Origin of the sequence: Streptomyces sp. HUAS TT7 (genome assembly GCF_051550175.1) — a bacterium.
Lineage (GTDB): Bacteria > Actinomycetota > Actinomycetes > Streptomycetales > Streptomycetaceae > Streptomyces.
This window is the reverse complement of sequence record NZ_CP196178.1, coordinates 1-53,343: the sequence shown is the minus strand read 5'-3', so window position 1 is coordinate 53,343 and position 53,343 is coordinate 1. Positions and strand designations below refer to the sequence as shown.

At 72.4% G+C, this 53,343-nt stretch carries 61 protein-coding genes; 43 read left to right on the top strand and 18 right to left on the bottom strand.

Features of this window, described 5'->3' with window-relative positions; translation table 11 throughout:
- The 11 genes from ACSHXC_RS43170 to ACSHXC_RS43120 form a co-directional block, all read left to right on the top strand.
- Positions 1-429: DUF4326 domain-containing protein (locus ACSHXC_RS43170; protein WP_438297850.1), on the top strand; the 429-nt coding region annotated here is incomplete at its 5' end.
- Positions 426-980 carry a DUF1643 domain-containing protein gene (locus tag ACSHXC_RS43165; protein WP_438297849.1) on the top strand — a complete coding sequence of 185 codons (555 nt, stop codon included), beginning with the start codon at positions 426-428 and terminating at the stop codon, positions 978-980. The genes ACSHXC_RS43170 and ACSHXC_RS43165, both read left to right, overlap by 4 nt.
- Complete coding sequence (locus tag ACSHXC_RS43160; protein ID WP_438297847.1) at positions 977-2,071, top strand: DnaB-like helicase N-terminal domain-containing protein; 1,095 nt, start codon at positions 977-979, stop codon at positions 2,069-2,071. Before ACSHXC_RS43165 ends, ACSHXC_RS43160 begins: the two co-directional genes overlap by 4 nt.
- The gene (locus ACSHXC_RS43155; RefSeq protein WP_438297846.1) at positions 2,068-2,829 is read left to right on the top strand and encodes a hypothetical protein; all 762 of its coding nucleotides are present in this window, start codon (positions 2,068-2,070) and stop codon (positions 2,827-2,829) included. Before ACSHXC_RS43160 ends, ACSHXC_RS43155 begins: the two co-directional genes overlap by 4 nt.
- Positions 2,826-3,173, top strand: coding sequence for a hypothetical protein (locus ACSHXC_RS43150; protein ID WP_438297844.1), 348 nt, complete (start codon positions 2,826-2,828; stop codon positions 3,171-3,173). Before ACSHXC_RS43155 ends, ACSHXC_RS43150 begins: the two co-directional genes overlap by 4 nt.
- Before the next feature lie 32 nt (positions 3,174-3,205).
- On the top strand, positions 3,206-3,583 hold the full coding sequence (locus tag ACSHXC_RS43145; protein ID WP_438297843.1) for a hypothetical protein: 378 nt from the start codon (positions 3,206-3,208) through the stop codon (positions 3,581-3,583).
- Positions 3,580-4,143 carry a hypothetical protein gene (locus ACSHXC_RS43140; protein ID WP_438297842.1) on the top strand — a complete coding sequence of 188 codons (564 nt, stop codon included), beginning with the start codon at positions 3,580-3,582 and terminating at the stop codon, positions 4,141-4,143. The genes ACSHXC_RS43145 and ACSHXC_RS43140 overlap by 4 nt, the downstream gene beginning before the upstream one ends.
- Before the next feature lie 70 nt (positions 4,144-4,213).
- Positions 4,214-5,809: a hypothetical protein gene (locus ACSHXC_RS43135; protein ID WP_438297841.1), complete on the top strand. Its 1,596-nt coding sequence runs from the start codon at positions 4,214-4,216 to the stop codon at positions 5,807-5,809.
- 27 nt (positions 5,810-5,836) lie between these two features.
- Positions 5,837-6,127: a hypothetical protein gene (locus ACSHXC_RS43130; protein ID WP_438297839.1), complete on the top strand. Its 291-nt coding sequence runs from the start codon at positions 5,837-5,839 to the stop codon at positions 6,125-6,127.
- Positions 6,128-6,157: 30 nt separating this feature from the next.
- Positions 6,158-6,466 carry a hypothetical protein gene (locus ACSHXC_RS43125; RefSeq protein ID WP_438297837.1) on the top strand — a complete coding sequence of 103 codons (309 nt, stop codon included), beginning with the start codon at positions 6,158-6,160 and terminating at the stop codon, positions 6,464-6,466.
- A gap of 96 nt (positions 6,467-6,562) precedes the next feature.
- Complete coding sequence (locus tag ACSHXC_RS43120; RefSeq protein WP_438297835.1) at positions 6,563-6,763, top strand: hypothetical protein; 201 nt, start codon at positions 6,563-6,565, stop codon at positions 6,761-6,763.
- Between the two features lie 38 nt (positions 6,764-6,801).
- Here ACSHXC_RS43120 and ACSHXC_RS43115 read toward each other — a convergent pair whose 3' ends face one another.
- From ACSHXC_RS43115 to ACSHXC_RS43085, 7 genes are all read right to left on the bottom strand, one after another.
- A complete protein-coding gene (locus ACSHXC_RS43115; protein ID WP_438297834.1) occupies positions 6,802-7,083 on the bottom strand; it encodes a hypothetical protein in 282 nt (93 codons plus the stop codon).
- 7 nt (positions 7,084-7,090) lie between these two features.
- The gene (locus tag ACSHXC_RS43110) at positions 7,091-8,698 is read right to left on the bottom strand and encodes a 3'-5' exonuclease (protein ID WP_438297833.1); all 1,608 of its coding nucleotides are present in this window, start codon (positions 8,696-8,698) and stop codon (positions 7,091-7,093) included.
- A 175-nt stretch (positions 8,699-8,873) separates the two neighbouring features.
- Positions 8,874-9,506 carry a hypothetical protein gene (locus ACSHXC_RS43105; protein ID WP_438297832.1) on the bottom strand — a complete coding sequence of 211 codons (633 nt, stop codon included), beginning with the start codon at positions 9,504-9,506 and terminating at the stop codon, positions 8,874-8,876.
- A gap of 122 nt (positions 9,507-9,628) precedes the next feature.
- A complete protein-coding gene (locus tag ACSHXC_RS43100) occupies positions 9,629-10,546 on the bottom strand; it encodes a hypothetical protein (RefSeq protein WP_438297831.1) in 918 nt (305 codons plus the stop codon).
- 111 nt (positions 10,547-10,657) lie between these two features.
- Positions 10,658-10,900 carry a hypothetical protein gene (locus tag ACSHXC_RS43095; RefSeq protein WP_438297830.1) on the bottom strand — a complete coding sequence of 81 codons (243 nt, stop codon included), beginning with the start codon at positions 10,898-10,900 and terminating at the stop codon, positions 10,658-10,660.
- Positions 10,901-10,978: 78 nt separating this feature from the next.
- The gene (locus ACSHXC_RS43090; protein WP_438297828.1) at positions 10,979-12,067 is read right to left on the bottom strand and encodes a tyrosine-type recombinase/integrase; all 1,089 of its coding nucleotides are present in this window, start codon (positions 12,065-12,067) and stop codon (positions 10,979-10,981) included.
- Positions 12,064-12,573 (bottom strand): hypothetical protein, encoded by a 510-nt coding sequence (locus tag ACSHXC_RS43085; RefSeq protein ID WP_438297826.1) that lies wholly within the window; start codon positions 12,571-12,573, stop codon positions 12,064-12,066. Before ACSHXC_RS43085 ends, ACSHXC_RS43090 begins: the two co-directional genes overlap by 4 nt.
- 117 nt (positions 12,574-12,690) lie before the next feature.
- Between ACSHXC_RS43085 and ACSHXC_RS43080 the strand changes: the two genes are divergently transcribed.
- The 5 genes from ACSHXC_RS43080 to ACSHXC_RS43060 all read left to right on the top strand — a co-directional run bounded on the left by ACSHXC_RS43080 (position 12,691) and on the right by ACSHXC_RS43060 (position 16,319).
- Positions 12,691-14,001 (top strand): hypothetical protein, encoded by a 1,311-nt coding sequence (locus ACSHXC_RS43080; protein WP_438297824.1) that lies wholly within the window; start codon positions 12,691-12,693, stop codon positions 13,999-14,001.
- Positions 14,001-14,594 carry a hypothetical protein gene (locus ACSHXC_RS43075; RefSeq protein ID WP_438297823.1) on the top strand — a complete coding sequence of 198 codons (594 nt, stop codon included), beginning with the start codon at positions 14,001-14,003 and terminating at the stop codon, positions 14,592-14,594. Before ACSHXC_RS43080 ends, ACSHXC_RS43075 begins: the two co-directional genes overlap by 1 nt.
- A 6-nt stretch (positions 14,595-14,600) precedes the next feature.
- Positions 14,601-14,747 carry a hypothetical protein gene (locus ACSHXC_RS43070; RefSeq protein ID WP_438297821.1) on the top strand — a complete coding sequence of 49 codons (147 nt, stop codon included), beginning with the start codon at positions 14,601-14,603 and terminating at the stop codon, positions 14,745-14,747.
- A gap of 34 nt (positions 14,748-14,781) precedes the next feature.
- A complete protein-coding gene (locus ACSHXC_RS43065) occupies positions 14,782-15,693 on the top strand; it encodes a RapZ C-terminal domain-containing protein (RefSeq protein WP_438297819.1) in 912 nt (303 codons plus the stop codon).
- A gap of 131 nt (positions 15,694-15,824) precedes the next feature.
- A complete protein-coding gene (locus ACSHXC_RS43060; RefSeq protein WP_438297817.1) occupies positions 15,825-16,319 on the top strand; it encodes a hypothetical protein in 495 nt (164 codons plus the stop codon).
- Between the two features lie 9 nt (positions 16,320-16,328).
- Here ACSHXC_RS43060 and ACSHXC_RS43055 read toward each other — a convergent pair whose 3' ends face one another.
- Together ACSHXC_RS43055 and ACSHXC_RS43050 are read right to left on the bottom strand one after the other, a co-directional pair.
- Positions 16,329-16,619, bottom strand: a complete 291-nt coding sequence (locus ACSHXC_RS43055) for a hypothetical protein (RefSeq protein ID WP_438297815.1) — start codon at positions 16,617-16,619, stop codon at positions 16,329-16,331.
- A 66-nt stretch (positions 16,620-16,685) separates the two neighbouring features.
- Complete coding sequence (locus ACSHXC_RS43050; protein ID WP_438297813.1) at positions 16,686-16,886, bottom strand: hypothetical protein; 201 nt, start codon at positions 16,884-16,886, stop codon at positions 16,686-16,688.
- Positions 16,887-17,295: 409 nt separating this feature from the next.
- Here ACSHXC_RS43050 and ACSHXC_RS43045 point away from each other — a divergent pair, with 409 nt between their 5' ends.
- Together ACSHXC_RS43045 and ACSHXC_RS43040 are read left to right on the top strand one after the other, a co-directional pair.
- Positions 17,296-18,219, top strand: coding sequence for a hypothetical protein (locus tag ACSHXC_RS43045; RefSeq protein WP_438297812.1), 924 nt, complete (start codon positions 17,296-17,298; stop codon positions 18,217-18,219).
- 473 nt (positions 18,220-18,692) lie between these two features.
- On the top strand, positions 18,693-19,268 hold the full coding sequence (locus ACSHXC_RS43040; protein ID WP_438297811.1) for a hypothetical protein: 576 nt from the start codon (positions 18,693-18,695) through the stop codon (positions 19,266-19,268).
- Positions 19,269-19,600: 332 nt separating this feature from the next.
- Here the strand turns inward: ACSHXC_RS43040 and ACSHXC_RS43035 are convergent, their stop codons facing one another.
- Complete coding sequence (locus tag ACSHXC_RS43035; protein WP_438297810.1) at positions 19,601-19,996, bottom strand: restriction endonuclease; 396 nt, start codon at positions 19,994-19,996, stop codon at positions 19,601-19,603.
- Positions 19,993-20,460, bottom strand: a complete 468-nt coding sequence (locus ACSHXC_RS43030) for a bifunctional DNA primase/polymerase (RefSeq protein WP_438297809.1) — start codon at positions 20,458-20,460, stop codon at positions 19,993-19,995. The genes ACSHXC_RS43035 and ACSHXC_RS43030 overlap by 4 nt, the downstream gene beginning before the upstream one ends.
- Before the next feature lie 171 nt (positions 20,461-20,631).
- Between ACSHXC_RS43030 and ACSHXC_RS43025 the strand changes: the two genes are divergently transcribed.
- The 12 genes from ACSHXC_RS43025 to ACSHXC_RS42970 all read left to right on the top strand — a co-directional run bounded on the left by ACSHXC_RS43025 (position 20,632) and on the right by ACSHXC_RS42970 (position 32,277).
- Complete coding sequence (locus ACSHXC_RS43025) at positions 20,632-21,879, top strand: twin-arginine translocation signal domain-containing protein (RefSeq protein ID WP_438297807.1); 1,248 nt, start codon at positions 20,632-20,634, stop codon at positions 21,877-21,879.
- A 12-nt stretch (positions 21,880-21,891) separates the two neighbouring features.
- A complete protein-coding gene (locus ACSHXC_RS43020) occupies positions 21,892-22,443 on the top strand; it encodes a GNAT family N-acetyltransferase (RefSeq protein ID WP_438297806.1) in 552 nt (183 codons plus the stop codon).
- Between the two features lie 496 nt (positions 22,444-22,939).
- Positions 22,940-23,227: a hypothetical protein gene (locus ACSHXC_RS43015; protein WP_382072709.1), complete on the top strand. Its 288-nt coding sequence runs from the start codon at positions 22,940-22,942 to the stop codon at positions 23,225-23,227.
- Positions 23,228-23,651: 424 nt separating this feature from the next.
- Positions 23,652-25,823: a zinc finger domain-containing protein gene (locus ACSHXC_RS43010; protein ID WP_438297805.1), complete on the top strand. Its 2,172-nt coding sequence runs from the start codon at positions 23,652-23,654 to the stop codon at positions 25,821-25,823.
- 177 nt (positions 25,824-26,000) lie between these two features.
- The gene (locus ACSHXC_RS43005; protein ID WP_438297804.1) at positions 26,001-27,194 is read left to right on the top strand and encodes a hypothetical protein; all 1,194 of its coding nucleotides are present in this window, start codon (positions 26,001-26,003) and stop codon (positions 27,192-27,194) included.
- 75 nt (positions 27,195-27,269) lie between these two features.
- The gene (locus ACSHXC_RS43000) at positions 27,270-27,629 is read left to right on the top strand and encodes a hypothetical protein (RefSeq protein WP_438297803.1); all 360 of its coding nucleotides are present in this window, start codon (positions 27,270-27,272) and stop codon (positions 27,627-27,629) included.
- A complete protein-coding gene (locus ACSHXC_RS42995; protein ID WP_438297802.1) occupies positions 27,622-28,356 on the top strand; it encodes a hypothetical protein in 735 nt (244 codons plus the stop codon). The genes ACSHXC_RS43000 and ACSHXC_RS42995 overlap by 8 nt, the downstream gene beginning before the upstream one ends.
- Positions 28,357-29,103: 747 nt before the next feature.
- The gene (locus ACSHXC_RS42990) at positions 29,104-29,838 is read left to right on the top strand and encodes a hypothetical protein (protein WP_438297801.1); all 735 of its coding nucleotides are present in this window, start codon (positions 29,104-29,106) and stop codon (positions 29,836-29,838) included.
- Positions 29,839-29,840: 2 nt separating this feature from the next.
- The gene (locus ACSHXC_RS42985; RefSeq protein ID WP_438297800.1) at positions 29,841-30,224 is read left to right on the top strand and encodes a hypothetical protein; all 384 of its coding nucleotides are present in this window, start codon (positions 29,841-29,843) and stop codon (positions 30,222-30,224) included.
- On the top strand, positions 30,221-30,667 hold the full coding sequence (locus ACSHXC_RS42980) for a hypothetical protein (protein WP_438297799.1): 447 nt from the start codon (positions 30,221-30,223) through the stop codon (positions 30,665-30,667). The genes ACSHXC_RS42985 and ACSHXC_RS42980 overlap by 4 nt, the downstream gene beginning before the upstream one ends.
- Before the next feature lie 35 nt (positions 30,668-30,702).
- Complete coding sequence (locus tag ACSHXC_RS42975; protein WP_438297798.1) at positions 30,703-31,425, top strand: hypothetical protein; 723 nt, start codon at positions 30,703-30,705, stop codon at positions 31,423-31,425.
- A 108-nt stretch (positions 31,426-31,533) separates the two neighbouring features.
- Positions 31,534-32,277 (top strand): nuclease-related domain-containing protein, encoded by a 744-nt coding sequence (locus ACSHXC_RS42970; RefSeq protein ID WP_438297797.1) that lies wholly within the window; start codon positions 31,534-31,536, stop codon positions 32,275-32,277.
- A 56-nt stretch (positions 32,278-32,333) separates the two neighbouring features.
- On the opposite strand, the gene ACSHXC_RS42965 is transcribed toward ACSHXC_RS42970, so the two are convergent.
- The gene (locus ACSHXC_RS42965; protein WP_438297796.1) at positions 32,334-33,068 is read right to left on the bottom strand and encodes a hypothetical protein; all 735 of its coding nucleotides are present in this window, start codon (positions 33,066-33,068) and stop codon (positions 32,334-32,336) included.
- 231 nt (positions 33,069-33,299) lie between these two features.
- Between ACSHXC_RS42965 and ACSHXC_RS42960 the strand changes: the two genes are divergently transcribed.
- The 7 genes from ACSHXC_RS42960 to ACSHXC_RS42930 all read left to right on the top strand — a co-directional run bounded on the left by ACSHXC_RS42960 (position 33,300) and on the right by ACSHXC_RS42930 (position 42,470).
- Positions 33,300-33,932, top strand: a complete 633-nt coding sequence (locus ACSHXC_RS42960) for a hypothetical protein (protein ID WP_438297794.1) — start codon at positions 33,300-33,302, stop codon at positions 33,930-33,932.
- Entirely contained in the window at positions 33,929-34,261 is a 333-nt protein-coding gene (locus ACSHXC_RS42955) for a hypothetical protein (RefSeq protein WP_438297793.1), read from the top strand. Before ACSHXC_RS42960 ends, ACSHXC_RS42955 begins: the two co-directional genes overlap by 4 nt.
- Complete coding sequence (locus ACSHXC_RS42950) at positions 34,258-34,731, top strand: hypothetical protein (protein WP_438297792.1); 474 nt, start codon at positions 34,258-34,260, stop codon at positions 34,729-34,731. The genes ACSHXC_RS42955 and ACSHXC_RS42950 overlap by 4 nt, the downstream gene beginning before the upstream one ends.
- Positions 34,731-35,306 carry a hypothetical protein gene (locus tag ACSHXC_RS42945; RefSeq protein WP_438297790.1) on the top strand — a complete coding sequence of 192 codons (576 nt, stop codon included), beginning with the start codon at positions 34,731-34,733 and terminating at the stop codon, positions 35,304-35,306. The genes ACSHXC_RS42950 and ACSHXC_RS42945 overlap by 1 nt, the downstream gene beginning before the upstream one ends.
- 128 nt (positions 35,307-35,434) lie before the next feature.
- The gene (locus ACSHXC_RS42940) at positions 35,435-35,950 is read left to right on the top strand and encodes an HNH endonuclease (RefSeq protein WP_438297789.1); all 516 of its coding nucleotides are present in this window, start codon (positions 35,435-35,437) and stop codon (positions 35,948-35,950) included.
- Positions 35,951-36,929: 979 nt separating this feature from the next.
- The gene (gene mobF / locus ACSHXC_RS42935; RefSeq protein ID WP_438297788.1) at positions 36,930-41,972 is read left to right on the top strand and encodes a MobF family relaxase; all 5,043 of its coding nucleotides are present in this window, start codon (positions 36,930-36,932) and stop codon (positions 41,970-41,972) included.
- A 75-nt stretch (positions 41,973-42,047) separates the two neighbouring features.
- On the top strand, positions 42,048-42,470 hold the full coding sequence (locus ACSHXC_RS42930; protein ID WP_438297786.1) for a hypothetical protein: 423 nt from the start codon (positions 42,048-42,050) through the stop codon (positions 42,468-42,470).
- A 64-nt stretch (positions 42,471-42,534) separates the two neighbouring features.
- Here the strand turns inward: ACSHXC_RS42930 and ACSHXC_RS42925 are convergent, their stop codons facing one another.
- The 6 genes from ACSHXC_RS42925 to ACSHXC_RS42900 form a co-directional block, all read right to left on the bottom strand.
- A complete protein-coding gene (locus tag ACSHXC_RS42925; RefSeq protein ID WP_438297785.1) occupies positions 42,535-43,593 on the bottom strand; it encodes a hypothetical protein in 1,059 nt (352 codons plus the stop codon).
- Between the two features lie 4 nt (positions 43,594-43,597).
- Positions 43,598-44,533 carry a ParA family protein gene (locus ACSHXC_RS42920; RefSeq protein ID WP_438297783.1) on the bottom strand — a complete coding sequence of 312 codons (936 nt, stop codon included), beginning with the start codon at positions 44,531-44,533 and terminating at the stop codon, positions 43,598-43,600.
- A gap of 90 nt (positions 44,534-44,623) precedes the next feature.
- Entirely contained in the window at positions 44,624-45,322 is a 699-nt protein-coding gene (locus ACSHXC_RS42915; RefSeq protein ID WP_438297782.1) for a hypothetical protein, read from the bottom strand.
- A complete protein-coding gene (locus ACSHXC_RS42910) occupies positions 45,323-47,665 on the bottom strand; it encodes a TraM recognition domain-containing protein (RefSeq protein WP_438297781.1) in 2,343 nt (780 codons plus the stop codon).
- 324 nt (positions 47,666-47,989) lie between these two features.
- The gene (locus tag ACSHXC_RS42905) at positions 47,990-49,534 is read right to left on the bottom strand and encodes a DUF2637 domain-containing protein (protein ID WP_438297779.1); all 1,545 of its coding nucleotides are present in this window, start codon (positions 49,532-49,534) and stop codon (positions 47,990-47,992) included.
- Positions 49,531-49,848 (bottom strand): chromosome segregation ATPase, encoded by a 318-nt coding sequence (locus tag ACSHXC_RS42900; protein ID WP_438297778.1) that lies wholly within the window; start codon positions 49,846-49,848, stop codon positions 49,531-49,533. Before ACSHXC_RS42900 ends, ACSHXC_RS42905 begins: the two co-directional genes overlap by 4 nt.
- Positions 49,849-50,174: 326 nt before the next feature.
- Here ACSHXC_RS42900 and ACSHXC_RS42895 point away from each other — a divergent pair, with 326 nt between their 5' ends.
- The 6 genes from ACSHXC_RS42895 to ACSHXC_RS42870 form a co-directional block, all read left to right on the top strand.
- On the top strand, positions 50,175-50,504 hold the full coding sequence (locus tag ACSHXC_RS42895) for a hypothetical protein (protein ID WP_438297776.1): 330 nt from the start codon (positions 50,175-50,177) through the stop codon (positions 50,502-50,504).
- Between the two features lie 5 nt (positions 50,505-50,509).
- A complete protein-coding gene (locus ACSHXC_RS42890) occupies positions 50,510-50,653 on the top strand; it encodes a hypothetical protein (protein ID WP_438297775.1) in 144 nt (47 codons plus the stop codon).
- A 96-nt stretch (positions 50,654-50,749) separates the two neighbouring features.
- Positions 50,750-51,037, top strand: coding sequence for a hypothetical protein (locus ACSHXC_RS42885; RefSeq protein ID WP_438297773.1), 288 nt, complete (start codon positions 50,750-50,752; stop codon positions 51,035-51,037).
- Positions 51,034-51,321, top strand: coding sequence for a hypothetical protein (locus ACSHXC_RS42880; RefSeq protein ID WP_438297772.1), 288 nt, complete (start codon positions 51,034-51,036; stop codon positions 51,319-51,321). The genes ACSHXC_RS42885 and ACSHXC_RS42880 overlap by 4 nt, the downstream gene beginning before the upstream one ends.
- Complete coding sequence (locus tag ACSHXC_RS42875) at positions 51,321-51,632, top strand: hypothetical protein (RefSeq protein ID WP_438297770.1); 312 nt, start codon at positions 51,321-51,323, stop codon at positions 51,630-51,632. The genes ACSHXC_RS42880 and ACSHXC_RS42875 overlap by 1 nt, the downstream gene beginning before the upstream one ends.
- A partial coding sequence (locus ACSHXC_RS42870) for a DNA cytosine methyltransferase (RefSeq protein ID WP_438297769.1) occupies positions 51,632-53,343 on the top strand: 1,712 nt, incomplete at its 3' end. The genes ACSHXC_RS42875 and ACSHXC_RS42870, both read left to right, overlap by 1 nt.

The following is a 53,343-nucleotide window of genomic DNA, read 5'->3' as shown; positions in this document are numbered from 1 at the left end:
CGCAAGCCCTTCGACCCGGAGATGAACGGCGGGCTGCAGCTGGGCCTGTTCGGCGAGGAGCGCCAGGAGCAGGCCGCCGTCGAGGAGAGCGCGCCGCTGGCCGCCGGTCCGACGACCGTGGTCTGCCTCAAGGGCCGCCGCGACGACCCGGAGATCCGGGACGTCCTCTACGTCGGCCGCCCGATGTACCGGGGCGGCTGGCACCTCGCCGGTCACCTGCTCGCCAACCCGTTCGTCGTCGGCAAGCACGGCGACGCCGCCACCTGCGTGGCCAAGTACGAGCGCTGGCTGGACCAGCACGCGGACCTGGTCGCCCGGGAGCTGCCCCGGCTGCGCGGCCGGCGGCTGGGCTGCTGGTGCGCCGAGGGCGAGCCGTGCCACGCGCTGGTGCTCGCCGAACGGGCCGACACGGTGGAGGTGACACCGTGACGATCCCTGAGCAGATCCGCACCTGGGCCGCCGAGCACGGCCTGGTCCACCACGAACACCCGGGCGCCACCGCGACGTTCGGCTCCGGCTATGCCCACCGCTACACCCTCACCCGGACCTGGGAGCCCGGCGGCACGTACGCCGCGTTCGTGCTGCTCAACCCCTCGACCGCGACCGCCGCCCAGGACGACGCCACCGTGCGCCGCCTGATCGGCTACGCGAAGCGTGAGGGCCACGGCGGGCTGGTGCTGGGCAACCTGTTCGCCGAGCGCTGCCGGGACCCGTACGCGCTCATGCACCGGGCCGACATCATCGGCCCCGTCAACGATCAGGTGCTCGGATTCCTCGCCGAGACCGTCCCGGACGTCACCGTCGGCTGGGGCACCTGGGGCCGTCTGCCCCGGGCCCGCGCCGTCGAGGCGCTGCTCACCGCGCACGGCGCGCGGCTGTGGTCCCTGGGCACCACCCAGGCCGGGCACCCCCGCCACCCGCTCTACCTCGCCAAGAACGCCCCGCTCACCCGCTACACCCCGGCGGGGGCAGTCCGGTGAAGCGGCTGACCCGCAAGGCGGAGGAAGCGCTGCTCGGGGCGATGCTGCACCGCCCCGACGCGCTGCCCTCGATGCGCTGGATCCCGCCGGGCACCTTCTCCCGCCCGGACTACGCCGCCTTGTGGCAGACGCTGCACTCGATCGACTTCACCAAGGTCTCCCCGAAGGAGATCCCGGCCGCCGTCACCGCGGCCGTGGCGAAGATCGAGGAGCCGGGCATCCGGCAGACCCTCACCCCCTCCCGGATATCCCAACTGGCCAACGCGAGCGTCTGCCCCAACCCGCGCACCGCCCCGCTGTACGGCGGGATGGTGCTGGAGGCCGCGATCCACCGGGCCGTGGGGCACGCGGGCGAGCAACTGCGCGACACCGCCCGCCAGGCCGAGGTCGACCAGGCGCTCAAGGCGCTGGAACAGGCCGACGCCACCGGCCGACGCCTCGCTCAGCTGGACGCCGCCTGGAAGGCCGCGCCGGAGACGGTGCGCAACCTGCTCGACACCACCCCCGAGCAGGAGGTCGCCCCGGTGCCCCGCACCGAGCGGGCCCGGGTCGACATCCAGGCCGAGGGCGAGACCGTCGCCTCCCTGCTCTACGAGCCGAGGCAGCTGCGAGAGGTCACCGGCTGGCTGCAGGAGGGGGACTTCTCCCACCCGCAGCTGGCCGCGGTCTACAAGGCGATGCGCACGCTCGACGAGCGGCACGCCCCCATCGACCCGCTGACCGTCGCGTGGGAGGCCCAGCGCCACCCCGGGCCCCAGCCCAGCGAACAGGTCCTCGCCGAGCTGGAGGACGCCGGGATGGGCGGCACCGCCGCCTACACCGCCGAGCAGGTCCTGGGCACTGCCGCCCTCGACCGGCTCGACGCGGCCGGCCACGACATCCGCAACTACAGCCGCCACCCGGGCCTTGCCCCCGGCGCCCTGGTCGACCACGCCGAACAGGCGCTGCAGCCGGTCGCCGCCGACCACGAGCGCATCCAGCACGCCGCGCGTGAGCCGGAGCTGGCCAGCGACAAGGAGCCCGCTCCAGGCGCTCCCGGCGCCTCCCCCGAACTTCCCGCCCCAGCCCACGAGATGGAGATGGATCTGTGAACGAGCCGGTCCCGTTCAACCCGACCGAGTACCTGATCGAGCGCGAGCACCAGATCACCGCCCCGTACGTGCCGGGCGTCGAGCCGCTGCCGCCCGTGCGCAGCGCGGCCCGGGTCATCTGGGAGCACTTCGGCCGCATCGCGCCGGGCCTGGTGACCACCGCGGCGACGTTGCTGGCGTGGGGCTGGCACCAGGAGCTTCCCGACGGCTCGACCCAGCCGCTGTGGATCAGCGGGCTGCTCGCCGCGCTCGCCGCCGCCGCGGGCACCGTGTCGGCCGCCAAGAAGCACGGCGACAGCGACACCACCCGCATCTCGTTCGCGGCCGGCGGCACCTTCGCCCTGCTCGGCATCGCAGCCTGGACGCCGATCTGGTCGCTGCGCGCCCTGCTGTGGCTGGTCGGCACCGCCGCCGTCTACGCGGTGTGCGCTCCGCTGTGGCGCGGGGACCGCCGCCTCGAGCGCGAGCAGCGTCACGAGCGCGTCATGGCGGAGACCGACGGCCGCACCCAGGTCGCGCTCGCCGTCGTCGAGGGGCAGACCCGCGTCGCCGAGAAGGTCTGGGAGCACCGCTCCGAGGTCGCCCGGGTCGAGGGCATCAGCCGGAGCGTCGAGGCCCTGGTCGCCGCGAGCCAGGCCCGCGAGTCCCGGGCCGTGGCGCCGGGCGACGAACTCGACGTCGCCGCGCTGCTGCTGGCCGCCGGCCACCAGGCGCCGGTCGAGCTGACGGCCGCCGAGCGCGAGGAGAGCGGGCGGTGAAGCCCACCGCGCCCCAGGGGCGGCTCGTCAGGCAGTGGCGCGGCCACACCGTCGAGGTCGGGGAGAAGGGGCTGCTCATCGACGGCCGCACCGTCGACCGCACCCCGCTCACCGAGAAGGACGCCGTCCGCCCGCAGGACGACGTCCGCTCCCACCCGGCGCTGCAGTTCCTGCCCGGCGGCGCCCTGGTCTACCGCGGCCACGTCCAGGCCGAGGTCCACCCCCACGAGGTCACCGTGCACGGTCCGACGGGCACCGGCTGGCCGCCCGAGCCCGACCGGCCCGATCCGGGACCAATTGGTCCCGCCGCCGAGCGCGACGACGACCTCGACATCGACTTCTAAGACCCCGTCACCTCACCGAGAGGAGCACCACCGTGAGCAGCACCGACACCGAGCAGGACCCCCAGGCCGCCCACCAGGAGGAGGTCGCCGCCTTACTCCCGGCCCTTGCCCAGCTCGACGCGACCGCCAGCGAGCTGGAGCAGAAGACGGCCGCCGGCGAGAAGGTCACCGCCGCCGACGTCAGCGCCTACGAGCGGCAGGCCGCCCACGCCCGCCACCTGGTCCACGCCGCCGGAGCCACCGGCCCGGAGGTCGCCGACGCGGAGAAGGAGCACCGCGGCGACGGCGACAAGGGCTTCGCCGCCCGGGGCCTGGACCACGCCACCCACACCCGCAGCTATGAGCCGACCCCGGCCGACAGCGACAGCAAGGCCCGCGACCGCGACGACGACGAGGAGATCGACCTGTGAACGGCGAGAAGCAGAACGGCGAGAAGCCCCAGCAGGCGGACGACATCTGGGCCCCGGTCACCGTGACGGCCGAGCCCACCGGGTACGAGGGGCAGGCCGCCGACTACGAGCGGACCCTGGAGGCCGCCGGGTACGGCGACACCCAGCGCCAGCGCTACATCGAGGGCTCCGGCGAGGACGCCGAGTACGCCGCCTGCGAGTGGGACGAGATGATCGTGCCCGGCGCCGAGGCCGCCGGCATCATCCCCGCCCGGCCGGTGGAGCCGGTCAGCCCCGCCGAGCAGGCCCGCGACGCCGCTCGTGCCCACGCCAGCGGCGAGTACTACAAGCAGCACCCGGACGACGCCTGGGAGCCGTGGGACAACGACCCGGCCAAGGAAGCCGAGTACAACGCGTTCGTCGACTCCCGCACGACCGCGATCCTGCAGGAGGTCGGTCCCGACCTCGCCGAGCGGATCGAGCGCGCCGGCGACTGGGGCAAGGAGACCGTCTCCGACCTGTACGCCGAGCGCGCCGCCGCCGAGCCCGTACCCGACGACGGGCCCGACATCGACATGTGACGAAGCTGCAGCAAGGAACCCCGGCGGAAAGCCCCGCCGGGGTTTTTTGCGTGTGAGTACGGTGCTGTCCATGCAGATCAACGGGGCGGAACAACAACAGCGCGGGCACGTACTGCTGCTCGCGGGCGACATCGCAGCCCGACGGCGGAGTGTGCAGGTGATGCCGTCAGCGAACCTCGCGGCCCTGTCGGTCGTCCCCGTGCCCGTACTGCTCGGCAGCGACCTGCCCAGCGACACCACGTACCTCGACGGGATCCACGACCAGAACGCCCTGCAGGTCCGCCTCCGGGCCGCCGCGGCGACCCCGGGCCCGTTGTTGGTCTACCTCTCCGGCCGCCTCACCACCGACCGCCGGGGGCAGAGCCTCTACCTCGCCCTGCCGGGCACCACCGCGGCGACCGCCCGCTACGCGGCCCTGCCCTGGGAGTGGCTCGGGATCGAACTGCGCACCCGGCCACCGGGCCTGACCACCGTGCTGTTCGACCTCGCCGCCGACAAGACCGCGTGGCCTCTGCTCCAGGAGTACGGCACCCTGCCGGCCGCCACCAACGCCGAGGTCTTCGGCGTCATCGCACCGCCCGGCTTCCCCGGCACCGAGACGGGCGTGAGCACCTACACCCGCGCCTGGATCGAGCAGCTGCGCCGCAACCCCGACCGGCCCACCAACTCCCGGCTGCACGCGCTGACCGTGGGCACCGCCGCCCTGCCGCCCGGCGCCCTGGTCATCCCCTTCGCCCCCGAGATCAACGCCGCCCCGTCGTACGACGAGCCCGCGGCCCACCCCCCGAAGAGCAACCTGCAGCGGCTGCTCGCCGGGGACACATCCGTCCTTCCCCGCCGTCGCACCGAGGAGCCGGCCGAAGTGGCACCGGGCCTGAACCGGATGCCGTCCCCGCCCCCGCCGCAGTTCGACTACCCGGCGCCGACCCCTCAGCCGCAGCACCACGCCCCGCCCGGCCCGGTGCCCGCCGCTGCCCAACACCAGCAGCCCGTACCGCAGTTCCCCGCGCCCACACCGCGCCCCCAGGCGCCCGCCGAGGCCCCGGCCGCTCCCCTGTACGACGAGGCCGCCCGAGGCGCCGCCCCGGCCCACCAGCACCGGACGGAACCCGTGCAGCAGCCGGTCCGCGCCCCGCACCCGCACCCGGCTCCGGCGGCACCCCAGCCGTACGTGCCGCAGCAGACCCCCGCGCCCGCGCCGCAGCCCGTCCCGGTGCCGCAGCCGGTCCCGGCGCAGCAGGACCCGCGCCCGCACATCCACGCACTCTCCGAAGCCGGGCAGCACCGCGAGGCCGCCCGCCTCGCCCAGGCGTGGGAGCAGCACACGCTGCAGACCCACGGCATCGACTCCCCGCAGGCCACCCAGTGGGTCGAGATCCGCGCCGACCTCGCCAAGCGCGAGGGCAACTACCAGCTGGCGACGCAGCTGTGGATCGCCTCCGGGCGCACCCGTCTCGCCCACCAGTCACCGGACGCGCCGGAAGTCCTCGCCGCCGCGCAGAGCGCCCACCACTGCTGGACGCAGATGCGCGACCCGCGCCAGGCCCGCGAGTGCGGCCCCGAGCTGATCAGCCTGCTGCGGGCCCTGCCCTCGCTCGACCGCCGGCACCTGTCGATGGCGCAGCAGCGCCTGGAGTTCCTGCACAACACGCCCAGCGGACGCTGAGGCCCGCGCACAACGAAGGGGGAGGTCATGGAGGAAGAGCCGGACAGCGAGCCGATGTGGTCGGGGGCGTGGGAGGAGATGACCGTTCCCGTGCCGCTGGCCGCGTCGCTGCTGTGCGTGAACCCGCACACCGTCGGACAGCTCATCGACGGCGGGCACCTGCTCGCCGAGCAGCGCGGCAACTTCCGCTTCATCACGCTGGTCAGCCTGTTCGCGTACCGCCGCCGTCACTGGTCACCGCAGCGGGCCGCCCGCTACAACGCCGCACTCGACGACGCCACGGCCCTCGACCAGGCCGCCGACCGGCTGGCCGGATAACCCAGCTACCAACTACGAGGAGGACGCGAGATGTTGATGGCAGCCGACAAGGGCGACATCAATACGATCATCGGCGGGATCGCCCCCAACTGGGGTCCCTTCGGTGCGCTCGGCACCGAGGCGAAGACGATGGTCCAGGTGGTCATGGCCGTCGCGATCCTGCTGTGCCTCGCCATCGCCATCTGGGGCGCGGCCAAGCAGCGCATCGGCGCCACCGCCCTGCGTGACACGTTCAGCGCCGAGCAGGGCAAGGGCCTCATCGTCGCCGGGCTGACCGGGGTGTTCATCATCGGCTCACTCGGCACGGTCTTCACCATCGTCTACGGAATGGCCGTCTGACCTGCGCCGCTCGACAGCTCTTATAGAAACGGGCCCTCGAATGAGGGCCCGTTCTGCGTCGTCCGCACCGCCGTACGGTCCGTACGATCAGCGCTCATGAGCACCGCACGCCGGCCGCTGGGCCACGGCCCGCAGCCCCAGGCACCCGCCGCACCCGCGCCCACCACAGAGCCCGCCCGCCGGGTGCGCGCCGCCGAGGCCGACGTCGAGAACGGGCCCCCGTACCGAGGCGGGCTCCAGGGCCTGCAGCAGCTGCGCGAGCGGGGCGTGCTCGGCACCCCGCCCGCGACTCCCTGAGCTGCGCGAGTTCCATAAATCCGACCGGAGATGAGGCGTCAGCGCGGCAGCCGACGACCGCGCCCGGCGGGCAGCTCCGCGCGCGCCGTACGCCGCGGCTGCGCCTGGTCGTCCCGCTCGACGGTGACCTCGACCCCGTCGGTGGCGACGTCCGCCAGGACCTCGATGTAGATGCGGCAGCCGGACCCGCGCCGGTTCGGAACCGGGTTGGAGACGTCGCCCACCCGGGTCTCCGGCCAGGCGCTCAGCGCCCGCACCACCGCATCGGCCGTGCGCCGTACGTCGTCGTCGTTCGAGCCCATCAGGCGGATCTGGGGCATCAGGCGCTCACCTTCTCGGTCTCCTTCGGCAGCACCCAGGGCGGGGCGCTGGCCAGCTGACGCAGGACGTCCAGCGCGGCCAGGGCATCGCCCAGGGCCCGGGGCCGCCGCCGAGGGCGGGCCAGTCGCGCAGGCCCTCCCAGGTGGTCAGGGACTCCATCACACAGTCCCAGTTCGCCCGCCTGCCCAGGTGGCCCGGGGCCAGCTCCCGGCGCCTGCAGTCGCCCTTGATGACCTCACGGTCGTACTCCTCGTTGTAGGCGAGCAGCGCGCGGCCGGCCGTGACCCGCAGCAGGTCCGGCAGCACCTGGTCGAAGGTGGGCGCGTCCGCGACCATCTCGTCACTGATGCCGTGCACCGCGAACGCGCCGTCGGTCACCGGGACCTCCGGGTTCACCAGCGTGTCCAGGAGCGCCTCGCCGGTCGCGCAGTCCACCACGGCGACCTCCATGACACTGCCCCACAGGTCGTGGGTCTCCGTGTCGATCAGCACGGCGGCGCCGGGCTGCAGCATCCGCCGGGCCCAGTGGACGACCTGCCCGACGTCGCCGAGCAGCTGCACGGTGTCGGCGTACGGCACCAGGTCGGCGTCGGCCGCGAGCAGCGCCTGGACGTCCTCGACGGTCGGCGTGCCGTCCTCGCTCGGCTCCCAGTCGACGATCCAGCGGTTGGCCAGGTTCGCGTACCGGGACCAGGCGACCAGGCCGTGCTCGCCGCGCAGCCGCTCGACGAACGCGTGCACCGCCGCCGACCGCTTCGGGGCCTGGGAGGCGTACTTCCGCAGCGGGGAGACCTGCCGCGGCTTGAGCGTGCGGACCTTGGCCCAGTCGACGTCCTCGATCCGCAGCACCGCCTCCAGGTCCGCCGCCCGGTACAGCGGCACCTTCACGGTCTTGCTGTACCGGCTGTACTGCCCGGTCCACACCGTGCGCGTGATCTCCGAGACCGGGGTCAGCCACCCGGCATCGACGCAGTAGTCGAACTCCCGGCGCCGGATGCCCATGTGCTCCGCCGCCTCATCCGGGCCGAACATCCGCGCGCCGGCGACGTCCGGTGCCTCGACCCCGGCCAGCCGCTCTACGCCGTCCAGCGCCCACCGGCCGAACTGCCCCGGCTCCATGCCCGCCTCGCGGGCCCGGTTCTCGAACTCCAGCTCCGACCACCCGCACCGCCCGGCCGCCGCCTCCCGCGTGACGCTCGACGCGTACCAGGCCGTCCGCTGCTCGACGATCTCGCGCAGCGCCGCGGCGACCTCCGCCGACGGCTCCGACGCCACCTTCGGGTCGTAGAGCGCGTACCCCTTCCACTCCCCCGTCTCATCGATCAGCCCGCGCGCCGCCAGCGTCTCGACGTCCGCCGACCACAGCTCAACTCCGGTGTTCTCCTGCAGGAGTTCGGCCGTGCGCTTGGCCCCGTACCCCTGCCGGTCGCCGAGCACCTCGCTGATCTCCCCGGACCGCGCGGCGACGTCGGCCGCCTGTTCGTCCGACCACCGGCCCGACTCCAGCGCCGGCCGGGGCACCAAGCCCTTCGCCATGCCCCGATCCACCTGCCAGCGGTACAGCCCGGCATGGTCGGCCAGCTGCACCGGCCCGAACCCCTTCTGCTTGCCCACTGCCTGCCCTCCAGTGTCGAATCCCGTGCCGCACGAATACCCGCAACACGGAAAAGCGTAAACCACAATCAAGGGTTTCCGTAATCGAATTCAGAAACCCGAAAGGACCGTTAAATACGCGCGCGCGATTGCGCTTTTACCTAAACGACGTCGTTTCAAATGCCCGCCGTGGCGGTCAGCTCGAAGGCTGCGCCACCAGGGGAAACGGCCAGTGCTCCTCGACCGCCTCGCGGGCGATCCGACTGGACGGGAACAACTTCGCGGCCAGCCGCTCGCGCTCCGCACGGTCCTCTTCGCTCAGCGCGCTCTGCAGTCCGGTGAGCCCTTTCTCTTCCAGCTCATCCAGCACCGGCTCGGAGATGCGCCAGGCCGCCGTACGCAGCCGCAGCACGAGGTCCGCATCCAGCGTGAACGCCCGCTCGTCCGTGCCGCGTTCGCACCCCGACACGCACGCCGGCCACCGCCCCGACAGCGACAGCCGGGTCTGCTCGGCCTGCGTCAGAGGCGCCCAGGGGCCCGCGGTATCCGGCAGCTCCAGCCGCGCCGCCAGGGCCCGGCCCATGAGGACGTCGAGCGACGGCCACCGCTCCGGCCGCACCTCCGCGGCCTCGATGCGCGCCTGGCGGCGAAGCCGCCGCACCGCCCGCTCCCACTGCGGAGAGTCGACCGGCTCCGTCAGCGACTGCGCCCGCTGCTCGACCAGCTCATCCGCGAAATCCGTCTCGGCTTTCCGGTGCTTTCTTACCAAGGCCCTCAACCGCCCCGCCTGCTGCACGGAGAGGGTCAGCGTGATTCGTCGCGTAGCCATGAGTTCAGTAAACGACGTCGTTTAAAGCCACCACAAGGCCGCCGCGCCTAATAACAAGCCCTGCGGGGCGCCGGGCGGCCCGAAACCCCAGCTCAAAGCACCTGCGGCCAGCAGAAGAAGACTCAGGCGGGTTCAGCCGTTTCGACGGCGACGGGCGGCGCCTCGCTGATGACAGCCCGGCGCAGCTGCTCCAGCTTCGGGGGCAGCAGCCCGGCGAGCCCGTACCGGCTCCGGCCCCGGCGGTAGGAGGTGACCAGCCCGTTCTCCTCCAGCGGCATCCCGGGCGGGCGGTTGAGCGTCGCGCCTTCCTCGCCCGCGTGGCCGTCGTGGTTGTGCCACAGCGAGACCCACAGCCGCGAGGTGCCGTGGGCGCGTTGGGCCAGCTCCGCACGCACCGGCAGCCAGCGGCCGAGCGCGGCCCGGGTCAGCGGCGACAGCTCGAAGTGCTCGCCCTCTCCGTCCAGGTCGCCGCCGCCGCGCTGCGGGTGGCGCTCGACGTACACCGCGGTGTTGCCCGGGGTGAAGTCGTCCAGGCGCAGCGCCACCAGCTCCCCGGAGCGCGGGGCCGCGTCGAGGACCAGGCCCAGCACGGCGGTCAGTCGGATCTGGCCGGGCGGCATGTGTCCGGCGAGGTCCTGGTCGAGCTGGCGGCGCAGCGCGGCGAGGTCGCCGAAGGCCGGGGTCGGTTGCAGCGGCAGCGCCCCGCCGCCGAGCAGCAGCGGGGGCAGGCCGAGCGCGTCGCGCAGCACGTCCACGCACTGCCGGCGGATCTCGTTCGTCGCCTCCGAAGTCGGGGGACGCTGCCCGTCGACCAGCCGCGTGCGCAGCGCCCCCGACTTGGCGAGCCGGAGGTAGGGGCGGAGGGCTTCTTCCTCGAGGAGCCGGCGCAGGCCGCGCCGCGCGGTCATCGGCATCGCGCCCCGGTCCAGGGCCCGCAGCAGCTCCCCACGGACCATCCCGAGCTGACGGCGCCGCGCCTCGCCGACGACCAGGTCGTCCAGGAGGCGGTCCAGCGCGGTGATCGAGGGGTACTCCGGCACCCGCCGATTGTCGCGTACGGCCGACGGCTGCGCCGTGCACTGCGGGGTTTCTGGACTTTCTGGACCCCCCTTTATGCGCGCACGCGTACGCGCAAGCGTCCCGCCGGCCGGTCATCGGTCCCGGCTGGTGAGCCGGTCAGCCCAGCGGATCAGCCCGGTGCGCACGGCCGCGAGCGCGAGCACGCCGACGCCCAGGTCCCAGGCCGAGCGGGGATCGAAGCCGTGGCCACCGCAGCAGACGAGGGCGTCGAGGAGGAGCCCGGCGAGCAGCCAGGCGTACAGCTCCCGCCAGTGCCGCGCCCACAGGACGGAGCGGATCGAGCGGCGGGCGGAGGGGTTCTTCGTCCAGGTCATGGCCGGACCGTCACACCCAAAGCGGACACCCCCGTCGCGGGAGCGTCGGGGGTGTCTCTGGGAACTGCGCGCGGGTGGTCAGTTCTCGTTCAGCGCGCCGGCGAGGTCGGCTCCGATGCCGTAGCCGGGGCTGTCGTCGAGCAGTTCCTTGCGCCGGTTGTAGCGCTGGGTGGTGCGGGAGTCCTTGTGGTCGGCCCAGCTCTGCACCTTGTCCGGCCGGGCGTCCTTCTTGGCCAGGGCGTGGGTCACCGCGTCGCCCTTGACGCCGTGGGGGCCGCGCAGCGGGAGACCCGCGCGCTTGGCCAGCGCCTGGAGCAGCCGCCACACGGCGGGTTCGTCGAGCTGGCCGCCGCTGGCCGTGCAGAACAGCCACCCGGTCTCCCGGCCGCCGAGGTAGTCCTGCAGCGCGTCCCAGGTGACCGGCGGGATGGGCTTCTTCTTCCGCCCGCCGCCCTTCATCTTCTCCAGCAGCAGCACCCGGTGGCCCTTGTCGTAGCCGAGGTCCTCGACCCGGGCCGCGAGCAGGGAGTCGATGCGCAGGCAGCAGGTGTAGAGCATGAGCAGCAGGGCGTACGCGCGCTTGCGGTACGCCTCGACCCGGTGGTGGTCCCGTGCGGTGACCACCAGGGTCGCCCACTCCTGCTCGGTGTAGCCGGGGGTGGGCGAGTAGTCCGGATCGAGGTACGGACGCTGCACGGCGTCGAAGGGGTTCTTCACCCCGTCGTCGCTGACCTTGTCCAGGTAGGTGAAGAACGAGGAGGCCGACGACAGGGCGTTCGCCCGGGACGCCTCGCTGTACGGCTCCCCGGTGCGGACCATCTCGCCGCGCCGGCCGCCCTTGACCCGCACCCAGGTCGGCGTCACCTCCAGGTAGAGCCGGAAGGAGTCGGCCAGGGCGAACTTCACGGCCATCGGGTGCGCGCCGTGCTCCCGGGCGAACTCCTCGAACACCCGGAAGCCGCGGGCGTAGGAGCGCTGGGTGTTGACCGAGCGCTGGTGTCCGATCCAGGCCGCGGCGAGGGTGGGCAGCGGGTCGGTCTCGCCGTACAGCGCCACCAGGTGGTCGTACAGCCGCCGGGCGTGCTCCGGCCAGAGGTCGCGCGGGTCGCGGGTGCCGGTCGACAGCGCGCCGGCCGCCGGGCGCAGGACCGGTGCGGTGCCGGTCACCGGCCGCCGCCCGTCGCCGGGACCAGCGGGGGGAGGTCGGGGAAGCGCTCCGCGACGAGCCGGGCCAACTCCGGGCGCCAGTGGGCCGCCCGCTCCAGGCGCTCCGGGGTCGGGTGGCGCGCGGCCCACCAGTACACGCCCTCGAACTGGGCGAAGGCGTGATCCAGCGGATCCGACCACGACAGGTCACGGCCGGGGTCGGTGTCGAGGAGCCGGTGCAGCGCCTGCACCCACGCGTTCTCCCGCTCGAAGGCGACGCACCCCGGCTCCGCGCACCAGGCGGCACCGCGGTACTCGTGGAAGCCGTCTTCGGCGCGCACGGTGTAGGTGACCGTGATCGAGGCGTCGGCCGTGCCGGTCAGTCCGCAGGGTGCGTCCTCGCGCAGGCACCGGCGGACGTCGTCCTCCATCCCCCGGAAGCCGCCCCGGGCCGCGAGCAGGTCGGCCGTGATGCCTTCCTGGTGCACATGTTCGATCTTTTCGCCTGTCTGGGTGACCTCTGCCATAGGCACAGGATAACCGTAATTATCCTGTCGGTTCTTTCGCGCCACCCGTACGGAGTAATCCCGCCGAATCGTCAGGTTTTCCCTGACGCGCCGCTCTGTCAGGGCTACCTTTACAGCATGGAAGAGACGAACGAACCCACCGAGCGCGAGCGGCCCCCGGCCCTCGCGCCGGCCGACGAAGCGATGCTCGCCCGCGCCCAGACCCTGCGCGAGATCACCGACGCCGCCCTGCGCGACGTCGCCCAGCTCTACCCCGCCGACGACCACGGCAGCCTGCTGCGCGACGCCCTGTTCATTCACGGCCTCACCGAGCGGCTGGTCGACCAGGCCGTCGTCGCCGAGCGCGAACGCGGCGCCAGCTGGACCGACATCGGATACGCCGCCAGCAGCTCCCGGCAGGCCGCCCACGAACGGTGGAACACCACGGTGGGCGCGTGGGTCCTCATGCAGCGCCGGCGTACCGGCATCGGCAACGGCCCGGCCGACGCCGCCACCCACGCCCGCTACCTGGACGGCTGGTACGCCGACCTGACCGACGAGCAGAAGGCAGTCAGCTCCCTGCTGCCCTCTCTCACAGACGAGGCCGCCCGCGCCGAGGGCGACGCGCGCCGCGCCGAGGCCCGCCAGCTCCACGACCGGGCCGAGGAACTGCGCAAGGAGATCGACACCGCGTACAACGAAGCGATGGCCGCCACGGGCACGCCCGCCGCCAAGGAGAGGCGGGAAGTGTGGGCCGCCAAGCACCTCGCCCGCGCCGACGTCTACGAGCGGCTCGCCGTGGTCGAGGAGCCCGTCGCCCCGGAGCACCGCCGCCGAGCAACCACCGAACGCAGCCTCGCGCAGGACATCGCCCGGGACCGCGCGCCGGAGCGCCTTCCCGCGGAGGACGGCACCCGCGAGCGGGTGTACGCCGCGTACGCCGAGCTGACCGACAAGGAGCGCAGCGGCTCGAAGCGCACGGTGGCCGCCCTGCTCGCCGAGCGCCTCGACAGTCTCGCCGAGGCCAGCATCCGCAAGCACCTCGACTCCGTCATCACGGCGTACCGGGAGAAGGAGCGGATGGCCTACCTGCTCGACATCGCCGCCTGCTCGGACCCGGCGAAGGCCCTTGAGACGGCGGCCGGCCTGCTCCAGCGCTACGCGCAGCCGACGAACAACGACTACTGGCACAGCCAGAGCTGCAGGCTGCTGTCCGGCTACCTGATGGCCGCCGCGCTCAGCAACGCCGACGTGGACACGGTGTACGGCTGGATCACTCACCCGGGTGACCTCCGCCCCGTCGAGCTGCTGCGCTCCGGGCCCTCCCCCGAGTGGGCCATCGACTGCGAGCAGATCCTCACCAGCCCCCCGAGGAGCCGCGACAACGTGCTCCTCACCGTCCAGGCCGCCCTGGACTGGAACCTTCCCCAGGCCAAGGAGAGCCGCTGATGACCGAGCCCACCCAGGAACAGCTCACCGAGCAGGCCGAGGCCGACGTCGCGCGGTTCAAGGAGGTGCTGCCCGCCTCCCGTGAGATCGGCACGACCGGTGAGCTGGCCGCCCTCGCCGCCGCGCTCCCGGCCGACACGCCCCTGTTCGTCGAGGAGCACGTCCGCGCCGCCCAGGCCCTGCACCCCGACCCCGTCGAGGTCGTGGTGGCCCACATCGCCGGCGCGATGGTCCAGCTCGACCCGGACCGGCCCGACTCCCCCAGCCGGATGCTCCCGGGCCTGGGGCTGGCCACCGTCCGCGTTGACCGCAGCCAGGACGCCGGCACCGAGTTCGACAAGGGGGACATGGAGCCCCTGGACCTGCTCGCCCGCGCCGAATTGCGCCTGGTCACCGACGGGAACATCGAGGGCGGGATCAGCGACGTCGCCGACGTCGTCGCCATCCTCGCCAAGCTGCTCGACGAGGGCGCCGGATTCGTCGACCGCGACCACGACGCCCACGCCACGCTTCAGGTCGAGATGTCCCGGCTGCGCCACGCCGCCGAGCGGCTGCGCAAGGTCGCCCCCATCGCCCAGCAGGCCAGCGAGTAACCCGCCGTGGCCAAGAAGATCACCGTCCACCAGGCAGACGGGTCCGTCGTCGAGACCACCGTCTCCGACGACTCCGTCGCCCGCGAGTACGAGGACTTGCCCTTCCAGGCGGACCACATCGTCAACGTCACGGTCGTCGACGCCGACGACTGAGGCCCAGCCAGTAACCGACCCGAAGGAGAACCGGATGACGTACGAGACCGATCTCGCCGCCGCGAAACGCGCCCGTCGCGCGTGGACGTGCAGTTGCGGGGCCGACAACCCGCCGGCGTACGACGCGTGCCACGACTGCCAGCGCCCGTCCTGGACGTGCGCGAGCTGCGGCACCGTCAACGCCACGGTGTGGAGCCGCTGCCAGGAGTGCGACAGCACCATCCCGGCCGAGGCGCTCGGGGACCGGGAGGAGGGCTTCGAGATGACCTGGGAGGAGCACACCGCCCTGCAGGTCGGGCCCCGCCGCGTCGGTGGCCGCTACGACCACGGGTACGCCGACAGCGAGTACGAGGTCCTCGCCATCGACCGCGGCCCCCGCGAGAGCTGGCCGTCGTGGCAGATCACCGTCAGGGGCAAGGACGGCGAGGTGCGCGAGCACTGCACCGGCTGGGACCCCCGCCGGGACCGGATCGTCGCCCAGGCGCCGGCCGACGTCACCGTGGTGTCCGTCGGCCGCCTGCACGACGACGCCGAGGGCAAGTGGGCCGACGTCCTGCAGCGCGCCACCATCGCGCTCGACCTCCGGGCGCACTTCCGCGACCCGCACGTCCGCGCCGACCTCCGCCAGCTCACCGCCCACGACCAGGTCGTGCGCGACACGGTCATGGACACCCCCGGCGTCCGCGAGCTGCTCGCAGCGACCGCGCTGCAGGTCCAGGGCTACCTCGCCGGACCCACGGCCGCGCCCATCACCGTGGTCACCCAGTGCGCCGGCGGACGCCACAGGGCAGCTACCACGGCCCTCGCCCTGCGCGCCGTCGTCTCCGGCGACGTCGAGAGCGCCGCCGCGTACGGACTGGCCGACGCCGCCAAGCCGTTCGCCGAGCGCCGCCTGGCCGTCGATCTGGTCCACCGCGACCTCGACAAGGACGTCGTCGCCCGCTGACCGCGCGACGCAAAGGGAGCCCGCAGCCATCGGAACTGGCTGCGGGCTCCCGCGTATGAGGGTACGGCCCCGCCCGTCGGGCAGTGCCGGTGATGATGGGCGCACCCGATCACCGAGCCGAGGAGACGCCCGTGCCAGCGAACGTCTGGATCCTGAACCCGTCGTACCGGGACGGCCCCTTCCAGCTGCTCCGCATGGGGTGGGTCACCCACATCGAGCATGACGAGAACGGCCATGTGGTCGTGCACGACAGTCGGGGCGACAAGCACCTGCCCGTCCGCAGGAAGTCCCCGGAGGACAAGGTGCCCGCGGACTTCGGGCTGCAGATGCTCCAGGCCCTCGACCGGGCCCGCCGAGAGGCGCAGGAGGCCGACAGCGACCGGGTCGTTGCCGCGCGGCGTGGCGAGGAGAGCTGGTCGTGGGAGGTCTACGCGCCCGACGAGGTGCCGCCCGCCCAGACCGAACCGCCGGAGCCCGTCGCCCCGGCGCCGCCGGGCGGATGGCCGCCCCCGCCGGTCTTCCAGGCTCGGCAGGGAGTGCCGGACGGGTCCTTCGTCCCCAACCCCGATGGCCCGATGCCCCGGTGGGTCGACAAGCAGGCCGCGCCGGACGCGGCCACCGAGTGACGTCGGGAGTCAGTCGCCGGAGGCCGGGGTGATCGGCTCACACCACAGGTACCGGGAGCGCCCGGTCACGAGGTTCTTGCCGAACAGCTGGTAGTGGTGCCGGGTCTGTGCGACCTCTTCGGCCGTGCGCCCGGCCGCCGCCTGCTCGGGGACCTCGCCGGGGCCCCACCAGAACAGGAACGCGGGCAGTTCGTCTGGGGCCCCAGGGCGGGCGGCGAGCGTCTGTGTGGTGCCGGCGTACGGGCCGCCGATGAACTCGACGTCGTCGGAGACGGTGGCGGAGATAGCGAGGTCGTCCATGCCGGGCAGCCTATGGGCCCAGCGGGGTGGGGCACGCCGGGTCTCCGCGATCCGGTGGGCGGCCCGTCAGCGCCGCCGACGCCGGGGGCCGCGCTGCCGGAAGGCGAGCACGACGCCAGCGGATGCTTCGGGCACGTCCTGGTCGTCGTTGTCGGCCGCGGGCACCGGGAGCCACGTCGGAGACGGCCGCGCGTGCCGGGCCGGGCCGGTCGGGGGCAGGCAGAGCACCGACTCGCCGCACGTCCCGCAGAAGCAGATCCGGGGCACCGGCTCACCTTTGGGCCGCCGGTGCCTCCCGGTGCCCGCCGCCTGCATACCGTCGACTCCCCAGACCATGACCTGCTCAACGATCAAGGCGCCGGGTGGACGCGGGTGATCAGCCCTTCGCGCAGCCGTAGAGCATGACGCCGACGACGAACACGGCGGCGATCTTCAACGTGCCCTTGATGCCGAACAGCCGGATCAGCATGGACGGTTCCCCCCTGGAAGGTCGTGGTGGACGAGGACAGCGGCCCATTCTCGGCCCCGTGATCTCCGCGCGTCAGCCGTACGCCGCAACCCGTCCCCTCCGAACGCCTGCCCGGCTGCCCCTCGGGCTCCGGGGCCCGGCCCGGTCCGCCGCGGTGAGCACCGGCGCCCGGCCCGCCGCCGGTCGGCCCGGTGCCACGATGGAGGCATGAGCACGGCAGGCCGTAACACCGTCTCGGGACGCTCCTACCGGCGGACCCGCCCGCGAGGATTCGCCCCCTGGACCCCGAAGCCGGACACGCTGCTGCTGGTCGACCAGGTGCGCGCCGTCCTCGACGAGTACCGCGCACACCTGCCGATGACCGCGCGGCAGGTCTTCTACCGGCTGGTCGGCGCGTTCGCGTACCCCAAGGAGGAGCGGGCCTACGACCGGCTGCAGGAGACCCTCAACCGCGCCCGGCGGGCCCGCCTGATCCCGATGGACTCGATCCGCGACGACCGCGCCACGTCGGCCGGCCACTCCTTCGGCTACGACAGCCCGGCCCACTTCTGGGACTCCGTGCGCAGCTCCGCCGAGTTCTACGCCCGCCCGCTCACCGAGGGCCAGCCCCGCGCGGTCGAGGTGTGGATCGAGGCCCAGGGCATGATGCCGATGATCTCGGACGTCACCAAGGACTACGGCGTCGCCGTCTACTGCAGCGGCGGGTTCGAGTCGGTGTGCGCCAAGCACGACGCCGCCGCCCGCATCGCCTACCGCGAGGTGCCCACCACCGTGCTCAGCATCGGGGACTACGACCCCAGCGGGCTCAGCATCATCGACGCCGCGGCCGAGGACGTCGAGGTGTTCGTCCAGGAGATGGGCGGCACCCCGCCGACCGTGATCCGGCTCGCCGTGACCGAGGAGCAGATCACCCGGTACGGGCTGGTCACCTCGCCGCAGAAGCGGACCGACCGGCGCGGCGAGCTGATGTTCGCCACCGTCCAGGCCGAGGCGCTCTCCCCCACCCAGCTGACCGACTTGGTGCGCGCCGGCGTCGAGGAGGCCGTGGACCTGCGGGTGCTGGAGCGGGTGAAGGCGAAGTCCGAGCGCGAGCGGCAGCGGCTGGTGACGAAGGTTCAGCGGCTGCGCTGACCGTACGGGGCCGGGGCACAGACCTGTGGCCGGGCCGCGTGGTACCCGGGGGCTTCGCCGCCCCCGGGGCCCCGCTGGCCCCGTCACTCCCCGGCGCGAAACGGCTTCGTCGTGGTGCAGATCCGTGCGCGCCGTGGAGCAACGGGGTTCGGGTCAGAGGCTGATCTCCGGTGGCCGCGTCTGCACAAGCAGGGTGCGGCCGTCGGCCGTCTGCGGGAGCGTGCCGGTCAACGCCGCTGCCACGCTCCGCACTTACACGGACGGTCCTTGTCCTTGGGCTGGATCGGGGCGCCGCAGTTCTGGCACCCGCCTTTCACCGGCATCGTGCGTACCTCCCGTTACTCGTAGGGCAGTTGGAAGGCTCGCAGGGGCGGGGACGGATCTCAAGGAGGGATCACCGGCATTCGGTGGCGGGTGGCTCCGGGGCGCGGCGAGAATGACGGCTTCACCAGCGAGAGCAGGGGCACAGGTACGTGAGCACGAGCACGGCCTGGTCGGATGAGTCCTTCCAGGAGCACGACGACGCCGGGTTCTACATCATCGCCGCGGCGGTCATCGAGGACGGCGCCCTCGACCAGGCCCGCGAGCGGATGCTGCGCCTGCAGGCGAGGCACGCCTCGACGAAGGTGCACTGGACCAAGGCCGACACCGCGCAGCGCGGCGAGCTGGCCCGTACGGTGGCCGCCCTCGACGGGCTGCACGTCGTCGCCGTCGGCGCCCCGGTGAGACCGCGCCGGCAGGAGCGGGCCCGCGCGCATTGCCTGAACCTGCTGGTCTGCGAGCTGCACGGGTTCGGGGTGGAGCACCTGTTCATGGAGGCCCGCGACCAGGTCCTCAACGCCCGCGACATCGCCACCGTCCAGCAGGCCCGGTACGCGCTGCCGAAGGACGCCGTCTTCCGCCTCGACCACCTGCCCGGCGCGGCCGAGCCGCTGCTGTGGGTCGCCGACGTCGTGGCCGGCGCGGTGCGGGCGGAGAAGCTGGGCGAGCCGCAGTACCGCGAGATCCTCGGGGAGCGGGTCATCGACTTCCCCGTCGAGGTGCGCTGAACAGGCCCCAGACATGCGCCAGGCCAGGCTCCCGGTAATGCCCCAGGTCACCTGGCCCCACGTCTTCCAGGGGCCCACGACCCCTGACGTCCCTACCAGGCTACCGCGATCGGCCGCACCACCGGAAGCGCAGCGCGCCCGGCCGCGTCTGCGAGACCGGGCCGCAACGCGCTGACCTGGGAAAAGGAACATCCGTGGAACCCGTGAGACCGTCCTACGCGGGCGCGCGCGTGGAAAGGTCCCGGAGACGCGGGCCGCCCTAGCTCTCCGCGCCCCCGGGACCTGCGGGGCCCGCGCCCACGGGGGGAGGCGACGGGCCGGTCTGTGGTGGGTCAGGCCGAGGGAGTCTCCACCGGCTCCGGTGCCGCCTCGACGAGCCGGTCGAGGCGTTCGTACAGCGCCCGGATCAGCCGGGCCTTGTTCTGCACGCTGCGCAGGGTCGAGGAGCGGCGCGGCAGTCGGCCGGCCGCCTCGCCCAGCACGATCTCGGCGAACAGCCGCTTCCCGTCGTCGTCGCCGAGGCGGGCGGCGTACCGGCGTACGTCGTCGGCGACGACCTGCCCGGCGCCGGAGAGCAGCAGTCCGACCTGCTCGTAGCCGTCGGCGTCGAGCAGGTCGGACCAGGCCAGCACCGTGCGCACCAGCTGCTCGTGCGTCTCGCGGTCCGGGGGCAGTTCGCCGGTGATCCGGCCGTCCGGGTCGAAGACCACCTCGAAGGTGTCGGTCACGAGGCCACCGCCTGCCGGTCGGCCGCGTCCCGCTCGCGCAGCGCGCCGACGAGCTGGTCGACGTCCCACAGCCGGGGCGCCCCGGGGCCGGGTTCGCTGATCCAGTCGGCCGCCGCCGAGCCGTGCCCGCTCAGCGGCACGAGGACCTGGTGGCCATCGGAGAGCACCCGCACCCCGGGCAGCCCGTCGGCCGCGCCCGCGGTGCCTGCCGGCACCATCAGGTACAGCCTGCTGCTCAGGTGGTCGGCGAGGACCGGGTAGCCCTCCCCCGTCTCGACGTCGAGGAGGTCGAGCGCCTCCAGGCCGCGCTCCAGCGGGTGGACGGCGACCGCGTCCCAGCGCGTCCCGCAGCGCACCCAGTCGGTGGTGCTGGAGCTGCGCAGCCACCGCTGCCTGGTCTGGTCGTCCACGGTGGCTTTCGAGGCCCAGGTGGCACGGCGTTTGCCGTGGTCGGAGTTCGGCACGGGGCGCTCCCGGATCGCTGTCGTCTCGGTACTCCTAGACAACCGCCACCCGTACGGGTGGGCTCAGGCCAGATTCCGGGCAGTTCCCGTACGGAGAGCGGACAGTTTTGCCTACGCATGGCGCGCTCCAGGACTACCGTCACGCGCACGCTCCACACGCCCGGGGGACCGATGGACAGACGGCGCAACACCGTCCTCGAAGCTCTGCTCGCCGAGTACGACTTCACCCACCGCACGCTGGCCGACGAGGTCAACGAGGTCGCGGAAGGCATCTTCGGCAAGCGCGGGGACTGCGCCGACCGGCACGTACGCCGATGGGTCTCCGGCGAGGTGCGCTGGCCCTGGACCAAGTACCTTCTGCCGCTGGAACAGATCTTCGACCGTCCAGCCCAGGCCCTGGGGTTCGTGCCCCGCGGGAAGAACAGCGCCAACCTGCCCGCCCCGCCGCTGCTGCCACGGTCGACGTCGGCACCGAAGCAGCAGGAGGAGGACCCCGTGCAGCGCCGCCGCTTCATCACCGCGTCCGCCGCGGCCACCGTCGCGCTCGCCCTGGGCATCGACGACACCCCCACCGGGGGCCGTCTGGCGATGAGCGACGTCCAGCGCGTCCATGAGCGGATCAGCAGGATGGACGCGCACTTCTTCTCCATCGGCGGGGGCCCGCTGGTGTCGGTGTCCACCGAGTACATCGCCCGGCTGCGCGGCGCCCTGGACGGCTGCACCTACGGCGAGCGCGTCGAGAAGGCACTGCACGCCGCGATCAGCAGCCTGTACGCGTCCGCCGGTTGGGCCTGCCACGACTCCGGCAACGCCGACCAGGCCGGGCTGTTCCACGCCGCCGCCCTGCAGTCCGCGATGCTCGCCGCCGACCCCGCGGCCGTCGCCCGCGCCTGGTCCGACCTCTCCCTGCAGGCCCGCCGCGCCGGCCGCCACCGCGAGGCCGTCCAGATCACCCGCGCCGCCCTCGACAACCGCCGCGCCCGCCAGGACCCGCGCATCGCCGCCCTGCTGCACGCCCGCCTCGCCATCGGCCAGGCCCGCACCGGCGACCGCACCGGCGCCGCCCGCGCGCTGCTCGGCGCCGAGAAGGCGTACGACCGCATCGACCCCACCGCCCCGGTCCCCACCTGGCTCGCGTTCCTCACCCCGGCCGAACTGTCCGGTCTCGCCGCCATCGCCCACCGCGCCCTTGGCCGCTACGACCAGGCCGAGGCCGCCACCGCGCAGGCCCTCGACCTGCTGCCGGAGGCGATGCGCCGCAACCGCACGTACTACACGGTCCAGCTGGCCGAGCTGCAGCTGGACCAGGGCGAGCGCGAGCAGGCCGCGGCCACCGTCACGGGCCTCGACGTCGCCTCCCTCGACAGCCGCAGCATCACCGACCGCCTCGACCGCGTCCGCACCCGCCTCACCGCATAGGAGCCCCCACCCGTGACCGGCATCGACATACGGCACTACGACCACCACCACGCCGCCGAGCTGCGCCCGCTGCTGCTCGACGTTTACGCCGAGGTCTACGCGAAGGCCGCCGAGACCGACCCGTTCGCTGGCGTCGAGCGGTTCGCCCAGGGCCTCGACGGCTGGAGCAGCCGACCCGGCTGGACCTGCACCGTCGGCTACGACAACGACCAGGCCGTCGGCTACGCCTACGGCGCCCCGCTCCCGTCCGATGCGAAGTGGTGGGGCGGACTGCTCACCGCGGTGCCGGCCGACGTCCTCGAGGAGACCGGCACCCGCACCTACGCCCTCTCCGAGCTGATGGTGCGCGTCCCCTGGCGCAAGACCGGCGCCGCCCGCCGCCTGCACGACGCCCTGCTCGCCGAGCGCACCGAGGAGCGCGCGACGCTGCTGGTCGACCAGGAGCACCCCAAGGTCCACGCGCTGTACGAATCGTGGGGCTGGACGACGCTCGGAGACCTGCGCCCCCGCATCCCGGACGCCCCGCTGTTCCACGCCATGCTGCTCGACCTCCCCCAGCGCTGACCGGCCCGGACGGCGGGCTGTAACGGAATCCGCGAAGTCGACGTTCCTCTCACCGTGACGACGCGACCCATGCCCCTCGCCGCGCCCGGCCCGGACAACCGTCTCCCCGGGAGACGCCCAGTCTCCCGCCCGGCGGGACACCACGCCGGACAGCAGTGCCAGCCCCAGGGACACCACCTGACGTGCAAAAACTGGTGTCCCCGAAGCTGTAACGATTCGGCGAGCCGGTCCGTCTATCGACTAGAGCGCCAGGCGATCACGAACGAGGGAGGGGGCACCGATGCCCGGATCGGGTGGTGTTGTCGGACGGCCGTTGACGGCTTCGCCGCGCGCCGGAGTGCATGGTGCCCAACCCGGACGGGCACGCCCGGCCCTGATGGGCCCTCACCTCGCGGGACACCGGAGGCCGGAAAGTAAACGTCCGCCCCAGAAGAATTCCCACGACACGCGGCTAGTCGGTAGTGAAAGCGTCGCGGACTATGCGAAGATCGGCAACGTGACTAGGAAGATCGGTAAGGGAGTCGAGGCCAACGGCCCGGTGCGCGGTCGCGCGCAGACCGGCCGGCCTGTGACGTACGACCCGAAGTCCGGTCAGAACTGGCGCACAGGCGTGGTGATCGTGCCGGACATGGCAGAGAAGGCCATCAAGGCTGCGGGATCCACCGGGCTGAGCTTCGCCGGGTTGGTCAACGAGCTGATCAAGCGAATGCCGGTCGATGAGAACGGACGCCCCGCGTGGGCCGACGAGCTGAACCAGCAGGAGGCGCTTCCGTTAACCGGATAGCGCCTCCTGCTGAACCGTCGGCCGGGCGTTAAAAAGCCCCAGTTCCTCAACTGGGGCGAGCCCTTCCGACGTACCGGGTCCAGCGTCTTTTCCAGGGCCGCTGAAACCCATCGCTTCATTGCTTTACCTGCAACACCCACCCGCAAGAGGCGTCTCCCAACGCCCCCACCCAGAGGTTCCCGGCTTCCCAACCGAGTCCCTCGCCCGCCAAAAGACAGGAGGTGAGATCGAGCCCCACAGATCGCTTACCAGGCGACTGTCGGGCCGGTGGTGTCCTGACCACATATGGAGTTCGGAGCCCTGATCACGCGCCTGGTTGGTCGCGTTGAGGCCCTCCGCCGTACGGCGGTAGGGGGGCTTCGGCGTGCATATGGAGTTAGGAGCACCTCCCATCGTAGCGGACCGCTACGGTGCCGGACAGCTCATGCCGACCCCCGGAGTGTCCGAGGAGTCGGGCGAGCACAGCCCGTCATCTGCCCCGAATCACAACCCCCATACAGGTGTTCTGCCCCTCTTCGAGGTGGAGCTGGTCGACCTCCAGGCGCTGTTCCTGGAGCTGTCCCCGCGTGCCTCCATCCGGGTGGACACCCGTTCCGGGGAGGGCGACTGGCTGCACTCCTACAAGTCCCAGCCCCTGCCGCAGGTCGCCCCGTACGGCCCGTACGCCGTGCACCTCGCCGACCGCCTCGACCGCTTCCGCTGGGTCTGCTTCGACCTCGACTCCAAGCGCGGCGACACCGGCCCCGACCTCTCGACCCTGCTGCGCTGGCTGGAGGAGGCCGGGCTGACCTACGTGGTCGCCGCCTCCGGATCCGCCGGCGGACGGCACGTCTGGGTCACCTCCGCCGAGCCGCTGGAGGCCGTGCTGGTCGCCTCCATCGCCAAGGCCGCCGCGCTGCGCCTGCCCACCCTCGACCACGGCCTGCTGTGCAACCCCGCCACCGGTGCGGTCCGCCCGATCGGCGCCCCCCACCGCGACGGCGGGCGCAGCCAGCTGCAGGCCCCGCTCGACTCCCGCCGCGCCGCCGCCCTGCTCTCCCCCACCGGCTGCGGCAACGTCTCCGACGCGTTCGTGCGCCTCGCGCTCATCATCGACTCCGTCCCGGCCCCCGCGACCGTCCGCCCGCGCATCGTGCGCGAGCAGCAGCACGCCCAGGTCCTCGACGACGAGCTGGGCCCGCGGCTGGCCGGCACCCCGAACACCCTGTTGGACGACGAGACGTTCGCCCTGCTCACCCGCCGCCCGGCCGAGGACCGCGTCAGCGAGACCCTGGCCTCCCTGCTCGACCGCCTCGCCCTGCGCCGCTGGACATGGCCGATGGTCGAGAAGCTGCTCGACGAGCGCCGCCACCGCGAGGGCGGTCTCCTGCACGCCTGCACCAGCACCCGGCGCGGCACGCTGCGCATCGTCCTGCCCGAGACCCAAGCCCGCGAGAAGCTGGCCCGCCAGTGGGCCCGCTGCGTGGCGTACGCGGCCACCCTGCCGCTCACCGAGGACACCCTGGAGTGGACGGAGACCATCGCCGACGTCGTCGCCCTGGTCGAGGACGTCCAGGCCGCCGCCGACGCCCACCCCGAGCGCTGGGCCTGCAAGTCCGGCCCCGCCGACCGCGCCGCCCTCGACCTGCGGTGCCTGTACGCGCTGCGCTCCGGCACCACCGTCCTCGACCTCGACGTCCGCCGCGCCGCCATCGCCGCCGCCCACGGCCGCTCCACCATGCACCGGGCCCAGAACCGCCTCACCCTCGACGGCTGGCTCGCCGACCGCGCCACCGACGGACCCGCGGGCACCCACGAGCTGCTCCCCGTCACCGCTGCGCACCCTGGATTCACCCCCGCTGCGCAGGGTGGGACACAAGGAACCCCGCCCCCCGTAGGGGAGAGGCGGACCACCCTGATCTCTCGTCTCCAGGAACGTCTCGCAGCAGGTCAGGCCGACGTTTTCGCCTACGGCCGGGCCACCGAGACCCACGCCGGAGGGCTCGGTCACCACGCCGGTCGGATCTACCAGCAGCTCATCGAGCACGCAGAACGCCCGCTGAGCCTCTCTGAGCTGTGCGCTCGCACTGGGTACGCTCCGCGTACTGCAGCCCGGCACCTGAGCGCCCTGCGCAACCTCATGGTCGTCACCCGCGCCGTCATGGCCGTCCACCACGAGTGCCCCACCTGCCAGGCCGCCCCGGGTGCCCGCTGCACCACGGCCGCCGGCACCGTCGTACGCCGCCGAGGAGCCGACCAGCACGTCGCCCGCCGCACCCTCACCCGCGAACGCTCCGGAACCCCCTACTACCGCCCCCGGCCCGGCTCCCTGGTCGCCGCGGCGAAGGCCCTGGGCTGCCACGGTGTCACGGCAAGCCGTGCACGCCGGTACGCCGTCGAGATCGAGCTGTACCGCTGGTGGCGCCAGGAGGAGGAGTGGATGCGTGCCCCGAAGAAGGGCGTGCGCACCGGCGTCCAGACGCACCAGGAGCAGGCCGAGCTGGTCGTCACCACGCTGCCCGCCCTGCCCCGCCGCCGTTACCCCCGCACCGCCGACGGCCGCGGCGACCACGCCGCCGCCAAGGCCCGCATCCTGCGCCGTATCGCCACCGCCTGAGTGTCACGGCAGGGCCGTGGCCCCCGGCCGCAGCCGCGCGGTTCTGACGATCTTCGGAAGGGCGCCCACCACAGGGCTTGTTATTACTTCCGGCCAATCTACTGTCAACTGGTTGACGTTGAATCAGCTAGGAGTCAACCTGTTTACGTCGCACTACCCGGCAACGAGGAGAAGTAGATGAGCAGCGGCACCATCCCCGTCCCCCAGGTCGAGGTCGCCACCTATCAGGCCCCGCAGGTCACCGTCACGCCCGTCACCAGCGTCGTCCCGACCGAGCCCGTCGAGCCCGGACGCTGGCCCGGTGGCTACCAGTCCGTCCTGCTGAACACCCGCACCGGCGAGCTGTCCTTCCACGAGAGCACCGAGCACCGCGAGGTGTGGGACCCCAGGTGGAAGGCCATCAACGACGTCCCCAAGGAGACCTGGAACCGCTGGCACCCCGGCAAGCCGTTCATGCCGGGCAGCGGCCCCCACATGTGGTTCGAGCAGGTCCCCGAACTGCTCAGCTGGCACGTCGACTCCGGCTTCGAGGGCCACCCCTACCTCGACGTCGAGGCCGCCAACGCCCTGCTGCAGACCCTGGTTCCCACCGCCCAGCAGCTGCTCGACGGCTTCTTCGAGGCCGGGGGCGAGCTGGACTGGTCCGCCGCCTCCGCCCGCGCCGGCCGCCAGCTGTGCCGCCTCACCTCCCGCCACCGCGAGGCCGCGCAGCCCGAGGTCGACGCCGACCTGGTCGACTTCGCCGACCTCGTCGCCCGCTGCCCCCAGGTCTACCGGCCCGAGATGCTGGGCCTGTCCCTGGACAAGCTGGAGCACGAGTGCGAGATCCAGACCCGCTACATCGGCGCGAACGAGCACTGGCACGAGGAGGTGAAGAAGGTCTTCGGCCGCCCCTACAGCGACGGCTCCGGCATCGGCCTGCAGGTGACCGGCGTGCGCTCCTGGTACCGCACCGTGCTGCTCGACGGCGACCCGCGGCCGGCGCGCGACTTCCGCGACTGGGACGCCGAGCACGGCCGCCTCGCCGCCGCGACCATCACCTCCGAGACCACTGACGCCGAGCTGGAGCGTTGGATCGACGCCGAGGAGCACCGCGCCGCGCAGCAGGGCGTACGGATCTTCGGCACCAAGGACGCCGCCTACGAGCTGCGGGCGCAGCTGCGCGAGCAGGACTGGGACCGACTCGCCGTCGTCGGTGCCGAGGTCGCCCGGCTGGAGAAGTACCGCGAGGAGCGCACCAAACTGGTCGCCCGCGTCACCCAGTGGGGATACGGCGACTCCGACATCGCCGGCCGCGCCCGGATGTCACGGCAGGCCGTGCACAAGCTCCGCACCGGCGACAAGACCGAGGACACCGCCGACCAGGCATGACCCACCAGCCGAGCACCACGGCGGGCGGAGCCATCGGAACTGGCTCCGCCCGCCCGGCCGTACCGAAAGGAACCGATGAGCACCACCGACCAGTTCGCCCTGCTGCGCGCCACGGCCGCCGTCCAGCGCCTCAGCGACGACGTCACTGTGCACCCGGGCGACCGCCAGCGCGAGCGGACCTACCTCGTACACCGTGCTGCCCTCGCCGACCGTGCCGTGCCCGTCCTCGACGGGGTCGAGGAGACCGCTGACAGCGAGCAGGACGCCGAGGACACCGCCCGCCGCCTGCTGGAGCACGACCGAGCCCACGGCGCCGGCCGCGGCCCCGTCCCGGCCGCCGAGACCCGGTGGGACGCGGACGCCCGCGGCTACGCCCGCCAGGAGCACGCCGCCGTTGTCCTCGACGAGCACGACCAGGAGCAGCCCCGTGCCTGACCTCCACATGAGCGCCGAGGTGCGCGAGCTGCTCGGACCCGAGGGCCTCGCCCGCGCTGCCGAGGTCTCCCTCACCGATGGCGAGTGCGTCGCCTGCCGACAGCGGCTGACCGGCACCGTCAACATGGTGGTGCGCACGAACGGGTCCTTCACCCACGTCGTCTACGTCCACGACCGGTGCGGCCCCTCCGAGGTCATCGCGATGGGCCCGGACTTCGCCCCGGCCGCGCCGGCGGACGGCTACGCCATGACGATGACCGCCGCCGTCCTCGACCACGGCGGCGCCGACCTGCCTGTCCTGGTCGCCGAGACCGTGGGCAAGGCGTACGTGATCAGCGACAGCCCCACCGGCGAGCTGACGAACGTGGTCGCCAGCCACCTGCTCTCCCAGGGCTTCCACCTGGTCAACCGGCTGCGCCAGGCCCCGCCCCCGGTTCCCGAGTGGGTCGGTGTGCTGCTGCCCGGCCAGGGCCCGGACGGCTCCGACGGGCTGCTGATCCTCGACCCCGACGGCGGGCGCTTCTTCACCGGCTCCGTCGAGCTGTCCCAGGGCTGGCTGCAGCTGGCCGCCCGCTACCGGTGGGCGGTGCTCTACTGCGGCAACGTGGGCCTCGCCGAACTGCGCCACGACGACAAGGCCGCCACCAAGGCGCTGCGCGCCGCCGCCCAGGCCGGGCAGCTGGTCGGCGCCCGCATCGCCGTCGGCACCCCGCCGGCCGCCGGGTAGCCGAGCCGCCGTACGACCGGGGCCGGGACCAATTGGTCCCGGCCCCTCGCGCTGCGCCGCAGGGTTTCGAGCGTTTTGAGCGCCTTCTACGCGCGCGCCCGCGATGGAGACCGGGGTCGGCCACGGCCGTGCACCGGTCCCCATCGCCCCGCGCCTCGCTCGCCAGACCGCCCCCGGTCTGGCGAGCCCCCTTTCGCGTCCGGCCCCAGCCGAGCGCGGAAGGGATGCTTTCGCACCAACTTGCTCGGACACTCCGAGCCTCCATCTTGCTCGGGCTCCGTCCGGGCAAAGGGCGGCCGTCGAGGATCGCCAAGGCGTGCGGGTCGCTGCGGCCGGAGCCGGGTGCAGCGGCGGGCGAGGCGGCGCTGGCGGGTCGCCTGCAGTCCCGGCCTTCACCGCCGCACGCGGCGGTACCCAAGGGGCTCTGCCCCCTGGACCCCCGGCCATCCTGCGGAGGGGGCGGCAGGAGGCGCAGGCAGGTGGGGAGTTGGGGTGGGTCGCGGCGCCCCCTCGCTGGCCGTCCCTCCGCACCATGCCCTACGACCGCCCGGGGGCAGCTCCGCAAGCTCCGCCACCCCCGAACGCCCGCAGGGCCCACCGTGAGCGCCGTCCAACGAGGGAACACCGCTCAGGCCCGACCTACGGCGCGCGTCGCGCCGGACAACCGCTGGGAGACGGCCCGGAATCTTCTCGCCCAGTTCCCGCAAGTGTGTACCCTTGGTACACCTAGCGCGGTACCATTGGTACATGACCGCAGTTGAGTACGACCACCCGATCCGCAGAGTCCGCGACGAGATCGCCTCCGTCGTCGACCGCGCCAAGGACGGCGGGGCCATCACGTACGTCACCCGCAACGGCGAGCGCGTCGCCGCCGTCGTCCCCCTCCCCGTCGCCGAGCGGGGCAGCCGCCCCGCCGACCGCACCGCCCTCGACTCCCGGGGCGAGCCCCTGCGCCCCGCACCGGCCGCGCCCGGCGGACGCTTCACCTGGGACGCCGGCGGACCGACCCCGCAGGAGGTCGAGTGGACCCGGGCCGGACTGGAGGCCCTGCACGCGCAGCTGGCCACGGCGACCGCCGAGTCCGTCGCCCTGCTCGGCATCGTCGGCCAGGCCCTCGCCGCCGTCAGCGACCGCCACATGGGCACCGTCGAGGACCTGCTCGACTCCATCGGGCCCCGCCTCGCGGTCCCGGAGGGCGCGCTGTCCGACGCCGTCGAGCTGTACGACGAGCTGACCCGCCCGGACGACGCCCTGTGCGTCACCTGCCGCGAGCCCATCGGCACCTTCTACGGCCACGAGGGCTGGCAGCACTACCGCATGGCCGTCAACGAGCACGGCATCAACGCCACCCAGGTCTACGAGCCCGACGACCAGCACACCCCCGAGCCCACCTACGTCCCGCGCACCCGCCGCGCGTTCGCCGACGGCAAGGTCGTCCGCCCCTACGACGACCCCGCAGCCCCGGCCGCCGAGGAGGCGTAGCCGTGGTCTGGTTCGTGGGAACCGTCCTCTTACTCGCCCTGCTCGCCGCGCTGCTGGCCCCGCGGCTGCACCGTCTCGAGCAGGACCGCCGGCAGCGCCGGGCGGACGAGCACTACCGCAAGGTGCTGCAGGCCGCCACCGACCACGCCATCACCACCGCCGTGCGCGCCCGGCTCGCCGAACCCGTCGTCGACCTGCACATCACCATCCCGATGCGGGTCAGCGTCGGCGACGTCATCGCCCGCGCCCACGAGGACTTCGCCCTGGAGGTCCCCCGGGACCACGCCGCCGCGATGCTCCGCCACCGCCTCATCTTCCGAGGCCACGCCCGCTGGCCCGACCTGATCACCGACGCATTCGACGACGAGGAGGACCAGACCCCATGAACATCCGCCAGCTGCTCCGCCGCCGCACCGCCACCGCGCCCGTCATCGAGCCCGAGCCCTACGTCTACGACACCATCACCCTGACCGTCACCGACGGCCTGGAGGTGCTGCGTTCCGACGGCAGCACCTGGGACCCGTGCTGGGACGACCACGAGCACCGGACCGTGGCGCAGCTGCTGGGCTGCGTGGTGTGGGAGAGCCTCGCCTCGATCCCGCCCGCCCCGCAGTTCGACCTCCACATCGCGCCGACCCGCATCGTCCTGCCGGGCGTCGAGCCCTTCGTGGCCGTCTTCTACGGCCCGGACGAGGACCATCCCAGCGGGCGCACGCTCGACGAGACCGGCCGGCCCCTGTGCTGGCGCGCGGTCGCCGAAGCCGCCGGTGCCACCGCCGCCGACGGCGAGTCCATCGGCTGCCCCTCCTGCCAGCACCCGAAGAACTGACCGAGCCGTCCCTCACCCACCCAGGAGCGCCCCTCATGACCGACACCGCGCCGCGGCTGCTGCCCGCCCACGAGTCCTTCCTCGCCGACTTCTTCGACCTGGAGGAACCGCTGCTCATCTGGCTCGATGAGACCACCCGCGACGCCCGCGCCGGAGCGGACGACGTCTACACCCTGCCCGCCGGCCTCGACGGCGAGGCCGCCCACGAGGCATGGGGCCGGATCTTCGCCGCCCTGCCCGAGGGACTGCGTGACGAGCGGCGCACGCTGCTCACCGGCGAGGAGCACGCCACCGGCAACACGGTGCTGGGCACCGACGGCTACGAGTACACCCCGCTGTACGCCGTCCCCGTCGACCAGGCCGACGTCGAGGTCCTGGTCGCGCTGCTCGACCACGCCCGCAAGGCCCTCGCCTACGAGCCCGGTCACGCCGACCTGCACAGCCTGCTCGACCAGGCGGGCGAGCAGTACGGCACCGACGGCGTCGACCGCACCCCGGAGAAGGCCGAGCAGGTCGTGGCCCGCCTCGCCCGCGCCGTCGCCGTGCTCCAGCTGCAGGACGACGACACCGCCGCCCTGGTCGCGGCCGTCACCGCCGCCGGCCCCGACCGCCGGGTGCAGCTGACCGCCGCCCAGGAGCAGGCCGCGCGCCGGTACTTCGACCGGCTGATCACCGCCACCACCGAGGGCAAGCCCGCCGTCGAGCGGGCGCTGGCCCGGTTCGTCGAGTTCGGCGACGACCGCCCCACCGGCGCCTGAGCACCGCGCCCGCCTCCCGCGACCGGGCGCGGGCGCACTGACGCCCTGTCGGTGCGCAGCGCTACGGTCCCGGTACAGGCAGCAACAGCCGAGCAGGGAGGGGACGTCATGACGATGGCACCAGGACGGCGGGGCGGGGCGGGTGCCAGCGCCCGCCAGGTCGCCGAGGCCGCCCGGAGCGCCGAGCGCGCAGCCCAGCACCGCCGGGCGAAGGTCGCGCTGCCCGTCACCGCGGTGTGCGCCGTGGTGTTCGGCATCGCCGCCGGCACCGCCACGGTGTGGCAGGCCGGGCTGGTCGTCGCCCTCGCCGTCGCGGCGTACGGGATCCGCCAGACCTACCGCCGCGCGGACAACTCATGGGCCAAGGGCGCGGCCGGCGAGGTCGCCACCGCCCGGTTACTCGCCCCGCTCGCCCGGCGCGGCTACGCCGTACTGCACGACCGGGCCATCCCCGGCAGCAGGGCGAACCTGGATCACCTGGTGATCGGGACCGCCGGGGTCGCGTACGTCGACTCGAAGGCGTGGCGCTCGAAGAAGTCGAGGCTCAGGGTCGAGGGCGGCACCCTGCGGTACGGCCGCTACGACCAGAGCGAGGCCCTGCGCAAGGTGGCGTGGGAGGCCGAGCAGGCATCGAGGGCGCTGGGCTGCGAGGTGCGGCCGTTCGTCGCCGTGCACGGTGCGAAGATCCCCGGCCCGCGCAGCCGGATCGAGGTCCAGGGCGTCACGATCGTCGCCGCGAAGAGGCTCCCGCGGCTGCTGCAGAACCTGATGCCCCAGCCCGGCTGGACCGCCGAGCGCATCACCGCCGTCGAGCAGCTGGCCGAGCAGCGCCTGCCCCCGCACGGCAGCTGACCACCACCGCAACGACGAAGGGCCCGGCTCCGGCCGGGCCCTTCGTGCGTCCGGGGTCAGTCCGCGCGGTCCAGGTCGAGGAGCACCCGCAGGCTCTCGCCCGCCGCCCAGCGCCGGAGCTGGCCGCGGTCGACCAGGCGCACGTTGTTGCGGGCCGCCCACACCACCCGCTCCCGGGCGAAGGAGCCGGAGGAGACGATCAGCAGCAGCGGCGCGGGCCCCTCCGTCTCTTCGGGGCCGTCGTCGTCCGGGGCGGCGCTGACCGGGCGCAGCGTGGCCGCCGAGCGCGGGCCGTCCTGCCCGGCCGCCGCGATCCCGCGCTCGAAGGCGCAGCCCATCCGCCGGCCGCCGGGGTCGTTGCCCACCAGGTGCACTGTGCCCCGGTCGTTGACCAGCACGCCCTTGGCCGTCCACCCGTCGCGCCGCAGCAGCCGGCCGACGATCCGGCGGAACTCCCGGTCGTCGGCCGCGTCGACCTGGTCGAGGGTGAAGCGCACAGCGCGGCGCCGGTTGCGGGCTGCGACCTCCCGCCGGCGCAGCACGACCGCCCGGACCCCGTACGCGAGGACGGCACCGGCCAGGAGCGCGGCCCACCAGCCCAGGCGCACCCACAGCCAGCCGATGGTGAACATGGGTAACCCGAGGGCGACCAGCGCCGCGAGGAATGCAGGGGCGACCTCCCACCAGCGCGGCCCGTACTCGCCGCGCAGGATCACCTGCAGTTCCTCACGCTGACGCCACGCGCGTCGGGTCCCCTCCGGAGACCGGCGCAGCGGCCACACGTCGCTCACCCCCACCACCCCCAAGTCGTGCACGGACGCCCATGTCATATCTGCCCGCCGGGGGCCGCGTACAGCTACACCGCCGCAGATCAGCCGCCCCGGCGACACCGGCTACCGTGCGCGGGCTAATAACAAGCCCTGCGGGCGCCGGGCGCCCGCGATCTCCAGACGATGAAACCGGCTATGCCGGAAACTCAGTTTCCGTGGTAACTCAGTTACCGAACGGGTATCGTGGTGGGCATGACGACCGACGAGATGGGCGCCCGAATCGACGCCTTCCTGCTGCAGCGGTTCGAGCCCGCATGGACCGACCCCACCGCCGACCAGGCCGCGCAGTGCCGGACCCGCGTCGAGGACGCGGCCCGGGAACTGGTTCGAGGGATCTCCGCCCGCGAGGCGCACCTGCGCGACCTCGCCCCCGAGATCAGCGAGAGCCTCGCGCTGTCGAACAGCGAGACGGCCGACTGGAACCTCTCCGTGCTCCGAGCCCTGCGACAGATCAAGACCGAGACCGAGCGACTCGCCGACGACTTCGCGGCCGACGCCGGTATGCACGGCGCGAACTACCCCGATCTCGGCGCGGCCTGGGGCATCACCCGCCAGGGCGCCCGCAAACGCTGGCCCCACGCGGTCAGCGCGCTCAATCCCGACGCTTACCGCGGGCGTGACCCCATCAACTTCGAGGCGTTCGGCGGGGAGGCCCGCGTCAGCTTCCACCCGAACGACGGCGGGTGGTGGTGGATCGCCACCGGCGCCAACGGCCGGAACGCCGAGGCCCCCGAGGACATCACGTACGACACCAGCGAGGAGGCGAGCGCCGCCGCCGGCGCTTTCCTCGCGGCCAACACCACGAAGGACGGAGCCACCGCATGAGCACCCCGACCACCCTCCCGGCCGCCGCCGCGTTCGCCCAGGCGCTCGCCGAGCTGGCCGACGGATACCCGACCGACCCCGAGGGCACCGCCCCCGTGACCGTCACGGTCACCGACCCGGCGACCGGCGAGCAGCACCAGGTCCCCATCGAGCCCGGACAGCTCGACTGGGTCACCGCCCTGGTCCGCGGCGAGCTGGACACCTTCCGCAACGCCCACTCCGACGGCACCGGCTACTGCGGGCACTGCCGGGGCACCGGTCTCGCGGGCGGGCACGGCGGTGCGGCCCTGCTCGACGAGCCGCCGGCCGACGACGGGAGCCGCCCGTGACCACCCCGGACACCCGCCCGTGGCACGACACCGTCCCGCCGCACCCCGACGCCCTGCTCTTCCGCCCGATCACCCCCGCGCACCCCGTCGGGCCGGGCGGACAGCTGGCCCGCCGCCCGGACGGTTCCTGGTGGTACCGCGAGCTGGCCGTCATCTCCGGAGCCGAGGAGACGCTGCCGGGCCTGCTGCGCGCCGACCTCGCGTACGCGATGCGGCGCGGCGACGAGCTGATGGCCGCCGCCGACGGCGCGGCGGGCGACGGCCACTTCGCCGAGGCCGACCGGCTGGCCGAGCTGAGCGGCATGCTCGGCACCCAGGAGGTCATCGCTCTGTCCGAGGCGCTGCAGGAGGCCGGCACCCGGTGGCGGGACCGGCGGTCGACGAAGACCGTCGAGTCCCTCGCCGAGTGGATCGAGGCCCCCGACGCCCTCGCCCGGATCGCCGAATCCCTCCGCACCGAGGGGGCGTGATGTCCGTCACACCGCCGCCCTGCCCCGAGTGCCAGGCCGTGACCGAGCCGATCACGGTCGAGGGCGAGGAGGTCTGGCGCTGCACCGCGCCCGACTGCAACCGCCGCACCTACGGCACCGGCGACGAGAACGACGACCAGGACCTTCCCTCGTACAGCGAGACCGACGCCGACGGCGTGGTCGTCTGCTTCCACGGCACCGGCGAGGTCGACATCGAGGCGACCGCCGAGCTGGCCGCCCAGGACGGACCCGACGAGGACGACCAGGAGGACGGCGCGGGCGCCGCGCCGGCCGCCGCGGTGTGGGAGCCCGAGGCGCGCGAGATCCGGGTGAAGGACCTCGCCCACGTCCTCGCGGGCGGATGGGTGCGGATCTACAGCGACCCGCCGGAGGGGTGGCGGCACTTCACCGAGGCCGCCTACGACCCCGACCACGACACCACCGTCGCCATCACGTACAGCGATGGGGAAGTCGTGCGCGAGTGGCCGTGGCCCCAGGCCCTGCTCGTGCACGCCGACCCCGACACCATCCCCACGACGACCCGGCCGGGCCCCGCCCGGCTGATCCAGCGGTGACCTTCCCCAGCGGGCAGCGGCCCGCGCTTCCCCACGGCGCGCTTCCCCACCCGGCCCCTGGGGAAGCCCCCGCCGACCTTCCCCGGGGTGGGGAAGACCGCCGAACCGGGGAAGGCGGGGAAGTCGACATGCCTTCCCCGCTGGGGAACGGGGTGCCGTGGGGAACGCTGCTGGCCGATGGGGAAACCGTCGCGCGCTACTGGAGCCACGTTCTCCGGCGCGGCCCGGACGCCTGCTGGTGGTGGACGGGCGGGCTGACGGACACCGCTCACGCGACCTTCCGCGCCGGGTCCCACACCACCCAGACCTCCCGCGTCGTCCCCGCCCACCTGTTCGGCTACCGCCTCGCCCACGGGGTCGACTCCATCCCGGCCGGCCTGGTCGTCCGCCACCGGTGCGACGAGCCGCCGTGCCAGAACCCGGGCCACTGGCTGCTGGGCACCCGGGGAGACAACAACCGCGACGCGGCCAGTCGTCGCAGGTTGGCGGGCCACGCGCTGGCCGACGTACGCGGCCCAGTGGGCCGGGCGCGGGCGGTCCAGGCCGCCATCGCCGCCGCCGACCCCGACCACCTCGACGAGGCGATTGCCGCCGCGCTCGCCGCGGGCAACCCGACCGGGGCGCACCAGGACAGTCTCTTCTGACCGACGACCAGCAGCCGGCGCCGGGACCAATTGGTCCCGGCGCCGGCGCGTGCGGGGAACCGGGGAAGACCGGGCGGGGAAGTCGGGGCGGGGAGACCGCCGTGCGACTCGCGGCAGCATTCCCCGTCGTTCGTTCCCCACCGTGCTGGGGAAGCCGGGCGCCGCCCGGCGGGTGGGGAAGCCGACCCCGGTGGGGAAGTTCCCCACCGGGCCGGGGTGGGGAAGACCGCGCGGTGGGGAACTTCCCCGGGCCGCCGACGCTTCCCCACCGCGCGCCAGTTCCCCGGCTCCCCACCGTCGAGGACGCTTCCCCACCCGTGGGGAAGGGGCGCGGCCGGAGTTCCCCGCGCGGCCGCCGAGGCCGAGCGCCGTTCCCCACGCGTGCGGCGCGGGGCGGGGAAGCCTGCCATGTCGGTCACGCGCCGTGCTCGCCGGGCCCGCCCGGCGGGGAAGCCGGCCGCCGCGCTGACGCGCGCGGCCGGGGTGGGTGGGGAACCGCGCCGCGTCTCCCGCAGACCGCCCCTTGGTAACAGTCGACCCCCGCCAGGCATCCCGGCGGGGGTCGAAGTCGTCGGTGCCGACCGTAGCGCACGGCGGCGCGGGTGACCACCACGGCTTTCCCATACGGGCGTCGGCCGCCCGGTGGACGCAACGCCCGGCGCGAGGGCCGGTGGCCAGCGCGGGCCGTGCCCGCCGACCGGCACATTTCGGTACAAGAGGCGCGCAGCGCCGTACGGGCCGAGGCCCACCCATGCGGGCCGTAGCCCGTCGCCAAGGCCGCAGGACTGCCCCCATCCCACCGTGGAACCTCCGATTCCGACCCTCTACAACCCCCGGCCACCGGACCTCTCCTCTCATCTTGATCACCTAGACCACCTACAGACCGTAAGACTCATGCTCACTACAACAAACCAGCACACCTATGCATCACGATCCGATGGCTGTTGTTGATCTTGAAAAACAGCTACGCTGCGTTGCAATGCTTTCGATCTCCGCTGGTAGCGACCCTCGGTACCTGACCAAGGAAGTTGGTCAGGGTGCCGAGCACTACTACCTGCGCAGCATCGGCGAGGCGGGCGAGCCGCCCGGCTACTGGCTCGGTGACGGGCTGGAGGAGCTGGGCCTGTCCGGCGAGGTCCAGAACGAGGTCTTCGAGGACCTGTTCACGCACTGGATCGACCCGCGCAAGCGGGACGAGATGTACGCCAAGCTCGAAGCCATCCCGCACGAGGAGGGCACCGAGGAGTACGCCAAGGCGGAGAAGAAGATCCGCAAGGAGGCGACCCTCGGCAACGCGCCGAAGAACTACGAGAAGGCGTTCGAGAAGCGCCTGGACGCGGCGATGGAGAAGGCCCGCGAGCAGGCCCCGGGCGGTGAGCTGAGCCCGGAGCAGATCAAGAGCATCGAGTTCTCCGTCCGCAAGGAGGCCCCGTCCGCGACGCTCTACTACGACTTGACGTTCAGCGCGCCGAAGTCGTGGTCCGTCTACCACGCCTCGCTGCAGGTCAAGGCGATGGAGGCGCGCGAGGCGGGCGACCTGGAGACGGCCCAGGAGTACACCCGCAAGGCCGAGCAGGTCTGGGACTGCTGGAAGGAAGGCGTCCAGGCCGGCCTGCAGCACATGCAGGAGGAAGCGGGCTACTCCCGCGCCGGGCACCACGGCAAGGCCGTCGAGGGACGCGCGGCGGGCCGGTACGTGGACGCCCACGAGTTCATCGTCGCCGGATTCGCCCAGCACACGAGCCGGAACGACGACCCCCAGCTGCACGTCCACGCGGCCGTGCTGGCGAAGGTCAAGACGGTCGACGTCGACCCCGTCACCGGTCAGGAGAAGACCGTCTGGCGCTCCCTCGACGGCCGGGGCCTGTTCAAGCACAAGCAGGCCGCCGGGCACCTCGCCGAGTTCGTCGCCAACGAGGCGCTGGAGCGCCGTATGGGCGTCCGCGTCGAGATGCGCCCCGACGGCAAGGCCCGCGAGATCGTCGGCATCAGCCAGGAGCAGCGCGACCTGCACAGCAGCCGTCGCGCGGGCATCGTCCAGGGGGTCGCCGAGCTGGCGAAGGCGTACGAGGAGAAGAACGGCGTCGAGCCGAACGCCTACGTGCTGGCCCGCATGTCGGAGTACGTCACGCTCGACCAGCGCAACGCCAAGAAGCACGACGCGACCACCCGTGACCAGCTGCTCCAGCGCTGGGAGGCAGCCAGCCAGGACCGCTTCCGCGAGAGCCTCGCGGACGTCCCGGACCAGGTCGCCGAGCGTTCCGCCGTGCACCAGCTGCACCGGCCGGCCAAGCCGTTCGACCCCGAGGTCATCCAGCGCCGGGCGATCGAGGCCGTCCAGGAACAGAAGCCCACCTGGACCCGCCCCGACCTGATCGTCGAGCTGACCAAGCAGCTGCCCGACACGCTCGGCGGATTGGAGGCCCACCAGGTCAGCGAGCTGCTCAACCAGCTGGCCGACGACGCACTCTCCCCCACCGCCGACAACGGCGTGGTCTGCACGAAGGCCCCGGCCCTGGTCGACGTCCCGGCCGAGCTGCAGCGCCGCGACGGCACGTTCATCTACGAGCCCAACCCCTCGACCTGGGACCGCTACGCCACCGAGCAGCACCTGCGCGTCGAGGACCGGCTGCGGCAGTTCGCGGGCGAGCGCGGTGCCCCCACCGTGCCCATCGAGCTGGTCGAGGACGTCATCGCGCGCCGCGGCCTCAAGGGCGCCCAGGCCGACTTCGTCCGCGCCGCGGCCACCTCCGGACGCAAGGTCGACCTGCTGGTCGGCCCGGCCGGCGCGGGCAAGAGCTACACGATGGCCGCCCTCACCGAGGTCTGGGAGTCCTACGAGAACCGGCAGGTCATCGGTCTGGCCAGCGGCCAGCGCGCCGCCGAGGTCCTCAAGGAAGAGGGCATCGAGAACATCGCCAACATCGAGATGCTGCTGCTCAAGAACAAGGCCATCGCCGAGGGCAAGAACGTCCCCGACGCCGACAAGTACCGGATCCCCCGGGGCGCCCTGGTCATCCTCGACGAGAACGGGATGACCGACACCACCGACATCAACGAGATCCGCAAGCTGGTCGAGGCCAGCGGCGCCAAGTGCATTCCCGCCGGTGACCCGGCACAGCTGCCCGCCGTCGGCGCGGGCGGCATGTTCGCACAGTGGGTCGAGGAGGCCCCGGGCGTGCACTTCCTCGACGAGGTCCGTCGCTTCCGGGACGTCGACCCGGTCACCGGCGAGAAGGTCACGCGGCAGTGGGAGGCCGACGCCTCGCTCAAGCTGCGCACCGGCGACGCCGCATCCCTGGAGCAGTACGAGCTGCACGGCCGCTTCCGCGGCGGCTCCGCCGAGGAGATGACCGAGCGCGCCTACCAGGCGTGGCTGACCGACTTCCGCGACAAGAAGAACCCGCTGCTCATCGCGTCAGACAACGCCCAGGTCGCGGAGCTGTCGGCCCGGGTCCGCGCCGACCTGGTCCGCCTCAAGGTGGTCGACGAGCACGGCGTGGTCCTGCGTACCGGCCGCGAGGACCACGGCATCGAGACCAAGGCGGGCGTGGGCGACCTCATCCAGCTGCGCCGCAACGACCGGAAGATCACCGCCGAGAACGGCGACTTCGCCGTCAACCGCACGGTCGCCAAGGTCACCGGGATCAGCGACAACGGCGCGCTGATGGTGAAGCTGGAGGACGGTGCCCTCATGCACCTGCCGGCCGCGTACGTGCAGGAGCACGTCGAGCTGGCGTACGCCGCGACCGTGCACGGCGCCCAGGGCCGCACGGTCGGGGTCTGCCACTCCCTGGTCGACGAAACGACCAGCCGCGAGGCCCTGTACGTCATGCTCACCCGCGGCGAGGGCGGGAACTACGGCTACGTCATCACCCACCGGGACGGCGACGGAGTCAAGCCGGAGGAGGCCCCGCACCACCTCGCCACGCTCAACTCGACGCTGCAGCGCAGCAGCCTGGAGAAGACCGCGACGAAGGTGATCGAGGCCGAGCTGGAGCGCCGGGAGAACCTCGCCGTCCTCGAACCGGCCTGGTCGGGAGTGAAGGACCAGAAGGCCGACGAGAAGTACAGCCGGGCCCTGTACCAGGCGCTGGGCGCCGATGAGTACGAGCACCTGCGCTCCGAGGAGTCCTACAGCAGCCTGATGCGGCTGGCCCGGCACGTCGAGGAGCAGGGCTACGACGCCGAGGACCTGCTGGTGCGCACCGCCACCTCCCGCGAGCTGGACACCGCCAAGGATCACGGCGCGTCCCTGTACTGGCGTCTCGAGCGTGCCTACGAGTACGCCGAACGCGCCAAGGTCCTCGCCGAGGAGGCCGAACAGCGCGCCGCGCTGGCCGAGCAGCGGCAGAAGGTCGACGCCGCGATCGAGGCCGCGCACCAGCCCGTCGACCCGGCCGAGCTGCAGCAGCTGACCGAGACCCCGCACGCCGAGCTGCTCAAGCAGACGCTGTCCGACCAGCTGTACGTGGAGACCCTCCAGTTCGGCGACGAGGAGGACCAGGAGAAGCAGCAGGAGCAGCTGACGGACGCCCGCGAGGCCGCCGGGGAGCTGAACGCCGCCGACGTCGAGGGCCTGGTCCTCGACGAGCCCGCCATCGAGGAGGTGAACCCCCACTTCGAGGAGCTGATGAAGCAGAACGACGCCTACGCGATGAACGTGGAGGTCCTCCACGCGGGCCAGGACAACGAGGTCGCCCAGCGGCAGGCCGCCGAGCGCGAGGCACAGTGGGAGGCCACGGACTCCTACGCCTCCCGCACCCCGGAGCTGGAGGGCGAGCTGGGCCGGGTCATGCACGAGTGGGCCGCCGAGATGGACCAGCGCACCGAGCGGCTCGGTCAGCGCGTCGCCGAGGAACAGCCGGCGTGGGCGATCGAGCGGCTGGGACCGGTGCCCGAGGACCCGATCGAGCGGGCCGACTGGGAGCAGCGGGCGGGCCGCGTCGAGCGGTACCGCGAGGCGCACAGCCACGACGACGAGCGCAACGCCATCGGCCCCCAGCCGCCCCGCGGCTCGGTCGAGGCCCGCGCCGACTGGGAGCGCGCGCGCCGGGCCCTGGGAGTCGACGAGCGCGAGGCCGACATCGTCCGCGCGTCCGACGAGACGCTGCGCAAGATGGTCGAGCGCGCCGAGCGGGAAGAGAGCTGGGCCCCGCCGTACGTGGCCGACGACATGCAGAAGGCGTTCACCGCTCAGCGGGACTTCGCTGACCAGGCCACGCAGATGGAGCTGCGCGCCCAGGAGATGGCGGACAAGGAGGCCGCCGAGCACGAGCAGCGCGTCACCGACACGATGGACGCCGTGTCGAGGGCGGGTGGCTACACCTACCCGCAGATGTGGCAGAACCAGGTGATGGAGCTGCAGCAGGCGACCACGCTGCAGGCGGACATCGACCCGAGCGAGCTGGTGAAGGACACCCTCGACCGGGCGGAGACCAGCCGCAGCATCGCCGAGACGATGGGCGAGCGCGCGGCGAAGTTCCAGGAGGTCCAGGAGACCCGCGAGCAGTGGGTCGAGGAGACCCAGACCGTGCGGGACGAAGCCGACCTCGCCAAGCGCGAGCTGGAGCGCCGTGCCCCCGCTCCGGAGCCCGAGGTCGACGCTCCGGACGCCGCCGGCGCACCGGCCGCGGCGACCGCGTCCGCGCCCCAGCTCTCTGCCCAGGAAGAACTCATGCAGGCGATGGAGCAGGCGCGCATCGCGCAGGAGATCCTCCAGCAGCGCGCCCAGGAGCGGGAGCAGGCCGCCGAGCAGGAGCGGGAGGCGGAGCGCCAGCAGCCGCAGGCCGAGGAGGTCGAGCGCGAGCGCCGCAATACCGGCATGGACTTCGAGGCCGAGTACGAGCGCCTGGGCCGCGAGATGGCCGGGCACGACCGGGACATGGAGCCGACTCCGGGGTCCCCGGCCGCCGCGCCCGAGCCGGAGGTCGCTGCACCGGAGCCCGAGCCCGTTGCGGCACCGGCCCCGGAGCCCCCGGCGCCCCCGATGCCGGACTTCGACAACGACATCGACATGTAGGCGAAGGGCCAGCGGAGCACCCGCTGGCCCTTCGAGCTTCTGCCCCCTGTCTGCGCGGCCCGCTACGGTGCCTCTATGGCTGAGAACCCGATGTGGAACAGGCCGGGCGCTGTGCCGCCGGCCGGGGCGCCCGCGACGCAGCAGTCGGCCCCTCCCCTGCCCGATGCCGCGCCGGCCGCCGCCACGGTCGGGCAGCGCACCGTCGCCGAGGTCACCGCGCTGGTCGAGGAGATCCGGCTTGCCCTGAGCCAGGGGTACGAGATGCCTGAGTTCCACGAGGGTGTCGAGGCCGCCTACCAGTGGGTGCTGGGCCGGAGTCCCGCGCCGTTCACCGGTCGCACCGGGGTGCCCGACCGGGACCAGCTCCGAGCAGAGGACGACGCCGCCGAGGAGGCGATGCGCACCGGGTCGCGCCGCAAGTTCGCCAACGGCGTCCAGCACGCCGTCATGTGGGTCCGCGGCCAGACCGAGGAGCAGCCTTGGTTCTGGGCACGCTGAGCTGCCCCCACGAGCACGACGAAGCCCGCCCCCATCCCCGGGGCGGGCTTCGTCGTTGCCGGGCTCAGGCCGCGGCGTCTTCGGACTGCTCGGCTTCGTCGTGTTCGGCCTGTGCCGGCAGGGACACGGTCATCGGGCCCGGGGCCCGGTCGGTGACCCCGTGCAGCTCCCGCGTGATGGTGCGCAGTTCCTTGATGAGCGTGCTGTAGCGGGCCGGGTCGTGCTCGGCGACGGCGTCCTTGAAGGTGGGCGCCTTGATGGTCTTGCGGACCGTCTTGAGCGTCTGGAGCGCTTCGTCGAGGGCGTCGAGCTGCGGGGTGACGATCTCCGCGTCGATGACGTCGTCCTCCGTCCCGCCGGAGCCCTCCGAGCCCTCGCCTTCCGTCGTGCCGTCCGTGGATCCGGGACCAATTGGTCCCGCGAGGGCGTCGAGCGCCAGTTCCTGCAGGGTGGCCTTGCGCTGCTCGCGCTCCTCGGGCAGGCCGCCGACCGCCTCGACCTTCGTGCGGAAGTCGGACAGCACCTTCGCCGTCACCTTGGCGCCGGTCGTGTCCGCCACCTCGTTCGCGACGACGTACATGTCTTCGGCCACGTCCTGGGGCAGGGTCACCTTCTCCTTGCCCTTGGCCTTGACCAGTTCGCGGATCTGGCCCTCGACCGGGGCCGTGCCGGTGCGGGAGGTGATGGCCAGGGCGAGGCTGGAACCGGTCACCCAGCGCCGGGCCTGCCGGGGCACCACGTCCGGCACCAGGTCGGCCATGTACGCCTCGATGGTGGGGTGGGTGCCGCGGAACCACTGCCCCTTCTTGGCTGCGGCGAAGCCCTGCCCCATCACCCAGATCGCCGCCTTGCCCACCTTGCTGGCCGCGACGATGACCGTCTCGGTGTCTTCCTTCTGCTGCTTCTCCGTGTCCGTCAGTTCGGAGACGTCGCCTTCCTCGACTTCCGCGATGTCGTCGAGGCGGGGCAGGGAGTCGGCCAGGGCGACCACGGAGTCGAAGACGACCTTGGGATCCTGCTTGGGAACGTCGAGGAGCTTGCCGGTCTGCGTATCGACGTCGCTCCCGGTGTCTCCGTTGAGGCCGGCGAACTCGTCGTCGTCGACGTCCTGGTTGCGTGCCACGTCGTCAGCTCACCTTCTGCTTGGGGGCGATGAGGAGGTCGGCCGCCCGGTCGTAGTCGAGGGTCGGCTTCTCGTTCGGAGTGTGCATCCGCAGCGGGCGCTTGCCCAGCGACGCCCACCCGGCCTGGGTGGACTCGCGGCACGGCACGATCAGTGCGTCGGGGAACGCCTTGTTCATCTCGCGCCCGATCCGGCGGTGCAGGGAGTCCTTCTTGAAGTCGGTGAAGAACACCGCGCGGACCTGCAGCGCGGGGTTCATCCGCTCGCGGACGGTCTTGATGGTGGTGACCACCGAGCCCGTGCCGACGACTTCCAGACCGCCGTCCTGGACGGCGATGGCGACGTCGTCGGAGGCGACCAGGGCAGCCACGGTGAGCTTTCCGAGGTTCGGGCCGGAGTCGATGATCGTGATGTCCCAGTCGTCGGCGTCGGCCCGCAGCGCGTCGCGCAGCAGCGACTCGGGGCTGAACACCTGCTGGGGGGTGGCGTTCTCGATGTCGCCCAGGCTCGGGTCGGAGGGCACCAGGTAGAGGCCCTTGTAGACCGTGGGGTAGGTGGTCTCGCGCAGGGTCGCCTCGCCGTAGAAGACGTCCCGCAGCGTGTGCCGGTCCTTCGGATCGGCCGGGTAGCAGGTCTCCTTGAGCCAGACCGAGAGCGCCGCCTTCTGGGGGTCCGCGTCGATCAGTCTCACGCGCAGGCCGCGGGCCGCGTACGCCATCGCCAGCTCCAGGGCGCTGATCGTCTTGCCGACGCCGCCCTTCTGGTTGGCCAGGGCGATGACCCGAGGCGAGATGGCCGGCCGGAAGGTGGGCGGCACGACGATGCCGGGCCGCCAGGAGTGGAACGTGGTGTCGGTGTCCCACTCGGTGACGATGTCGAGGAATTCGAGATCCACATCGAGCACCGGCACCGGTACTGTCTGGGGTTGCAGTGCAGTCATAGCCCGGACCGTACCGGGTGCACACGCAACAACGGCCCGCTCCGTCATTTGACGGGCGGGCCGTTTGTTGACCGCTGCAGTATGGGGGCGTCAGTCGCCCGAGTCCTTCTCGCTGCTCTCCTTCTCCGGCTCGCGCTTGCTGGCGATGTGCTTCTCCACGTAGTCGAAGAAGCCCGGGTCCGTGAAGTCCTTGGCGGTGAACGCCGGCGGATTCGGTGGCACGGGGACGGGCACCGGGTGCTTCTGCTTCTTCTCTTCGTCCCGAGGCTGGCCGCAGTCCTTCAACTCACGCTTGAGCAGCGTCTCGACCTGCGGCCAGAACCGGAACTCCCACTCCAGCGCCCGCGTCGGCGGGACCTTCGTGGTCTCGTACGACCACTCGTGCGCCCCGCGCAGCGCGGTCAGGGCGATGCGCACCCGGGTGTGGCGGTACCAGCAGGGCTTCCACACGTCCTGGGCGTAGATGGGCCACAGGTAGTTGTGGCACCAGCCGGTCAGCCAGTCCCACAGCTCCCGGGCCTGGTCCTGGTCCATGTCGGCGGACCAGTTCGGGGAGACCCCGGGCCAGTCCGGCGTGGGCTCCGGCTCCGGCTCGGCCTGCATCGCCGCGAGCGCCTCGGTGATCGCGGCGAGCTGCTCCTTGTGCTCGCCCAGCTTGAGGAGGATCGACTCCTGCCCCTGCTTGAGCTTCTGGTTCTCCAGCTCCGCGAGACGCTTGCGGGCGTCGGAAACGTTGCCCGTCAGCGTCAGCAGCATGTCGCTGACGCTGACCTTCATGTCGTCGGCCACTTAGATCCCCGTCTCGTCGTCGTCGCCCCAGCCGCTGTCCGCCACCGGCCCGTTGTCGGTGCCGGTCTTGCGCAGCGGGATGGGCGCGGCCGTGGTCTGCTCGGCGGGCTTCTCCGCGGCCGGCGCGGGCTGCTGAGGGACCTGCTCGAGGTAGCCGGTCGGCTCGAAGTCCGGCTTCTCCGGCATCACCGGCGGGTCCGTCGGCATGGGCGGCACGACCTCGCCGCGCACGACCTGGGCGTCGCGCGGGCCGGGCAGCGACGTGCTCGACCAGGCGCTGGCCGCCGGATCGGCAGTCCAGGGGCTCGTGTCCGGGCCGGTCGGCGCCCACGGGTCCTGGGGCTGCGGCGGGCCCCACAGGTCGGCCGGCGGGTCCGGCACCAGCGGGACGGACGACCACTCCGGGGCGGGGACCTTGGCCTTCTTCTTCCGTGCCTTGAGTTCGGCCTTCGCTGCCCGCTTGTCTTCCTTCTCCGCGCTCTTGATGTCCTTGCGGTCCCACACCGCGGTGAACTGCGCGACGACCGGGCCGCCGAGGTGCTTGCGCAGGATGAGGATCTGGCCGGGCTCCAGGTTCATGATGTCCGAGGGCGTCATGGTGTCGACCTCGACCTTCGTCCAGGAGACCGATTCCTTCATCGTGCCGTCGGGGCCGGGCGTCCTGGAGTGGCTGTCCTTCTTCTCCTTGTGCTTGCCGCACAGTTCGGACAGGTCCTGGAGGTGCTCCTTGTTGGACAGGCCGCCGAGGATGAGCTTCACGCAGTTGTCCCAGATGGTCTGGTAGCCGTACTTGCCCCACCGCTCGTAGATCTGCGCCGGGCTCTGGAAGCAGGCGTGGATGTTGATGCCCAGGCCGCGGCTGTCGGCCGTCCACCGCTCCAGCGGCACGCTGCAGATCAGCGCCGCTTCGTCGAGGACCATCGTCCAGGGCGGGTCCAGGCGACCGCCGCGGTTCATCGGGGCCATCACCCGCGCCGCTTCGTAGATCTCACCGGTGAGGCAGGTGAAGAGCGGGCCGATGCTGCCCATGCCGTCCTCGCGGCCGAGCAGGTACAGGGTGTCGCGCGAGGTGAGGTAGGCGTCGATGTCGAACTGCTGGGTGGCCGGGTCGTGGGCCGCCTCGACGATCTTCTGGACGCGGGGCGCGTCGAGGAACATGAACGTCTTGCTGAGCGTGCCGAACACGTTCTCCGAGGTCGTGGGCTTGCCCTCGACCTTCTGCACCTGCTCCAGGTCCTCCTTCCAGCCTCGCGGGGCGACCGGCCGGCCGGGGTTGAACGGGTCGGGGTGCTCGAACTTCTCGAAGATGGCGATGGCTTCGGTGTTGCGCACGCTCTTGGACCAGCGCGCCACGTCCAACAACGACAGCCCGTCGGCGTCGGCCGCCCACAGGAACGCCTTGAGGACGCTGTAGCTGGAGGTCTGCCAGAACGTGCGGTTCTCCACGCCCTTGGTCGCGTCGGAACCTTCGAGGAGGTACTGGGCACGGCGCATGGAGCGCTCGATGCCGAGTTCGGGGTCCGCGCAGCCGATGACCGGGTCCCAGGCGATGTTCGAGCCGCGCCCGGCGATGCCCTGCGGGTTCCAGATCAGGATGCGGCCGACCCGGGCCCGCATCCTCTCCGTCCACTCGACGATGTCGAACTTCGTGGAGGTCGCCAGCACGGCCCCCTCCGCGTCGATGATCCAGTTGGCGATCTTCGCCGTCTTGCCCGCGCCCATCGGCGCCAGCATCAGGGAGCTTTCCTCGATCGACATGTAGAGGTGCAGCTTGGTCTTGCGGTCCTGCCCGAGGTAGACGCCGACGGCGTTGGTAGGCACCTTGCGCGCCGGCACGTCGGCCAGCGAGGGACGCAGGGTCTTGCGCTTCTTCACCAGCTGGGTGCGGCCGAGGTGCTTGCGCAGCTGCTTCTTGGCCGCGAAGCCGTCGGTGGTGCCCGCGAAGTCGAAGTCGCCGCGGACCTTCATGTATCCGGCGCCGACCAGGCCCACGCCCATCGCGACGGTCAGCAGCGGCTGACTCTCGAACAGCGCGGCGCCGCCGTCGGCCAGGCCGCCGAGGATGGTGCTCAGGACGTCGCCCGTGCTGGTGTCGCCGGTCGTGGTCTCCGCCGCGAGGAACGTGGCGGGCACGGTCAGCGCGGTGAAGCGGACTCCCGGCCGGGCGAGGGCATTCGAGGTGGAGAACAGCACGCCCTTGAGCGCGTCGCCCTCGATGGGCTCCCACGGGCCGGGCTGCTCGGTGCTCTCCCCGGCCGCCGAACTGGCCGTGTCCTCAAGGGCCGTGTTGTCGTGGCCATTGGTCGAGAGGGTCAGGGTGCTGGCCTTACTGTTGTCGTTCACGGAGGTCTCCTTCGTAGGCGCCCCGGGGGTGCTGTAGCCGCCAAGCTCTTCATGCACCACCGGGGCCACTCCTGTCTGTATACGTCCCTGCACTGACATATGCGGCATCGTTTTCGCCGATCGTTACGGACCTACCGCGCACGGTTACGCGGCCTCCCGTGACGCGGGATGACCTGCACAGACTTCCCGTCAGACCGGACACCTTCTGATTCGGTGTCGGGCGCACGGGCACCTGCCGGTCACCCCGTCGCCGGGGGTGGTGGTCACCACTGGCGATCACTGTGGACCCGATCGCCTGTGGATAGATCCCGGAGATTCCGGCGGTCACCGCACATCCTCCGAGACCTCTTCGGCCCGGGGCGCGGGAACCTGGGGAGCGCTCTGCAGGTACTCCGCCAGCAGGTCATCGGAGATGTGCGTGCGCCGGACCGTGTCGAGCTTGAGCGTGTTCTCGCTGGCCTCGACGATCGCCGCCGCCAACGGCCGGCCGCGCAGCGCCTGGACGTCCGCGGGCAGGTTCCGGTAGATCTCGGCGACCTGGTCGCGGGTGTTCCCGCCCCGGCCGGGACGCGCGGGCTGCTCCTCTTCGAGCTTGGCCTGCACCCGAGTCGGCGAGGGACGGCGGGCCGGTGAGGCAGCAACGACGGGCTCCGGCTGCACCGGGGCCTCAACGACCGGCTCCGGAACGGGTTCCGGCTCAGGCGCAGGCTCCGGCTGCGCGTACACCTGCGGCTCGACGACCGGTTCCGGTTGCGCCGCGTACGGCACGGGCTCCGGCGTCGGCGGCGCGAAGGGCTGCTCGTAGGCGACCTCCGGCTGCTCGTAGTGGTGCTCGCGCCCGTACGGCTCCGGCTCAGGCGCCGGCTGCGCGTACGGGGCGTACGTCGCCGGTTCCTGCTGCCAGTCGGCCACGGGCTCGACGACCGGCTCCGGCTGCGCCTCGTACGAGACGGGCTCCGCGTACGAGACGGGCTCCGCCACCGGGGCGGGCTCGGGTTCGACGACCGGGTGGGCTGCTTCCACGGCACGGTGCTCGGGCTCCCGCTCGATCTCGGCGGTCTCCGGCTCGACGTCCTGCTCCGCACCTGCCGTCAGCTCCTTGGGCTGGAACAGCGCGGGCACCTCGTAGCCGGTGGCGGTGAGAACCGCCGGCACCGTCTCCGACAGCGGCTTGCCGTAGCGGGCCAGCCGCAGCGGCATCAGCAGCTCGACCGGGGAACCGCCCCTCTTCCCTTCCTTGGCCGCCTTGCGCCAGTTCTTGCCGAACTGCGACTCCAGCCAAGTCTGGTACACGTACCGGTCCTGCTCCAGCTTGATGACCTGCTCGTAGGAGCGCAGCTCCCAGAGCTTCATCCGCCGCCACAGCAGGAACGTCGGGCCGGGCGAGAGCAGCCAGCGGCTTAGTCGCACGCCCTCCATGTGCTTGTCGGCCGTGACGTCCGCGATCCGCCCGATGGCGTGCCGCGCCGCCTCGACTGAGACGACGAACAACACCGGGATGACCGCGTGCATGCCCACGCCGAGCGGGTCGGGCCAGGCCGCCGCGCCGTTGAAGGCGATGGTCGCCGCAGTCAGCAGCCACGCCGTCTGACGCAGCAGCGGGAACGGCATCCGGATCCACGTCAGCAGCAGGTCCAGAGCCAGCAGCACGACGATCCCGGCGTCGATGCCGATCGGGAAGACCAGAGCGAAGTCGCCGAACCCCTTCTTCACCGCGAGGTCGTGCACCGCGGCGTACGACCCGGCAAAGCCGATGGAGGCGATGACGACGGCCCCGACGACCACCACGCCGATCAGGATCTTGTGCGTCTTGGTCAGCTCAGGGAGGGCCCCCTTCGGTCGGGCCTGCTCGGTTGTCTGCTCGGTCATTCGTCCCTCCCTTCCTCTTCCTCTGGCTGCGGCGGGGCCTGCAGGCGCTTGATGTACGCGAGCGCGTTGTCCCGCAGCTCCTCCTCCGTGTCGCCCGTGAGGAGTTCGGGGTGCGCGAGTACCAGGTCGATGCCCACGCGGATCAGCGTGTTCTCCGTGATGCGCTCGGTCTTGCGGGTCCGTGAGTCCATCAGATCCCGGGCCAGGGCGGTCAGGCCGCTGTACTGGTCATCTCGCATCGGCACCCACTTGGGTCGGGCCTCGCTCTTGGGCTGGGCCGAACCACGCTGCGCCGGCGGGATGTTCTCCGCCATCTGTCCCCCTTGGGGTCTTGGGATTGCTGACCCCAAGAGGTTATGGGTCCTGGCCTGTGGATACGGCTCGGCCGGACGTGTGCGGACCATAGGGCCGCTCCCCATCGCCACCTCCCTGTTGTCGAGTACAGGAAGAATCTAACCCACTAACCCTTGAACCTCAAGGGTTAGTGGGTTAGTGTTTGGGATGTAAGGCGAGAGGGGCCCCGGGGCTTGCAGGCCCTGGAACCCCTCTCAGCCGGAGGTTTGCAGACCCCCGGCTCAAGCCCGGACAGGCGCGTAGGACCGCCTTCCGGATCGGGACACCCCTAGATGGAGGGATCTCCGTGATTCAGTCTCTCAGCCTCATCCCCGGTGCCGAGGTCAAGGTCGACGACCTCCCCGCCCTGTGCCTTTCGCCCGAGGGCGACCGCGCCCTGTCGGTGATCTCCGGGCCGCGCCTCGCGCTGGTCGGCCGACTCGGCCCGAAGTGCCGCGACTGCCGCGACTTCGAGAGCGTCGTCACCCGTACCGGCATCGTCACCTGCGACAACCCGGTGCACGCCGAGACGAAGCCCCAGCTGCCCATGCGTCCCACTCCGCACGAGCGGGACGGCCGGCAGGACTCCCCGGAGCCCACCCGCCCGCACCGCCGCGCCGCGCTGCTGGTCGGCTGACCGCCGTGCGTACCGCGATCGGTACCACCGCCGTCATCCAGGACCCCGCCGCGAGCGAGTCCCTGCGCCGCGCCCAGGAGGCCGCCGCCGACGCCGCGCGCGCCGCCGAGGCCCGTGCCGCGATCGAGCGCGCCCGTCAGGGCAGCTGACCGCACCTCCCTACCTCGACCCGGGCGGACGAGCCACCTGCCCCGCCCGGGTCGAGCCGGACTCCCCGTCTCTTCTCTCCTTCACCGGAGGCTGCTGTGCGTTCCACCTCTCGCGTCGCCTCGACGCTCGCCACCTTCCTGTTCGTCTCCCAGGCCCCCGCCGCCGAGTTCGCCACGGACCCGGCGCGCACCCGTGCGCTGATCCACGAGACCTCCGAGCGGCTCGGCCCGGACGCCGCCGCCCGCGCGACCGCCGAGTGGGCCACCGAGTACGGCCGGCACCCCGAGACCGCCGCCGACCACATGCGCGCCTGCCTGGACGCGGTCAAGCTGGCGAACGTCGAGGTCCCCGTCCCCGCCGCGCGTACGGCGGTGACCCGATGAAGGTCACCTTCACCGACGACTTCACCGCCGAGCGGGTCACCGCCCTGCTCGCCACGTTCGCCGCCGTCCTGGTCGCCGTCCTCGCCATGAAGGCGCACTTCGGCATCGGGGACACGGCCGGGGCCGCGTTCTTCTCCTACGCCGCGACCGTCGGCGCCATCGCCTGGAAGGTCCCGCTGCAGCTGGGCCGGGTCGTCATCGCCACCGGCAAGGGCGCGCTGATCACCGGTGTCGTCGCGGTCATCGTGCTCATCGGCCTCTGGCGCTCGGTCAAGGGGCTGTGATGCTGCAGCTGACCACCGACCGGACCACCGCCAAGAAGGTCACCGCGCTTGCTGCGGACGCCGACGACGCCCGTGAACTGCTGCTCGCGCTGGGCATCGTCGTCGAGCCCGAAGAGCCGGAGCTGGAGCTGGCGGTCAAGCCGGGCAGCGACTACCTGCCCCCCGCCAAGCGCCGGATCGCCTGGACCCGGATGGCGGGCGAGATGCACACCGCCGGCCGCACCACCGCTGAGATCGCCGCCGCCCTCGCCATCGAGGAGGACTTCGCCGCCGAGCTGGTCGGCGACTGGTGGGCGGGGGTGAGCCGCTGATGGCCCGTCGCACGATGCAGCAGACGCGCACCGCCACCCACCGGCCCGCCCTGCGCCGTCGGCGCTTCCGCAACGACGACCTGGTCGCCGTCGACATGTTCTCCGGGTTCGGCGGGCTCACCAAGGGCATCGAGGACGCCGGATTCACCACGATCATGGCCGCGAACCACAAGCGGTACAAGGTCGAGGTCCACGAGGCGAACCACCCGGGCGCCGAGCACTGGATCGCCGACCTGGTCAACCCCGAGTCCTCCGACTATCACTCCGCCCGCGACCTCCCCCCGGCTGATCTCCTGGCCGCCGGAGTCTCGTGCGTCAACCACTCGCTCGCCAACACGCTGCGGGCCTACGAGCAGGGCCTGACCCTCTTCGAGCTGGAGGACCCCGACTACGAGGCGCGGGTCACCCGCTCCGAGCGGGATCGGGCGACCGCCAACTGCGTGTTGCAGTATGCCGCCACGCATCACCCGCGGCTGATCCTGGTTGAGTGCACCACCCAGCTCACGTCCTGGGGGCCCGCGCTCCCGGGCCGCAAGTCGGTCGGGGACGGCTCGACCTACCGCTGGTGGCTGCGCCAGTTCGACCTGCTCGGCTACCACCCCGTCAAGGTCCTGTACCTGAACAGCCAGTTCTTCGGGGTGCCGCAGTCGAGGGACCGCGGCTACTGGGTGTTCGTCGACAAGTCCCTGCCGATGCCCGACCTGGAGCACCGGCCGGTGTCCCACTGCGGGCGCTGCGACAAGGACGTCGAGGCCGTGTGGACCTGGAAGACGGGCATCCCGGCGTCCGGCACCGTGATGTACGGCAAGCAGTACGAGTACCGGTGCCCGTCCTGCCGCCGCCCTGTCATCCCTCCGATGACGCCCTCGCTGGCCGCCCTCGACCTCAGTGACCTGGGCACGCGGATCGGCGACAAGCCGGTCAAGACGTTCAAGGACGGCTTTGTCGGGCCGCTGGCCCGGTCGTCGATGGCGCGCGCCGAGCGGTGCCGCCAGCGGTTCGCTGACTTCCCGGCGATCCTCATGCCCGCGAAGGGCGTGCACGGCTCGGAGCGGCTGCTGCTGCAGCCGATGGCGACGCAGACCAGCCAGCAGGAGACCGCGATCCTGTCCACCGGTCCGGTCGTCCAGCCGCTGTGGACCCCGGACGGCGCCGGCGCACTGCCACCCGTCGCCCTCGCCGTGGACAACTTCCAGGGGGCCGCGCGCGGCGCCGGGGAACCGCTGCCCACCCAGGTCGGCTCGGAGACCCTCGCCGTGCTGTCCTCCGGCGTCCTGCCGTACCGCAAGCACACGCTGCCCACGCTGCACGCCGAGGCGATGCCCACCTTCACCTCGGAGCAGATCCCGGCAGTGCTGACGGCCGCCGGCTGGTACAAGCAGAACGGCCCCACCGGCAACGAGACCGCGCCGCACCCGGTCACGGACCCGCTCGGCACCCTCACCTCGCGCGACACCACCGCGCTGCTCATGGCTCAGTGGCAGGCGTCGCTCGCCGAGCTGCCGCTGGAGGACTGCTTCTACCGGATGATGGCGGCGCACGAGATCGGCCGGGGCTGTGGCTTCGACGTCGACTTCCGCGACTACAGCGGCACCTTCTCCGTCTGGGGCTCCGCGAGGGACCAGGTCGACGGGTTCGGGAACGCGGTCTCACCGCAGGTCGGCACCTGGATCGGGTCCCGGTTGCGGGCCGTCCTGCACGGGACGGAGGC

Coding starts and splice junctions, on each gene's coding strand:
- ACSHXC_RS42930 (WP_438297786.1), top strand. CDS start 42,048: ATGGCTGAGAACCCGATGTGGAACAGGCCGGGCGCTGTGCCGCCGGCC.
- ACSHXC_RS43080 (WP_438297824.1), top strand. CDS start 12,691: ATGGAAGAGACGAACGAACCCACCGAGCGCGAGCGGCCCCCGGCCCTC.
- ACSHXC_RS42900 (WP_438297778.1), bottom strand. CDS start 49,848: ATGGCGGAGAACATCCCGCCGGCGCAGCGTGGTTCGGCCCAGCCCAAG.
- ACSHXC_RS43045 (WP_438297812.1), top strand. CDS start 17,296: ATGAGCACGGCAGGCCGTAACACCGTCTCGGGACGCTCCTACCGGCGG.
- ACSHXC_RS43065 (WP_438297819.1), top strand. CDS start 14,782: ATGACGTACGAGACCGATCTCGCCGCCGCGAAACGCGCCCGTCGCGCG.
- ACSHXC_RS43135 (WP_438297841.1), top strand. CDS start 4,214: ATGCAGATCAACGGGGCGGAACAACAACAGCGCGGGCACGTACTGCTG.
- ACSHXC_RS43085 (WP_438297826.1), bottom strand. CDS start 12,573: ATGGCAGAGGTCACCCAGACAGGCGAAAAGATCGAACATGTGCACCAG.
- mobF (WP_438297788.1), top strand. CDS start 36,930: ATGCTTTCGATCTCCGCTGGTAGCGACCCTCGGTACCTGACCAAGGAA.
- ACSHXC_RS43130 (WP_438297839.1), top strand. CDS start 5,837: ATGGAGGAAGAGCCGGACAGCGAGCCGATGTGGTCGGGGGCGTGGGAG.
- ACSHXC_RS42970 (WP_438297797.1), top strand. CDS start 31,534: ATGACGATGGCACCAGGACGGCGGGGCGGGGCGGGTGCCAGCGCCCGC.
- ACSHXC_RS43010 (WP_438297805.1), top strand. CDS start 23,652: ATGCCGACCCCCGGAGTGTCCGAGGAGTCGGGCGAGCACAGCCCGTCA.
- ACSHXC_RS42940 (WP_438297789.1), top strand. CDS start 35,435: ATGCCTTCCCCGCTGGGGAACGGGGTGCCGTGGGGAACGCTGCTGGCC.
- ACSHXC_RS43055 (WP_438297815.1), bottom strand. CDS start 16,619: ATGGACGACCTCGCTATCTCCGCCACCGTCTCCGACGACGTCGAGTTC.
- ACSHXC_RS43095 (WP_438297830.1), bottom strand. CDS start 10,900: ATGACCTGGACGAAGAACCCCTCCGCCCGCCGCTCGATCCGCTCCGTC.
- ACSHXC_RS43005 (WP_438297804.1), top strand. CDS start 26,001: ATGAGCAGCGGCACCATCCCCGTCCCCCAGGTCGAGGTCGCCACCTAT.
- ACSHXC_RS43120 (WP_438297835.1), top strand. CDS start 6,563: ATGAGCACCGCACGCCGGCCGCTGGGCCACGGCCCGCAGCCCCAGGCA.
- ACSHXC_RS43105 (WP_438297832.1), bottom strand. CDS start 9,506: ATGGCTACGCGACGAATCACGCTGACCCTCTCCGTGCAGCAGGCGGGG.
- ACSHXC_RS42980 (WP_438297799.1), top strand. CDS start 30,221: ATGAACATCCGCCAGCTGCTCCGCCGCCGCACCGCCACCGCGCCCGTC.
- ACSHXC_RS42955 (WP_438297793.1), top strand. CDS start 33,929: ATGAGCACCCCGACCACCCTCCCGGCCGCCGCCGCGTTCGCCCAGGCG.
- ACSHXC_RS42945 (WP_438297790.1), top strand. CDS start 34,731: ATGTCCGTCACACCGCCGCCCTGCCCCGAGTGCCAGGCCGTGACCGAG.
- ACSHXC_RS42920 (WP_438297783.1), bottom strand. CDS start 44,533: ATGACTGCACTGCAACCCCAGACAGTACCGGTGCCGGTGCTCGATGTG.
- ACSHXC_RS43125 (WP_438297837.1), top strand. CDS start 6,158: ATGTTGATGGCAGCCGACAAGGGCGACATCAATACGATCATCGGCGGG.
- ACSHXC_RS43115 (WP_438297834.1), bottom strand. CDS start 7,083: ATGCCCCAGATCCGCCTGATGGGCTCGAACGACGACGACGTACGGCGC.
- ACSHXC_RS42905 (WP_438297779.1), bottom strand. CDS start 49,534: ATGACCGAGCAGACAACCGAGCAGGCCCGACCGAAGGGGGCCCTCCCT.
- ACSHXC_RS42875 (WP_438297770.1), top strand. CDS start 51,321: ATGCTGCAGCTGACCACCGACCGGACCACCGCCAAGAAGGTCACCGCG.
- ACSHXC_RS42960 (WP_438297794.1), top strand. CDS start 33,300: ATGACGACCGACGAGATGGGCGCCCGAATCGACGCCTTCCTGCTGCAG.
- ACSHXC_RS43000 (WP_438297803.1), top strand. CDS start 27,270: ATGAGCACCACCGACCAGTTCGCCCTGCTGCGCGCCACGGCCGCCGTC.
- ACSHXC_RS42880 (WP_438297772.1), top strand. CDS start 51,034: ATGAAGGTCACCTTCACCGACGACTTCACCGCCGAGCGGGTCACCGCC.
- ACSHXC_RS43025 (WP_438297807.1), top strand. CDS start 20,632: ATGGACAGACGGCGCAACACCGTCCTCGAAGCTCTGCTCGCCGAGTAC.
- ACSHXC_RS43075 (WP_438297823.1), top strand. CDS start 14,001: ATGACCGAGCCCACCCAGGAACAGCTCACCGAGCAGGCCGAGGCCGAC.
- ACSHXC_RS42990 (WP_438297801.1), top strand. CDS start 29,104: ATGACCGCAGTTGAGTACGACCACCCGATCCGCAGAGTCCGCGACGAG.
- ACSHXC_RS42975 (WP_438297798.1), top strand. CDS start 30,703: ATGACCGACACCGCGCCGCGGCTGCTGCCCGCCCACGAGTCCTTCCTC.